The organism is Blastochloris tepida, from assembly GCF_003966715.1.
Taxonomy (GTDB): Bacteria; Pseudomonadota; Alphaproteobacteria; order Rhizobiales; family Xanthobacteraceae; genus Blastochloris; species Blastochloris tepida.
In genome coordinates, this window is sequence record NZ_AP018907.1 from 2195397 (window position 1) to 2251027 (window position 55631).

Genomic DNA, 55631 nt, shown 5'->3' on the forward strand with positions numbered 1-55631 from the left:
CCGACGCCGAGCAGCTCCGCTGCGAGGGCCTCGCCATCGACCGCTGGAACGCAACGCAAGTCTCCGTCCACCTGCAGAGCGAGGGCCTGCCGGTGAAGCTGTTCGGCCAGGGCTTCTTCTCGATGGCGGCGCCGACCAAGGAGCTGGAGCGGCTGTTCCTGGCCGGGCAGCTCGAACACGGCGACCACCCGGTGCTGCGCTGGATGTTCGGCAACGCCACGGTGGCGCGTGACCCGGCCGGCAACCTCAAGCCGGACAAGGCCGCTGCCGGCGAAAAGATCGACGGTGTGGTGGCGGCGGTGATGGGCCTCGGTCTGAAGATGGGCAGCGCGCCCGATCTCACCGTCACCGGCGCCGACGTGATGATGATGGTTTGACCCATGAACTGGCTCAAATTCCGCAGCGCCTCGGATGAGCCGCGGCGCGGGGTGACGCCGGACGGCGACCGCGGCTGGACGCCGTCGGCCGGCGGGCCGCTGGCGATCTCGGGGGTCGTCGTCACCTCGGAGCGGGTGCTGCAGCTCGGCTCGGTGCAGGCGGTGTTGAACGGCCTCGCCGGCACGATCTCGTCGCTGCCGTGGATGCTGATCCGCCGCGGCGGCGATGACAGCCGCGCCCCGGCGCGCGACCATCCGCTGTTCCGGCTGCTGCACAACAGGCCGAACCGCCGGCAGACGTCCGCCGAGTTCCGCGACGAGCTGGTGCGCCATCTGGCGTTCTGGCGCAACGCCTATGCCCGGATCATCCCGGGGGACGATTACGCCATCGGCGGGTTGGAGCTGATCCACCCCGATCGCATCGCCCGCATCGAACGCGATGTCACCGGGCGCGTCCACTACACCGTCAACGGCCTCGGCACCGCGCCCCAGGAGCGGTTGCGCGATGACCAGATCTGGCACATCCGCCGCGCGCCGCTGACCGTCGATGGCCTGCGCGGACAGACCATGGTCGAGACCGCCAGGCAGGTGTTCGGCCGCGCGCTGGCGGTCACCGACTATGGCGATCTGTTCTTCGCCAATTCCGGCCAGACCGGCGGCGTGCTCAAGCACCCCGGCACCTTCAAGTCGAAGGAGGATCGCGATCAGTTCCTCGACAACTGGCGCCTGTCCTCAACCGGGCTCAACCGCCATCGCGATCGGCTGCTGACTCATGGTGTCGAGTATCAGCAGCTCAAGATCACCAATGCCGAGGCGCAGCTCCTGGAGACGGAGAAGGCGGCCGACGTGTCGGTGTTCGGGCTGTGGAACTACCCGCCACACCTTGCGGCCCGCCTCGACCGCGCGACGTTCTCGAACATCGAGCACCAGTCGATCGACTTCGTGGTGCATACGATCGGGCCGCTGATCACCGCCATTGAACAGTCAGCCACCACCGATCTGGTGGTGCAGCGGGCAGAGGACAGCGGCGCCGAGCTTGTCGCCGAATTCAACATTGCCGGCCTGCTGCGCGGCGACGTGCTCGCTCGCTATCGCGCCTATGCCATCGGCCGGCAGTGGGGCTGGCTGTCGGTCAACGACATCCGCCGCCTCGAAAACCAGAACCCGATCGAGGGCGGCGACGAATATCTGCGCCCGCTCAACATGGTCCCCGCCGGGAGCCCCGACTATGACCCGTCCAAGCCCGACAAATCCGACACTCCTGACGGCGACCCCGGAAGCGCGCCTGCTCGCTGAACTGGCCGCGGCCGATCCGGCGCTTGCGGTCGCCGTCGACCGGCTGTCACGCTGGGCGCGCGAGGAACCGCGCGCCGAGGTGCCCGCGCCCAGCCGGGCCGGCCGCATCGCAGTGGTGCCGGTCTATGGCGTCCTGATGCCGACCACGCTGGCGCGGCTCGGCCGCCAGGTCTCCGCGCTCGCCGCCGATGCCGACGTTGCGGCGATCGCGCTGCATGTCGACTCCCCCGGCGGCACGGTCGCCGGCACCGCGGAGGCGGCGGCCGAGGTGGCGGCGGCAGCGCGCGTCAAGCCGGTGGTTGCGGTGGCCGACACCCTGGCGGCTTCGGCCGCCTACTGGATCGCCTCGCAGGCCTCCGAGCTGGTGGTGACCGAAACCGGGGATGTCGGCTCGATCGGCGTGATCGCCATGCACATGGATGTGTCGAAGGCGCTCGAAGACTTCGGCATCCGCACCACCGTGTTCCGCTCGGCGCCGTTCAAGGCCGAGGGCTCGCCGTTCGAGGCGCTGACCGACACCGCCAAGGAGTGGATGCAGGCGCGGGTGGACGAGGCGCACGGCTGGTTTGTCCAGGCCGTCGCCGCCGGCCGGCGGACCTCGGCGGAGAAGGTGTCCAGCGAGTTCGGCCGCGGTCGGGTGGTCTCGGCCCGCGCGGCGGTCGCTGCCGGCATGGCCGACCGCGTCGCCTCGCTCGACCAGACCTTGCGCGATCTCGCCGCGCGCGTTGCGGCGCCTTCCGGCCCGCGGCGTCGCCGCTCCTCCCTTGCGTTTGCGTGACCCCGCCGGCCGCGTCCGGCAATCAGGAGACAGCTGATGAACCTGAAGCAGCTCCGCCAGGCCCGTGCCGACAAGGCCAAGGCCGGCAAGACCAAGCTCGACGAGCTCAACGCCCTGCTGGCAAAGGAGAACGCCAGCGATGCCGACAAGGCGCGGATCGACGCCCTCGACACCGAGGTGACCGCCCTGGAGAAGGATGTCGCCGATCTCGATGCCGCCATCGCCCGCGAGGAGCAGGCGGCGCGACGCGCGACGCTGTTCGGCGTCCATCTCGCCGGTGGTGGCAACGCTGCCCAGAATATCCGCGTCAGTTCGAGCGAGCCCAATCCGGAAACCACCGGCGGCTTCAGGTCGCTTGCGGAATTCGCGGTGGCGGTGCGCGCGGCGGCGACCGGCGGCGGCCTCGACCCGCGCCTTGCCGCCAGCCCGTCGAATGTCCACCAGACCAGCGGGTCGGCCGGCGAAGGCTACATGATCCCTCCGGACTTCCGCACCAGCATCTGGGAGGCGGTGTTCAACGAGGGCGACCTGCTTCCCCGCATCGCGCCGTCTCCCACCAATTCCAACGCGGTCGGCATCATCAAGGATGAATCGACGCCGTGGGGTGCCGCCGGGGTCCAGGCAGCGTGGCGTGCCGAAGGTGCGGTGATGACGCCGTCCAAGCAGGCCACCAAGGGGGCGCTGGTCCAGCTCCACGAGATCTATGCGTTCGTCGCCGCCAGTGATGAAGTGCTGGCGGATGCGCCGTTGCTGCAGGACCGCCTCACCCGCCGTGCCGCCCAGGCCATCCGCTGGAAGGTGTCTGACGCCATCATGTGGGGCGACGGCGTCGGCAAGCCGCTCGGCTTCATGAACGCCGGCGCCCTGGTGACCCAAGGAAAGGAATCGGCGCAGACCGCCGACACCATCGTCACCAAGAACGTCACCAAGATGCTGAGCCGGATCGTTCCCGGCGGCATCGGCCAGGCATTCTGGCTGGCGACCTCCGAAGCGCTTCCCCAGATCGTCGAGCTCTCGATCGGCACCACGCCGATGTGGACGTCGCCGAATGCCGGCCTGCAGCAGTCCCCCGGCGGCAATCTGCTCGGCCGGCCGATCGTGTTCTCGCAGCATGCCTCGGCGATCGGCGACCTCGGCGACATCGCGCTGATCGACCCCGAGGGCTACTTCCTCGCCACCAAGGCCGGCGGCGGCATCGACTTCGCAGCCTCCATCCATCTGTGGTTCGACTATGCGCTGACCGCGTTCCGCTGGACCTTCCGCGTCGGCGGCCAGCCGCTGCTGTCGGCGCCGATCAGCCCGGCGCGCGGATCCAACACCACCAGCCACTTCGTCACCCTCGAGGCGCGGTGAGTCCCGCGCGCACCGGAGAATTGAGCGATGACCCCGTCCACCTCTCCCGCCGATCGCGTCGCCATTCTCGGCGCGATCAATCCCGCGTCGCAGGCCGCGGGAACCGTTTCCACCGGCTGGTTTCCCGCCAAGCTGTGGGGATCGTTTCTTGCCATCGTCCAGGCCGGCGCCCTGGGCGCGAATGCCACCGTCGATGCAAAGCTCGAGCAGGCCAAGGACGCCGCGGGCGCCTCGGCCAAGGACATCGCCGGCAAGTCCATCACCCAGCTCACCAAGACCGACGCCGACGACAACAAGCAGGCGGAGATCAATCTGCGCCAGGCCGAACTCGACATTGCCAACGGCTTCACCCACGTCCGGCTGTCGATCACGGTGGCGACCGCCGCCTGCCTTGTTGCCGGCCTGGTGATCGGCCTCGACCCGCGCTTCGGTCCGGCATCGGACTACGACGCCGCCTCGGTCGACTCCATCGCCTGACCGGGGGCCGCGATGTCGCTCGCCGTCGTCACGCCGCCATCCGAGCCGGCCGTTTCGTTGGCCGAGGCCAAGGCGCATCTGCGCGTCGATCATGCCGACGATGATGCGTTGATCGAGTCCTTGGTGGCGGCGGCGAGCGATCTGGTCGAAGCCTATACGCAACGGCGTTTGCTGACCCAGGCGCTCGACTGGACGGTGCCGGCGTTTCGGCCGGTGCTGGTGACGCCGCTAGCGCCGGTCACCGCGGATGGCGTGGTGTCGATCAAATATCGCGATGCCGGTGGTGCACAGCGCACCCTTGATCCCTCGGCCTATATCGTGCGCTGCGGCGCTGGCGAGCATGGGCCGGCGGTGATCCGCCCGGCTGCGGCAACTACTTGGCCGGCGCCGGATTACAACACGGCCGATCCGGTGGTGCTGCGCTTCACCGTCGGCTTTGGGGCTGCTGCCGACGTGCCGGCACCGATCAAGGCGGCGATCCTGCTGGTGGCCGGCGCGCTCTACGCCAACCGCGAGGCCGTGGTGCCGGGCACCTCAAGCCCGCTTTCGCTCGACACCGCGCCGGCGGTTACCGCCCTGCTCATCCCCTATCTCTGGGAGCCCTGACCATGCCCGTTTCCGCTTCGCTCTACGCCGGCGTCAAGGCGGTCGAATCCGGCGCCGCCGACCTCGGCACGCCGAGCATCACCCACGACACCGGCTCCAAGCAGATCGACTGGACCAACGGCACGCTCGCCGATCAGGCCGACAGGATCTGGTCGGACGTGTTCTCGATCCCGGCCTCCGGCAACACCGACCTCGATCTCGCCGGCGCGCTGACCGGCGCGCTTGGCGGCACGGTCACCTTCGCCAAGATCAAGGCGATCTACCTCGAAGCCGATCGCGCCAACGCCAACAACATCGTGGTGGGCGCCGCCGCCTCGAACCCGTTCCTCGGCCCGTTCGGCGCCGCGACCCACACCCTCGCGGTGCCGCCCGGCGGCCGGGTGATGCTGACCGCGCCGGTGGGCGGCTGGGCGGTCACCGCCGGCACCGGCGATCTGCTGCGGCTGGCCAATTCCGGGGCCGGCACTGCCGTCAACGGCAAGATCGTGCTGATCGGTACCTCGGCGTGACGCCGATGCAATGCAGGATATGGCGATCAGGTATCTTCACCTTCGACCTCCGAAAGCTCATCGGCATTATCGGATGAGCGGGGAAACTTGGCGACGCGATGCTCCTTTCTAGCTCGCGCGTAGCACGGCGCCCATCTGTCGACGTTCTTTAGCTCGACCGGAATTTCATTTCTGAATGGCCCCATGTTTCCCTCGAAAGGGATCGTGTAGATATGCGCTCGTTCGAAGAATTCATCGCCTTCCTCGTCGACGTCGAGAATGTGCTCGTACGGCAGTACGAGGCGCGTCTCGAACCAAGCCCTGTTTCGTTCCGGTAACGCATTCCAAATCGCCATTGCTTCCTGGCGAGCCGCTTCATCGCTCTCGCGATCCTTCCACGGGTCCTCGTGTTTTTCCACGGGACCGTCGTCCATCGTCTCGGCGAAATCCCAGTGCTCGCCATCATCGTCGATGAAGGCGAAGCGTCGGCGGAAAACGAAGTGAACACCATCATGAAAGCATCCAACCACGCGGAGCGGCTTCCAGCGACCACGGCCAATCAGCGGAAGATTTCGGTCTGGGTCTTTGTAGGGGTACCGATGATCTGTGGGATCGCGCACTAGCGCCGCCATCCACGGTGTCAGGTGACGCTTGCATTTTCTCTTCATGGCGAGACGTGCTCGCACCTCCGTCTTCAGCGTGCGACGTCGCACCAGAAGCGAAACGCCGAAATACGCGAATAGGAGATGATCGTTTTTGGGCTGAAAAAGCTGATCTTCGATTTCGGCCTTTCCCCATAGATGCGTCTCGTAGAAACCCATTGCACGAGCCTTATATCGGAACTCATCACGTGCTTTCTTCGAGAAATCACACGCCGCCGCGAGAATTACGCCGTGAATTTCGGCGCGTTCACCGGCTGGAATATCTTCGAGATACCCAACCAGCTTTGTCGGTCCGATGACCTTTTCGCGCTTACATTGAATAAGCCACAGCCGATCCGGCGAGCTTGGCTCTGCCTCTTCTTGGTCGGCATCTTCTCCGGCTTCCACGGAAGGTTGCGGGCCAACGATTTCGAATCCTCTAGCGTCGAAGCCATCATCGCTACCGGCTCTGCCTGTAGCTTCAAGCATGCGCCAGGGCCGGAAGTCGTAGAGGAGCTGCCGCACGAGGTCTTCGAACCTGCGCGGTTCAAGGTCTTCAAGGTGAAGTTGACCAAGCGTCTTCGAGGTAATGGGTGGCATACGACTCGGCTCGCCTTCAGCTACCAGAGTATACGGAGGCCGCTGAGAAGCGCGAGGCGCCCGTGGGCGCCTGCCTCGGACACCCCTACGCCTCAGCGGCAGGTGTGGGTGCGTAGTCGCCTATCATTTGACTGCTGATCATAGGGCCATTCGCTTGCTGCGCTCGGACGCACACAGCTCCATTCGGGGGTCGCTCACCGAGGCGTCGAGTGATCTCAGCGATCCACATCGTCTTTGAACCTGAACGCCAATGCCGTGGGTCAGATTTGCGGCCCCGTTCGACTGGCATCCGCCGGAGGCGCGCCGGCACACCGTGCTGGCGTTCCAGGCCGGTGACGTCTGCCTCGTCCGCCGCCGCTGCTTCACGGACGCGCTGACCGCCGGCACCGCACGCCCGGCCACCTCTGAGGAGATCGCTGATGCTCGCCGCAGGATCGCTGCGTGACCGGCTGCGCTTCGAGCGGCGCCAGCCCGCCGACGACGGCTTCGGCAATGTCGCGGGCGATTGGGTCGCACGGTGCACCGCGTTCGCAGCCCGCAAGGCGCTGCGCGGCGGCGAGGCGGTGATGGGACAACGCCTCGCCGGCAGGCAGCCGATCGTGTTCACGGTGCGCGCCTCGTCCGAGACGCGCGAGATCGCGCCGGACTGGCGCGCTGTCGATGTCCGCACCGGCACGGTCTACGCCGTGCGGTCGGTGGTCGACCCGGACGGACGCGGCGAGCGTCTCGACATCCTGTGCGAGGGGGGCGTGGCACCGTGACCGACAATCGTCAGGTGGTGACAAGGCTGATGTCCCGCGTGCTGGCCAAGGCGCGGCCGGCGGCGATGTCCGAGCTGGAGCACCAAGCCGACGCGCTGGTGGCGGAGATGCGGGCCAAGGTGGCGAAGGGCGAGACCGGCCACCTCGCGGCCTCCATCCGACGCGAGCCCGGACCGCGGCCGAATTCGGTGCGGGTGCGCGCCGGCGGCACGCTGACCCGCAAGCCGATCAAGGGCGACAGCATCTTCGGCGCCTTTGTCGCCGGGTTGAAGGCGGGCCTCAAGGGCCAGGAGCCCTATTACGACTACGCCCGGGCGATCGAGTTCGGCATCCAGGGTGTTCCGCCGCAGCCGTTCTTCTTTGCCACCTATCGCAAGCGCAAGCGGGCGATCCGCAAGGCGGTGAAGGACGCCATGAAGCGCGCGGTGGAGACGGCATGAGCGCGGCCTTGGCGCTGCAGGGCGCGGTGGTTGCGGCGCTCAAGGCCGATGCGGCGATCGCCGAGCTGGTGGGCGCTCGCATTTATGACGCGGTGCCGGCCGAGGCAGCCTTTCCCTATCTGGTGGTCGATGGCTGGGATGCGCTGCCCGATCCTGCCGATGCCTATGACGGCGTCGATATCGCCTTTGTCGTGCATGCGTGGTCGCGCGCCGTCGGGTTTCCGGAAACCCATCGCCTCGCCGCTGCGGTCGAAGGCGCTCTCTTCGAGGACGCTCTGTCCCCAGCACTCGCTGCGGCCGGCTTGAGGCTGGTTGAGATCCGGGTGGAGCGCACGCACGCGCTGCGCGACCCGGACGGACACACCCGGCACGGGGTCGTCTCGTTCGAGGCGATGCTCGAGCCCATCTGAGGAGACGACACAATGGCCAACAAAGTCCGCGCCACCGCGGTGTTCAGCCTCACGCTGGAGGTCGACGCCGAGTCCATCTGGGAGCCGACCTGCACGGTCGGCCAGATCCAGGACCAGGCCCTGGTGGAGGCGGCCGGGAAGATCCAGCAGCTGCCGAACCTGATCCCCGGCCTGCGGATGACCGGAGAGCCTACCCTCAGCGCCGTGGTCTGCCACACCCGCCCGAGCGAGGCGTGACATGGCCAAACCGACCACGGCAGCCGCCACCAAGCTGATCATCCTGCTCGGCAATGGGGCGAGCCCGGAAGTGTTCGCCGCGCCGTGCGGGCTGGTGTCGAAGGGCATCTCGTTCGCCGCCGCTTCGGGCGAGACCACGGTGCCGGATTGCGACAATCCGGATGCGCCGGCCTGGGTGGAACGGGTGGTGCAGTCGCTCTCGGCGACGGTCACCGGCGAAGGCGTGCTGGCCTTCGAAAGCCTCGAGATCTGGAATGCCTGGTTCTTCTCCGGCCTCGCCAAGACCTGCCGCATCAAGCTCGACCTGCCGGGCGCCGTGGGCGGCGGCTATTTCTTCGCGCCGTTCATCCTGTCGCAGTTCCAGATCAACGGCCAGAACGGCCAGAAGGTGCAGGTGTCTGTGCAGCTGCAGAATGACGGCCAAGTGCAATGGGTGGATGCGGCATGAGCGCGGACGGATCGGTGAAGCTGACGTGGCCGGATGGCGAGCGCACCTTCCGCCTCGCCATCGGCCAGCTGCGCGAGCTGCAGGAGCGGACCGGCGTCGGCCCGCATGCGCTGTCGCGACGCATCGTGTCGGGCGACTGGTTCGTCGACGACCTGGTCGAGACCATCCGGCTTGGCGCCATCGGCGGCGGCGCCAGCCCCACGGAGGCGCTCAAGCTGGTGCGGACCTATGTCGAGGCCCGGCCGCTGACGGAGGCCGTCCTGCCGGCGGCGGCGATCCTGGCCGCGGCGCTGGTCGGCGTTGCCGACGATCCGGTCGGCCGCCGCGAAAACCCTACGACGCCGGCCGCCGGGATGCCGGCGACCGGCTGATCTTCTCGACGCTCTATGGCACCGGCGCGGCGCTGGGCTTCGCCCCGGCCGTGGTCGATGCCATGTCGCTCTGGCAGTTCGCGGCCTGCATCGACGGCTGGAACCGCGCCAATGGCGCCGAGGTGCCGCCGGAGCCGCTCTCACCGGGCGAGTTCGACGACCTGCTCGCCCGCCACGCCGACTTCGTGACCCATACGGTGCACTGATGTCTTCCGACTCTGCCGCGCTGGTTGCGGATCTGCGCGCCCGCCTCGACCTATTCGAGCGCGACATGCGCCGGGCCGGCGACATCGTCGACGACCGGGTGCGCGGCATCGAACGCCGGTTCGAGACGCTGAACGTGACGGCGGCCGGCTTCGTGAAGGGCCTGCTGGCGGCCTTCACGGTCGATCAGCTGGTCGCCTTCAAGAACGAGCTGGTCGAGATCGGCCGGGTCGCCAAGGAGTTCGGCGAGAAGCCGGCGCTGATCTCCGGCATTGCCTCGGCGCTGAATTCGACCGGTGCGAGCACGCAGGAGGCGCTCAAGGGCCTCCAATCGCTGGGCGAACGGCTCAATCAGGCGCGGCGGCAGGAGAACGACCTGTCGCGGCTGCTGGAGGCGAACAACATCGCCTACAAGACCCGCACCGGCGAGGCGTTGAGCCTGAACGACGCCCTGGCCATCGCGGCGCGGCTGATCGCCAATGCCGGCAGCGAGTTCGACAAGATCGAGATCGCCAGGATGCTCGGCCTGTCGAAAGAGTGGATCGAGCTGCTGGAAAAGGGGCCGGAGACGGTCCTGAAGATGGTGTCCGCCGCCGAACAGGCCGGCGGTGCGATCGATGATGAGCTGGTCAAGCGGGCCGAGGAATTCGACCGGGTCTGGAGCGAGACCTGGAACAGCTTCGTCCTCCAAGCCAAGGCGGCGTTCATCGCCGTCGACAAGGCGCGGGCCGAGCGCGAGGCCGGCGGCAAGAGCTTCGCGAGCGGGACGTCGCTCGACCCCAACAAGGGCCGACCGGCGGATCTGGGCGTCACCATCATCGGACCTGACGGGACAGAGTCCTGGTACCCGACCGCGAATCCACCGGCCCCCCGAGAGCCGGCCGGCACTGCCCCTGCGCCGCAGCCGCGCTCCTCATCGACGTCGCCGACCATCATCCCGGGAAAGGGCGGCCACAAGGCGTCCGGCTACGGTGCCGACGCCAGCGCACTCGATGCCCTCATCGAGCGGCTGCAGAAGAAGATCGCGGTGCAGGACGCCGAGGCGGCGAGCCTCGGCAGGTCGAGCTATGAGCAGGCCAAGGCGCGGGCCGAGGCCGAGCTCTATGATGCGGTGAAGCGCGATGAGATCGCCATCACCGACGAGGTGCGGGCGAAAATCGAGGCCCAGGCCACCGCCTATGCCGCGTCGGTCGAGCGTCTGAAGGAGACGAAGCGCGCCATCGAGGCGGTGCATGATGCGGCGCAGGGAATGGGCGGCGCCTTCGCGACGGCGATCGACGGGCTGGTGGTCCAGGGCGAGAAACTGGACCAAGTTCTGAACAACCTCCTCAAGTCTCTGTCCTCGGACATCCTGCGCTCGCTGCTGACCGGACAGGGCAGCTTCGGCGGGCTGTTCGGCACTGCGGGCCAGAACGGGCAGGCCGGCGGAATCCTCGGCCAGCTGCTCTCCGGTCTGTTCGGCGGCGCCCGGGCCGGCGGCGGGGATGTATCGCCGGGGAAAGCCTGGCTGATCGGCGAGCGCGGGCCGGAACTGTTCGTGCCTCGCGTCGCCGGGACCGTGGTGCCCAACGCTGCCCTGCGCGGCGGCGGCGGCACGGTGGTCCGCATCCAGAACTATGCGACGCAGGATGTCAGCGAGACCCGCAGCACCGGCTCGGACGGAACCGAGATGATCGACATCGCGATCGGCCGCTCGCTCGCGTCCGGCCGGCAGGATGGCGCGCTCGGCGCCCGCTACGGGGCCCGGCCGCGCACGGTGAGGCGCTGACCGTGGCCGCAAGCTGGCCGCCGACGGTGCCGCAGAGCGCGGTGCTGGAGAGCTATGTCCATGTGCCGGTGCGCAATGTCGAACGGTTCGAGCCGGATTCCGGCCCGCCGATCGAGCGGCGCACCGCCAGCGTGGCGTGCGCCAGCCTGTCGTTCGACACGATGATGACGACGGGACAGCTCGCCGACCTGCGCCGGTTCTACCTCTCGACGCTCCAGGACGGCGTGCTGCCGTTCGACCGCGTCGACCCGGTCGGCGGCGAGACGATCCGCTGCAAGTTCGCCGACGTCTATGCGCCGCGCCGTGTCGCGCCCGACCGGTGGCGGGTCGGCCTGTCATTCCTGGTGCTGCCCTGATGGCGCGCCCGATCCCGCCCTGGCACCGCATCGCCCTCGACGCCTCGGCGTCGGGCGACGTGGTGCTGATGTTTGCCGAGATCACCGCCCGCGCGCTGCTGACGCCGATCCGGGTGGTGAGCGAAGGGCCGGGCGGGGTGTCGACCGCGGGCGGCACCACGATCGGCTATCGGCTGGGCGGCGTGAACCATGTCGGCGTGCCCTACCGCGTCGATCTGCTGACCGACGATGAGTCCGCGCCGCGGGCGACGATCGTGGTGCCGAACATCGACCGGCGGATCGGCACCGCCGCGCTGCTGACAACCGAGGCGCCGCGGCTCGATCTGCGGATGGCGCTGCTGTCCGACTGGGCGCTCGCCGTCGACGCCGACAATGCCCGCTCGCCGATCGCCACGCCGACGGTGCTGTGGCAGGGGCTTCATCTGTCGCTGCGCAATGTGCGCGGCTCGGCCGTGCAGATCGAAGCCGACATCTCGGGGCTCGACCTCACCTCCGAGCCGTGGCCGGCGATCCGCACCACGCCGGACCGGACCCCGGCGCTGTACCGATGATCGGCCCGCCGAGTCTTGGCCCGCCATCTTGGGCAGCGGCGTGGGTCGGCACGCCCTATCGCGACATCGGCTTCGACCGGCGGGGCTGCCATTGCTGGGGGCTGGTGGTGGCAATCTATGCCGAGCGGCTTGGGATCGACCTGCCGCACTACGCCGAGCTGACGGCGCGCGACCTGCGGGCCGCGGCGCGCGCCTTCGCGGCCGGCCGCGTCGCCGCCCCCTGGCGGTCCGTCGAAGTGCCCGACGATCTCGACGTGGTGGTGATGACCGCGCGCGTGCGGGGTGACGGCCGTTGGCATTGGATCGACGGCCATGTCGGCGTGATGGTCGGGCGGCGCCATGTGCTGCACGTCGAGATCGACACCGCCGCGGTGTGCGTGCCGCTCGCGACGTTGCGGCCGCGGGTGGTTGGCTTCCATCGATACGAGACCAGATGACCACATCCGTTCCCATTCTCTGGCGTGAAGGCTGCGAGCCCTTCGCCGGCCGGCCGCGGCTGCGGCGCCTGCCGGTGATCGACCGCGCGCCGACGGTGGCGGAGATCGTCGCCGGCATCGAGGATCTGCCGCCGTGGTTCTGGTCGTCAGGAATCGTCTGCATCGACGGGCGCGCCGTGCCGCGCGAGATGTGGGCGTTCGTGCGGCCGCAGCCGAGCCGAGACGGGCGCGAGATCGTGGTGTCGCTGCACACGCCGGTGCAGGGCGGCGGCGGTGGTGGCGGTGGCGGCAAGAGCCCGTGGTCGACGGTCGCGATGATCGCCATCGTCGCCGCGACGCTGTGGGTCGGCGGCGGCGGGCTCGCCGGCACGCTGGGCGGGGCCTTCGCCGCCGGCAAGATCGGCGCCGTGATTGGTGCCGCCTCGATCTCGATCGCCGGGCAGCTGGCGGTGGCGGCGCTGACGCCGACGCCGTCATTCGACGACACCAAGGCGAGCGCGGCCGAGGCCGACACCGCAAAATCCGCCTCGCTCTCCGGCAACGTGCTGCGCCCGGGCGGCGCCGTGCCGCGGGTGATCGGCACCAGCCTGGTCTATCCGCCACTGGCGGCGCAGGTGCTCACCGAGATCGTCGAGGATGATGAGCAGGTCGAGGCGGTGTTCGTGCTGGCGGGCCCGCACACCATCTCCGATGTGCTGGTCGACGGCACGCCGGCCTCGCAGCTCGACAATGTGGCGGTCGAGATCCATGAGGGGTTCGGCTCCGCCGCCCGCATGTCGCTGCTCGAACGCTACGCCGCGACCGCGCAGCCAAACATCACGCTGCGCGGCCACAGCACCGACGACGTCAACTCGGAGGTGCTCGCCGATCAGGCCAATCCGGGCGCCTGCGTGCCGGTCTGGACCAGCCACCTCTGCACGGGCGGTCCGGATGAGATCTGGCTCGATCTCTCCTGGCAGCAGGGCCTGTTCCGCACCACCGACCCCAACGAGTCGATCTTCCTGCCGGTGCGGGTGCGCATGCGCCCGCGCGGCGGCAGCGATGCCGACTGGCGCAATCTGCCGGAGCTGCACTTCCACTCCAACCGCCCCAACACCTATCGCAAGTCGATCCGCATCGTCTGGGGCAGGGCGCCGGAGAGCCCGACGCCGAAGACGGCCCGGGCGCCGTTCCGCGCCTACACCACCGTGCCGGCGCAGGGCGTGACAGGAACCACCGGGGGATGGACGGCCAGCAGCCACTTCCATTCCGGCTCCGGGGCGACCTATCTCCATTCCGCCAACGTCGCCACCACCGGCGTGCGGAATGTCGACCTCCACCGCGACAAGGCGGTGCTCCACGTTGGCGGAACCGAGTTTCCGGAAGGCGTGGACTGGGAGGTGCAGATCATTGCCGGGCATCCGGTGCGCTCGACCTACTTCACAGTGCCAACCTACGTCTATTCGAGCGCGGTCTATGACTTCTTCGGCTACAGATATTCGGAGTCGCAGTATGTCATCCTGTCGGTTCTGAACTCGTTCCAGTGGCTTCCGACGCTCAACCGCGTTGCCCGGGTGTGGCGCGATCCGCTGGTGCCCGGCGGCGACTTCGCAGTGATCCAGCTTCGCGCCCGCGGCCAGACCATCTCGCGCGTCGGCGCCGTCGCCGCCGGCTATGTGCGGGATTGGGACGCGACAAGCCGGACGTGGTCGAACTGGATCACCACCTCGAACCCGGCCCCGCACTATCGCGACGTGCTGGCCGGCGATCTCGCCGCCCGGCGGGTGCCCGAGGCGATCATCGATGACGACGTGCTGGTGGACTGGCGCCAGCACTGCATCGACAACAGCTACGCGGTCTCGGCAGTGGTCGAGGGGCGCGCATCCCCCGACGTGCTGTCGCTGATCGCGGCGGCCGGCTACGCCCGTCCACGCCAGTCCGAGACCTGGGGCGTGATCGTCGACCATGACCGCTCGGCCGAAAGTCCCGTGCAGCACTTCTCGGCCCGCACCACGCGCGGGCTCACCTTCGAGAAGGCGTTCGCAGCGCTGCCGGACGGCCTGCGTGTCCGCTATCGCGACGAGACGGCGGACTATGGCGAGACCGAAACGATCGTCATGGCGCCATGGGCGGCGGGCGCCAGCAGCCTGCTGCTGGAAGACATCTCCTATGACGGCCTCAGTGCCGAGGCCTCCGCCCGCGCACGCGCGGCATTCGACCTGGCGCAGATGCTGCACCGCATGACCTTCTATGCGTTCGACGCCCCGGTCTCGGCGCTGGTGTGCCGGCGCGGCGACCTGGTCGGCGTCACCAGCGACGTGCTCGACCGCCAGACTGGCGGCGCCCGCATCAAGTCGATCATCCGTGACGGAGGCGACGTCATCGCCCTGACGCTCGACGGCACCGTGCCGACGCCGCGCGAGGACGCGTGGACCGACATCGACGCGGTGTGGTCCGACTATGACGAGGTCTGGGAGGCGCCGCGGCATGGGCTCGCCATCACTTTGACCGACGGAACCTCCGTCGTCGTCGAGGTGACGGCGCCGGACGGGGCGGAGGAGAGCGCGACGCTGGCGCTGGTCGATCCGCTGTCCGATCCCGGCACGGTGGCGACGCCCACCGGCCCGCAGGCGCGGCTGGCGCCCGACTGCCACGTGGTGGCCGGGCCGCTCGGCGCCGAGACGCGGCGGATGATCGTGCACACCATCATGCCGAAATCCGCCACCGAATTCTCATTGCGCCTCGTCGATGAGGCGCCGCAGCTGTGGGCCTGACGATGACCGAACCTATTCGCGGCGTGCCATGCAGGGATAACGGCTTGGCCGGGCGCACGCCCGCGCCCGGGTGGCAGAACCAGGTCAATGCCGAGATCGTGGCGCTGTGGGACCGGACGCCGCAGGCGCTGACGGTCACCGCGGGCACCAATGACCTGGTGTGCTCGATCGACGTCGCACCCCCGGCGCTGTTGACCGGCATGACCTTCCTGCTGACGCCGCTCGCCGACAATACCGGGGCGATGACGGTGGCGATCGGCGGGCTCGCCGCGGTGGCGCTGTGTGACGCCGGCGGCGACGCCTTCACCGGCGGCGAGATGGCGGCCGGGCGCGCCGAGCTGGTGACGTTCGACGGCACACGGCTGCGCAAGCTGACCGGCGGCGCCGGCGCCGAGAACGGCGGCAAGCTGCTGGCGATCTGGGTCGACCGCAAGACGCTCAACACCAGTGGCGGAACGTTCACGGCCGGCGCGCAGCAGACCCGTGCGCTGACCTATGAGGACTTCAACGATCTGCCCGGCGCCTCGCTCAACACGGCGACAGGCCGGTTCACGCTGCCGGCCGGCAGCTACACCGTGAAGTGGCGAGCGCCTGCCTACGCGGTCAACCGGCACAAGTCGTCGCTCTACAATTACACCAACTCGACGACCGTGAAGGAAGGCAGCTCGGGCTATTGTCCGTCCGGCGCAAGCCTGGATGTGTCGCAAGGGACGGCGGCGATCGACATTGTTGCATCCAAGGAATTCGAGATCCGGCACATCTGCCAGACGTCGCAGGCAACCACCGGGCTCGGCGTTGCGACCAATCTCGGCAGCTATGAGTACTACACGGTGGTTGAAATCTATTCGCGCTGATCGGATGGAAGCCCGAAATCCCGACAGTGCCCCGTCGGTTGCAGCCCTTGCCGCGCCGACGACCTGATCGTTCCCGCATTCAAACATCAAGGTGACGACCATGCCCTACGACAAGGGACGAGACCCGTTTGCGCAGTGGGCGAGCGCTCGCTCGGCGCCAGCGCTGCGGCTGGTCGACATCACGCCGACAGATGCCGAGTTGCCGATCTATCCGAAGGCGCTGCGCATCGTGGTGGGCACCGATGTCGCGCTGACCAACGGCTTCGCCACCGTGCGGGTGGTGCCGATCAGCGAGGACTCCGACACCGCCACCGTCGACCTCAAGGTGCCGCAAGGCCTCACCATCGAGCCGACCGGCGTGCGGCGGGTGCTCGCCACCGGCACCACGGCCGGCGTGGTGGTGCAGGGCTATGTGACCTGAGCGGGATCGCCATGCTTGGCATTGGATTCGATCTGCCGACGCTCGCCCGGCGCCGCAGCGGCGGTCGCTGGTATCGCCCCGACGACGTGCTGCGCATCCTGCCCGGCTCCAACCGCGCCATGGTGCGGCTGTCGTCGGGCGTCGTCGTCGAGGGCACGATCGAGACGCTGATCGCGCTCGGCTATCTCACCTATGCCCGCACCGGCTCGGGGTGGGCCATCGACAAGGCTGGCGTGTGGCGCGAGTTCACCAGCAACGCACCGCGCATCACCGATGCCGGCATGACGATCGAGCCGGCGGCGACGAACCTCGTAACCAACAGCTCGGCTCAAGGGGCCGTTCTTGGCGTCCTGGGAGCCGGCGGCGCCCTGCCAACGGGATGGTTCACCTCCGGTGGCACCGGCCTCACCAAGGAGGTGGTCGGGATCGGTGTCGAGGACGGCATCCCCTATATCGACGTCCGCTTCTGGGGCACCAATGCCGACAATTACGCCACCGTCGTTCCGTCAAACCTGTCTGGGCTGGTCACCGGCACGTCCTATACGTCCTCGATTTTCGTGACCTTGGTGGCCGGTTCCACGGCGTCCTTGACGAGCCGGACATTGAAGACGCGATACAACCTCTCGCCGTCCGGCGCGACGGACATAAACCAGAACCTCACCTTCGCGCCTGGGCGGCTGGTGGACAACCGGCAGTCTGGTGTCGCGGTGACCGCAGGCACCCTCACCGGAACGGGCCAGCTCATCCTCGTCTTCAACAACTCTCCCGGCGCCGCCATCGACCTCACGATCCGTATCGGCTGCCCGCAGGTGGAAGCGGGCCTTGTTGCCTCCTCGCCGATCCTGACCGCCGGCAGTGCCGCCACCCGCGCCGCCGACGATTTCCGCTGCCCGACCTCGGGGCTCTCGCTGCCCACGAGCGGCACACTGGTGGCGGAGATTGTGCCCGCCGCGTCCTTCGACGCCACCTATGCGACGGAAACCGGACTGTTGGTCGTAGACGACGCCGACAATGCGCGGCTTTCTCTGCGTGGTGCGGGTACGGCTAAAGGTCCGCGCTTGGTCGTCGGAGACGGCACAGCACTGGGAGCCGTAAGCCCAACGACGGGTGTTTCAGCTGGTGTCGCCTGTCGCGCTATCGCGGTCTACAGCGACACCAAAACAGGAGACAACCGACTGCATGTGAATGGCGTCAACGCAGGAACGGCAGGCGGCCGGACCTCCACATTCAACGCTCCCACCTCAATCGGCCTCGGGCAGGCCGCGAATGGGGGCGGCTTCCACATGTCCGGCGTCGCGCGTGAATGGGGTATTCGGTCCACCGTGCTCGCGAGCGCAGACGGAACCCTGGAGAGCACGAGGTATGTCGCATGAGCGAGTTCGACACACTTCTCCGCTTCGATACGTTCGATGCGCTGCTGGCGGCCCTGCCGTGCTCAGATGATCCCCGCCCGCCCTGCTGGCGGATTGAGGAGTGGACGACATCTGAGCCGCCGCGGTGCCTCAAATCGTGGACCGTGCTGGCGCCGGTGGCGGTCACCCCGCCGGTGGTCGCGGTGATGGACGACGGATTTCCGGTCTACGCCTATGATCCGGCCGACGTGATCCTCCCTGGCGCCTACGCCGTGGTCACCACCACCGGCATCGACGAGGGCCTGTGGGAGAGCCCCGCCGCCATCGCCATGCGCGACCGTGTCACGGGCGCGGTGATCCGCCAGCGCACCACCAACGCCGTCGATCTGTCGATGTGCATCAGCCCGGTGTGGGCCGGCATGCCGAACGGGTTCGTGCTGCCGGCGATGCCGCCGGCCGGATAGCCCAAGCCACCCGCTGCTGATCTGACGCGCCGCCCTTTCCGGGCGGCTTTTTCATGAGGACATTGCCATGCGCCTCTCCGCCGATGTCGGGGTGCCGCTCGTTCAGGCCTTCGAAAGCTGCCTTGATCCCGTGACCGGTGCGCCCGGCTTCTTCAAGCCCTACCGCTGCCCGGCCGGCGTGCTCACCATCGGCTGGGGCCACACCAACCACCATGCGCCGAAGTTCGCAGCGTCGGCGGTGTGGTCGCAGGAAGACTGCGACCGCGCCTTTGTCGCCGACATGGCGGTGTTCGAGCGGCACGTGGCGGCGCAGATGGGCAGCGCGCTCATCCGCCTGTCGCAGGGCCAGTTCGACGCGCTGGTGTCGTGGTCGTTCAACTGCGGCGGCCCGGAGACGTCTTCGGTTTGGCCGGCAGCGCGCAAGGCGGCGGCGAGCGGCCAGGCCAAGGACGCCGCGGCGGTCGCCGAGCGGCTCGCCCGCTGGAACAAGGCGAACGGCAAGGTGCTGGCCGGCCTGGTCCGGCGCCGCAAGGCCGAGGGGCAGCTGTTCATGGGCGACGCGGCCGGCGCGCTCAAGACGGCCGGCGCGCAGAGCAGGAAACCGCTGCCCATGCCGCAGGTGCTGGACACGCCCACACCGGGCCTGGCGGACGCCGCGAAGCGCTGCCCGATCGGCTCGGCGCTCACCGGCGCCGGCACGGCCGCGGGCACCGGCGCCACGGTGCAGGGGGTGCAGGACAAACCGGCGCCCGTGCCCGAGCCGCCGCCCGACGCCACGCTGCCGCAGCCCAGCCCGCCGCCCGGCTACGCGCCGTTCGGCCCGCCGCCGCAGGCCGGCACGGCTCAGCCTGCAGCGGCTCCGGCCATCCCGCAGCTCGACGGCTGGACGCTCGCCGGCCTCTGCCTCGCCGCCGCGGTGCTGGTCGTCGCCGGCATTCTCATCATCCGCCGCAGGCAACGCCTCCTCGCCCTCGACTGGGCCTGATCGAAAGGAACCGCCTCATGGATCTTCAGCGTCTCGCCAGGAAGCTCATCGACCTCGGGGCGCCCACGATCGGGCGCCTCTTGGCCGACAATGCGGCGGCCATCGCCGGCGACGTCGCCGGCATGATCCCGCTGCCGATCCCGTTCAAGGAGACGGCGATCCGCTACGCGCTGCAGCGCGCCGGTGCGGCGCTTGGCGCCGACATCGCGAGCCCGGCCGAGCTCGAGGCTGCCCTCGACGCGACGCCGCCGGCCGAGGCCGCCGCGAAGCTGGCGCCGATCGAGGCTGGCCTCGCGGCCATGGTGGAGGTCGAGCGCGAGCGCATCCGCGCCGAGGCCGAGGTGGCCCGCGTCCAGGTCGCCGAGGTCAACGCCTCGATCCGCGCCGAGGCGGCGACGCGCGACGGCTGGTGGGGGACGTGGCGCACCATCCTGGCCTACGAGCTGGCACTGGAATGCCCGGCCTGGGCGGCGCTCATGATGTGGGCGATCGTCGCCGGCCGCATCGCCGATCTGGTGGCCGCGGCCAGCCTGCTCAGCGTGTGGTGGGGTGCCCGCTTCGGGATCCTCGGCGTCCATGTCTGGACCGGCAGCCACGAGCGCCAGACCGCCATCACCGGCCAGCCGATCCCCGGCGTGGTCGGGGCGCTGGCCGGCGCCATCAAAGCGAGAAGGTGAGGCGTGCCATGCCCGAGATCTGCCCGACGCCGGGTCGGGCCTGCCCGTTCGACGGCGAGGCGCGCGAGCGAATCGCCGTCCTGGAGGCGGATGCCAAGCACTCCGCCGACACGATGACCCAGATGGCGGCGGACCTCCGCGCCATCCGGGTCGACCTCGATCAGATCAGCCGGCAGTTCATCGCCGCGACCTCCAAGGTGCGGGGCGGCTGGTGGATGCTGATCCAGGTCGGCGCGGTGTTCACCGCGCTCGGCGGGTTCGGGACTTGGCTCGCCGGCCGGCTGATCTCCGGTGGACACTGAGTCGTGGCGCCGCCGATCGAGCCGCATCCGCGGCTGCTGCCCTTCCTGGTCCGCCACATCGACCATCACGAGCTGGTTTGCCCGGTCATCACCGGTGGCGAGGTGGTGTGCGTGCGCTACCGCCTCGACCCCGGCGCCGTGCTGATGTTCGCGGGAGAGTTCGGCGTGGCGGCGGCTCATGTGATCCGCCGCGCCGGGATCGACCTCCGACGCCGCGCGACCGCCCGGCCGGCATCATGACGGACCTGCCGGCCTCCGCGCCTCACGCAGCCCGCGCCACGATTTCGCCGGCAGACCGACAAGAGCAATCTGATCTCAGCTCGCCCCGTCCGGCTCGTCGCCGGGCAGCGGCTTTTCCTCTGGCGGGCTCGGAGATTTGTTCGGAAGGTCATCAAGGCCGTACTTGACCAGGTCCTCGAACTTGCGCGGTTGCAGGATGTCGGTCACCGTTTCGAGAATGTCGCCGATGCGGTGGGCAAACTCCTTCATGAGGCGGTATTTCTCGAAGTCCTTTCCGCCCAGCACGTCCGGGCCATGCTCCTTCACGATCGCTTCGAGTTCCCCGCTCTTCTGTCGCCAATAGACGGCACAGAGCGCCCGGTCCATCGGCGTCCAGACCTTTGCGTCGTCCAACGTGAACACCCGAATGCGCTTGAGAAACTCCTCGTCATCCTGCCGGCAGTTCCGCCACACCGCCGCCAGTTCGTACATGCAATAGGGTGACTCGAGGTACTTCTGGCTCAGCACGATGAAGACGCGGTCGCCTCGTCCGATGCGGTCCATGAACTTCGAGATGCGATCGCCAACCGCGAGCGCCATCTTGTCGCGCACAATGGTGATGCCGCGCTGTTCCGCTGCCACGCAAAGCTGGTCGACGACGGTTTCCCGCGCGCGGCCCTCGGGCGTGGTATCTCCCCACGCATAGGACACGAAGAATTCCCGCTGCATTGCGGCTTCCTGGGAGAATTTCAGGGGCGCCGGCCGATCGGGCGTGTTCGGGGCCAACGTCTCGACCAGGCGCTCCGCGGCCGATGCCGACGGCTCTTGTGTCGTCGTCGCGGTGATCCCGAACCGCTGCTGTTCATCTTCGACCAGCTCCGTCAGCCGGGCCAGCAACTCGCCCGCACGGCCGCGTTGGGTCTGGACGACGATGCGGCCACCCCAACTGGCCTCGTTCATGTGTTGGGTGATGAGAGCACGGCTCCCAGTATCCGCCTCAAAGACATAGAGCCCGCCGCGCCAATAGTCGGCGGCGAGCCCGGCCACGCTGCCGACCCGCGAGATGATCGCGCGGGTCAGGAAGGACGGCAGCAGGTCATAGTCGAACGCGGCGGTCTCGATTGGCTGGTCGGCGTCCCATTTCTGGTCGGTGTCGGTCGCGGCGCGGTCCGGCAGCAGGTCAGGGGCGATGTACTCCGGCTCGATGTTCTTGTCCGGGACGCCTGCGCGATATCGAAAGCAGACGCCGCAGGATTCCATCATGCTGATGAAATGCTGCTGTTCTTTCTCCTTGTATCCCGCCTCATCCCAGATCCACTCTGCGAGATCGGAGGGGGTGAAGCGGCCGTGCTGCCGCTGGAGCTTCTTGACGCATTTTTCGCGATGGAGAACCGCATAGATTGCCTCCAGCGCCCAGCCCTGGTCGACGATGATTCGGTTGTCGAACAGCCCCTGACGATAGAACACCGTCCCGGCATTGTGCAGATAGCTCAGCACGTGCTCGGGCTGGTCGAGGCCGGCATCCCGGCAGAATTCGACAAACGTCTCGCAAGAAATTGTTCGATGCTGGCGCTCGGCGGGCGGCAGCTTGGCGTCCGCATCGCGCAGGGCCTCGATTTGCCGTTTGACCTTGGCGCGCCCGACCCCGATCACCACCGTGCCATGCTGCTCCTTTAGATAGGCGACGGCTTGGTGCAGAGCGTCGTCGAGGCTCGGGCGCCCGCGATCGTTTCGGGCGCTGTAGCGGACCAGCCGCGGTGGCAGGCGGAACCTGCCGAGCGCAGCATCCGACACCGGAGGCCGAAGCTTGTCGTCCTGGCTTGAATCGCAGCGGGTCTGGACGATGAGTATCCCTCCGGCGTGGGCCGCCTTGTGTGGGACCTCGCGCTTCGCGGATGCTGCGCGCATAGGAGCGCTCTTACGAGCGCGCGTAAGAGCGCAGCATGAGCCAGATGACGGTGCTGACGGGGCCGGAGCGGCGCCGGCGGTGGAGCGGCGAGGAACGGCGGGAGATCGTGGCGGCGGCGTTTGCGCCGGAGGCGATCGTGGCGGACGTAGCACGGCGCTACGGGGTATCGACCAGCCTGATCTACAAATGGCGGCACGAGGTTGGCGACGGGACGAGCGGGGTTGGGTTCGCCCGCGCGATCGTCGTGGAGGCCGGTGGGACGGCCGCGGCCACGAGGGAAGACGGCGCCGCGATCGTCGTGGAATTGGCCGGCGGCGTGCGGGTTGAGATCGGCGCGTCTGCGCCGGCGGCGTTGGTGACGGCAACCCTCAAGGCGCTGCGATGATCCCGGTTCCGGCGGGCGTGCGGATCTGGATCGCGACCGGACATACGGACATGCGCAAGGGCATGCAGGGCCTGGCGCTGCTGGTGCAGGAAGGGCTCGGCCGCGACCCGTTCGGCGGCGACGTCTTCGTGTTCCGGGGCCGCGCCGGGACCTTGATCAAGGCGTTGTGGCACGACGGCATCGGCTTGTCGCTCTACGCCAAGCGGCTCGACCGCGGGCGCTTCGTGTGGCCGGCCACGGTCGACGGCGCGGTGGCGCTGACGGCGGCGCAAATGAGTTATCTGCTCGAGGCGATCGACTGGCGCAATCCCCAGCACACATGGCGGCCGCAGAGCGCGGGCTGATCAAATAATTGCGGCGACGCTCCACTTTGCACGTCACACCGCGGCGAAGATGTGATTCCATAGGATGCATGGACGCCGATGGTGATGCTGCCGCCGAACTCGCCGCGCTGAAGGAGGCGTTGGCGGCTGAGCGCGCAAAGACGCTGGAGGTCGCCGCAGACCTTGCGGTGGCGCGCGCCAAGGCCTCGGAAGATCAGGCGCTGATCGCCTATCAGAAGCTGCAGATCGCCAAGCTCGAGCGGCAGATTTACGGCCAGCGGTCGGAACGTGCGGCACGGCTGATCGAGCAGCTGGCGCTGGCGTTCGAGGAGCTCGAAGCGGGCGCGACCGAGGACGAACGCGCGGCCGAACAGGCCGCCGCCCAGACGACGACCGTGCGGGGCTTTACCCGCAAGCGCGCCGAGCGCCAGACCTTCCCCGAGCATCTGCCGCGGGAGCGCGTGGTGATCGATCCCCCGGCGGCCTGCGCGTGCTGTGGCGGCACGCGGCTGCGCAAGATCGGCGAGGACGTGACGCGGACGCTGGAGGTGATCCCGCGCCAGTGGAAGGTGATCGAGACGGTGCGGGAGAGGTTCAGCTGCCGCGACTGCGAGACGGTCTCCCAGGCGCCGGCGCCGTTCCATAGCATCCCGCGGGGCTGGGCCGGTCCCAGCCTGCTGGCCATGATCATGGTCGACAAGTTCGGCCAGCATCAGCCGCTGAACCGGCAGGCCGAGCGTTACGCGCTGGAGGGCGTGCCGATCGCGCTGTCGACGATGGCGGACGCCGTGGGGGCGGTCTGCAGCGAGCTCGCTCCGCTGCTCCGCCGCCTGGAGGCTCATGTGATGGCGGCAGAGCGGCTGCACGCGGATGACACGACCGTGCCGGTGCTGGCCAAGGGCAAGACCGACACCGGGCGCTGCTGGGTCTATGTCCGCGACGACCGGCCCTTCGGCGGCACCGATCCTCCGGCGGCGATGTTCTACTATTCGCGCGACCGCCGGGGCGAGCACCCCCAGGGGCATCTCGCCGGCTACGCGGGCATCCTGCAGGCCGACGCCTATGACGGCTACGCCCCGCTCTACCTGGTCGGACGCGCCCCTGGGCCGATCCGGGAGGCGGCCTGTTGGGCCCACGCGCGGCGGCCGTTCTTCGCCATGGCCGACATCGAGGGGACGGCGCGGCGCCGGGCCGCCGGCAGGACGGACGCCGTGCTCTCGCCGATCGCCATCGAGATGGTGCGCCGGATCGACGAGCTGTTCGAGATCGAGCGGTCGATCACCGGCACCAGCGCGCAGCAGCGCCTCGCCGTTCGCCAGGAGCGAAGCCGCCCCCTGGTCGAGGATCTTCATCGCCACATGCGCGAGGAGCTTGCCAAGCTCGCGCGCGGGCACGACCTCGCCAAGGCGTTCAATTACATCCTGAAGCGCTGGGCGAGCTTCACGCTGTTCCTCGAGGATGGGCGGGTTTGCCTGTCGAACAACGCCGCCGAACGCGGGCTTCGCGGCATCGCTCTTGGTCGCAAGTCGTGGCTGTTCTGCGGGTCCGATCGGGGCGGGCACCGCGCCGCCGCCATGTACAGCCTGATTGTCACGGCCAAGATGAACGGCATCGATCCGCAGGCCTGGCTGGCCGACGTCCTGGCGCGCCTGCCAAGCCACCCGGCGCATAGGCTCGATGACCTCCTGCCCTGGAATTGGGCGCCACGGCCCTCGGCACTCTCCGCTCGGGCGGCGTGAGCATGCACGTCAACAAGGTCTCCCGCGTCACCACGATCGCTCGCGTCGCCGAGGACCTCGGCGAAGACGAAGATTGGCTGCACCAGGTCGCCAACGAAATGGACGTCGAGGACGGCATCATCTGGGTCTACGGCGTCGGCGACGCCGCCGTCAGGGCGTTCACCGACTTCGGAATCGAGACCCTGGTCGAACTCATCAAAATCCACAAAGCAAACCCGGCGCTCCTCGGACCTTCAGAGCCGTAAGCGCCCCACCTGCGGCCCACGCCGGAGGGATACGACGATGACGACGGGAGAGTCCTCGCCGCCAAATTGGCGGATATAGTCCAGCCAATACGGCAAGGGCTGATTGCGAAAGAGGAGCCCGCCGTAGCTGTGCTCGGCCATGTCCTCGAATTCGGGTGCCCACACCAACAGGAAGATCGCCCGGCTGCGCATGAACAGCGCGTGGGTGCCGTGATAGATGTCCTGCCCGCCGAAGTCCCAGACGTGCAGCGTCGTCGGCCTGTCGCCGCCATTGCCGTGCAACTCGGTCGAACAGATATAGATGCCGTGGGTCGAGGCGATCGTCGGATCAAAGGGCTCGCTGCGCAGACGCCGGCAGATCTGGGTCTTGCCGATCCGCCCATTGCCGAGCACCATTAGCTTGACATCGGAGATCGGTTCTTCGCCGGCTTCGAGGTCGCGAACATGGGCGCGCAAGGAATCGAGGCAGTTGATATATTCAGATTGAGACAAGACTTCCGGGGGAATGCCCGGAACAGTGGTGTCATGTAGCGTCAGCTTTTTGAGAGACGGCACGAACAGAACGCTGTTCGGTACGGACAAAAGGCAACAGGACGAACAATCGAGGGTCCGCAGGTTGGTGAGTGTCGCCAACGGGGCGAGATCACTCACCTGGGTTTTGGAGCAGTCGAGAGTCTGCAAGCTGGTGAGCGCCGCAAGCGGGGCGAGATCACTCACCTGGGTTCCGGAGCAGTCGAGCGTCTGCAGACCGGTGAGCGCCGCCAGCGGGGCGAGATCGCTCACTTGGGTTCTAGCGCAGTCGAGCGTCTGCAAATTGGCGAGCGCCGCCAGCGGAGCGAGATCGCTCACCTTGGTTTTGGAGCAGTTGAGCATCTGCAGGCTGGTGAGCGCCGCCAGCGGGGCAAGATCGCTCACCAGGGTTCCGGAGCAGGTCAGCGTCTGCAGGCTGGTGAGCGCCGCCAGCGGGCCGAGATTGCTCACCTTTGTGAAGAAACAGGCGAGCGTCCGCAGGCTGGTGAACGCCGCCAGCGGGGAGAGATCGCTCACATTTGTGATGAAGCACTCGAGCGTCTGCAGGCTGGTGAGCGCCGCCAGCGGGGAGAGATCGCTCACCTGGGTTACGGAGCAGTCGAGCGTCTGCAGGCTAGTGAGCGCCGCGAGCGGGGCGAGATCGTTTACCTTTGTGAGGGAGCAGGTGAGCGTCTGCAAATTGGCGAGCGCCGCCAGCGGGGCGAGATCGCTCACCCCTGTTCCGGAGCATTTGAGCGTCTGCAAATTGGCGAGCGCCGCCAGCGGGGCGAGATCGCTCACCTCTGTTCCGGCGCAGTTGAGCGTCTGCAAATTGGCGAGCGTCGCCAGCGGGGCGAGATCGCTTACTTGGGTTCCGGCGCAGTCGAGCGTCTGCAAATTGGCGAGCGCCACCAGCGGGGCGAGATCGCTCACCCCTGTTCCGGAGCAGTTGAGCGTCTGCAAATTGGTGAGCGTCGCCAGCGGGGCGAGATCGCTCACCCCTGTTCCGGAGCAGTTGAGCGTCTGCAAATTGGCGAGCGCCGCCAGCGGGGCGAGATCAGAAACACCCGTCCGCTCAAGAAAAAGCGTCTCAAGGTTCGCGAGCTCGCTGAACCGATTGGTTTGTTCCGCGACGGTGTTCGAACCAGCGGGCCGTTTCCAGAGGTAGTCCTCCTTGCCTACGTCTTCCCAAGGTCGCGGTCCCAAATTGAGGGAACGCAAGTGGGTCAGCGCAAACAATTCTTTCGGCAGCCTCTCGAGTCCGAGGCCGCCAAGGTCCAGGAAGCCGGTCTGCTCGGTTGCTTCGCAGGCGATCCGGTCCCGGGCAATCGACAATCCGTCCATCAGCCTTGGCCCAACCAGGAATAAATGACAATTTTTAGCCCCGGAACGCGCATGCGCACAACCGAGGTTGCGCGACACCGCCCCAGGCCTCGCCGCCTGGTAGTGTCCTGATGTGGCTGGACGGAAGTGACGGGGCCCGGAGACGGGCTCCGGTCGCGGGTCCAAGTTTGGCGACTGTCCCGCGAAGCGTGAAGCTGGGCTTTGCCGCCGCCCCGTCGCTGCTGCGCAGCGGGGCTGCTCTGGCACAGCCAAGGTTAACGACACATGGAGAACGACACGCTGCGCCCCGTGGCGCCGGCGCGCCCGGTCGCGCCCTATATCGGCGGCAAGAAGCACCTCGCCGAGCGCTTGGCCGCCTGCATCGCGGCCGTGCCCCACGACAGCTATGTCGAGCCGTTCGTCGGCATGGGCGGGGTGTTTCTCCGCCGCCGGCGGGCGCCGAAGCTGGAGGTGATCAACGACATCTCCGGCGACGTCGCCACCTTCTTCCGCATCCTGCAGCGCCACTACGTGCCATTCATGGACATGCTGCGCTGGCAGGTTGCCGGCCGGCGGGAGTTCGAGCGGCTGCTGGCCTCCGACCCCACCACGCTGACCGACCTCGAGCGCGCCGCGCGGTTCCTGTACCTGCAGCGCGCCGCCTATGGCGGCAAGGTCGCCGGCCGGAGCTTCGGCGTGTCGCCGGGGGCGTCCTCCCGGTTCGACGTGACGCGGCTGGCCAAGCTGCTCGACGACCTGCACGAGCGCCTCGCCGGCGTAGTCATCGAGTGCCTGCCCTATGCTGAGGTGATCGCCCGCTATGACCGGCCGGGCACGCTGTTCTATCTCGACCCGCCCTACCACGGCTCGGAGACCGATTACGGGGCCGGGGTGTTTGCCGCGGCCGACTTCCGGCGGCTGGCGGGCCAGCTCGCCGGCATCAATGGCCGCTTCATCCTGTCGATCAACGACACCCCCGAGATGCGGTCGACCTTCGCCGCCTTCGATCAGGAGACGGTCGAGCTGACCTATTCGGTCAATGGCGCCTCGCCGCAGCGGGTGTCGGAGCTGATCGTGTGCTCGGCTGGGCTGCCGGCAGAGCATGCGGCGCCGAAGGGGCTCTTCGATTAGATGATCACCGCAGGCGCGTGGCTTCACCCTCTGGTTCATTCGGGATGGTTTTATCGCCACGGTTCATTTTGAATGCCTAAGGCCAAGCTGTTGAACCAGATCCGGGTTGGTTTCAGCGGGGTATACGCAAACCAGACCGGCGCCTACATCGCAACAGGATCACTGGGCGCCGAACAGATCGCAAAGGACACGTCGCCAGGGCGTCCATTCCACGGCAAATTTTTGAAGCCAGGGAGCTTGGGGTTCGTGTTTTGTGCCATGTCTGCTAAAGTTTAATTGGCAAGGCGCACCCTGCAACTTTAGCGTTCCACGACGTGTGTCCGTCCAAGAATAGACTCTGGAGGCGAAGGCCTTCCTATAACTCAGTGGCGAATTGGTGAAGCGTCCAATGGCGCGTGGCGAATTGATGAAGAAACTGCTTGCGAGTTATGGCCGGGACGAGGAGTTCCGCGCTGTCGCTGAGCAGATCATTACTGAAGAGGAACAAAAGAATAACAAGGTCCTCGCTAGATCTCTCCGAAAAACGCTGGACAATTCAGCGCGCTCCGCTACGCCTAAGGCGTTGGCTCCGCTCATCCCATTTCCTGACGCTGCTAACGACTTTATTGAACGAATCGAGCCTGAGCATACAAAAAACGATATTGTGCTTACCAATACTAATCTTCGTATTTTTGCTGGTTTGATCCGTGAGTTCCGCCGAGCCGAAGACATCCGGCGCCACGGTCTGCCGGTGCGTTCGAAGCTTCTGTTTTGCGGGCCTCCTGGTTGTGGAAAAACGCTTTGCGCGGAGGTTTTTTCCCGTGAGCTTGGCTTGCCGCTTTTTATCGTAAAGCTTGATAGGTTGATATCTTCATATCTTGGAGAAACAGCCACCAACATACGCAAGATCTTTGAGTTTGCTAGAAAGCAGCCCTGTGTACTTTTTTTTGATGAATTCGATGCTTTGGCGCGCTCGCGCGATGATGTTAACGAGCATAGCGAACTCCGCAGAGTCGTTAATAGCATTCTGATATTTATCGACAGGATACGTCCGAAAGGTTTCTTGGTTGCCGCCACCAATCTTGATCATTCTTTAGACCCTGCAATCTGGCGCCGTTTCGACGAAATTATATGGTTTGGCAAGCCGGACCGACTCATGGTTGAAAAGTACCTCAGAGTTAAATTCAAGAATGTGGAGGTGGCGTTCGACCCGGTTGCGCAGGCGGTGCTGCTTGAGGGCTTCAGCTACGCAGAAATTGAGCGAGTATGCCTTTCGGCCATCAAGACCGCCGTTCTCGAACGCAGACGGCAGGTTCGTGAAGCCGATTTCAGGCTTGCAGTCCGCGACGAGATTCGACGGCGATCCGGGAGTGCGCGGCTTTCACCTATGTTGTAAGGCTTTGCGGTCTTGGCGCGATATGACCATTTGCAGCTTGTCCGGCTGCCTGAACGACTGGAACGGCGTCGCCATGGTGGGGGCGGAAGCGCACCGACTCGAGAACCCGGAACACATAGCCAAAGGCTTCAATCCGAACTAGACGAAGTCGTTATCCAGCAGCGCCGTCGCCGAAGACCGGAGTTCGTAGATCCGTCGTTGATCCTGCGCGTGCGCATGAACGGGATGACGATGGAGGACGATTGGGCGCGGCTGGGCTTGACGTTGCTTTCCAGCGACGACGACAAAAATCTCATTCTGTTTGCATCAGACGACGAGATGCAGGGGTTCCGCGATCGATTGGCGGCATACGCCCGCGGCGCACCTCCTGATCAAGCCGCACCGTCCTATGCCGGTTTTATCAATCGCATTGAAGAAATTGGTTCTGTCGAACCTCGTGACCGAATTGGCGCCCGTCTTCGCGAAGACGGTTTTATTGTGCCTGAAGACTTTTTGGCTGAGGGAGTATACATTCTTGATATTGAGCTTTGGGAATTTGGAAGACGGGATCAGCGAACGGAAAAGCTAAACAAGATCGCCGATTACATTGACGCTCGTGGTGGCGAGGTATTTGATAAATATGTCGGCCCGTCGATCACAATGCTGCGGGCTCGGCTCACGGGGGCACTTGTTCATACGCTGCTTGACCTCGATATCATTGCGTCTGTCGAACAGCCGCCCCAGCCGGACGTTGTGACGGGTACTATACTTAAACTTGGACTTGACGATTTGCCTGAAGTGGCCTCGGCTCCTGACGGTGCACCTGTTATTGGGGTCATCGACAGCGGAGTGAACGAACACCCACTGCTTAAGGATTTTCTGGTTGGGGCGATCGGCGTACCGTCTTCTCTAGGCAGCGCTGACGACTTCGGTCACGGCACACGTGTCGCCGGTGTCGCCCTGTTCGGCGATCTTCGTGCCCAGCTCTTGGACGGAGTTCTTGTCCCGAGCGCCCGAATTGCCGCGGCGAAAGTCGTCAATGATCGGGGCGATTTTGATGAGCGACGCCTCGTTCCCTCGCAGATGCGCGAGGCGGTCACAATGCTCAATCAGCGTTTTGGATGTCGCCTTTTCGTAATCTCCCTCGGCGACGTGAAGCGCGTCTTTGACGGGGGCAAAGTCGGACCCTGGGCGGCCACGCTTGACGAGTTGGCGAGCGAACTCAACGCCGTCATAGTGGTTTCCGCAGGCAATCGCGCACCTCGAAGCGGAACCCGCCTAGATGTGGAGCCTCAACAGGTTGTCCTCGGTCAGACCGAGGCGGCTGATGGGTGTCTTGGCTTGCAAGCTACCATGGGGCCTGTGCCAATTGTAGCGATGCAGCCAGATCGGCAGCTCTGCGGCGCGCTGATCGGAGTGCAGATAAGCTTTGGCGTAGGCCCATTCGCGCAAGCTCGTTTGGACGAAGCGCTCGGCCTTGCCGTTGGTCTTGGGCGTATACGGCTTGGTGCGCAGGTGCTTGATCTCGAGTAGGCGCAGCGCCCTGGCATAGCGGAAGGAGCGGAAGCTGGCGCCGTTGTCGGTCATCACGCGCTGAACCTTGACGCCATGGGCCCTGAAGAAGCGCAGTGCATTGAACAGAAAGCGCAGACAGGACGGGCGCTTTTCGTCGGGCAGGATTTCCGAGTAGGCGACCCGCGAATGATCGTCGATGGCGAGATGCAGGCACTCCCAGCCGACCCCGCGGCTGTTGCTTTGCCCGCTGCGATCGCCGGTGATGCGGTGGCCCACCGTGTTGAACCGGCCGAGCTTTTTGATGTCGATGTGAATGATCTCGCCGGGATGCTGGCGTTCGTAGCGCCGGACCGGTTCGGCCGGCTCCAGGGCGCTGAGCTTGTTCAAGCCGCGCCGCCGCAGGATACGGCTGACGGTGGCCGGCGAGAGGCCGAGCTCGGCCGCGATCTGCTTGCCGGTGCAGCGCTGGCGGCGCAACGCCTCGACCGCAGCGCACGTGGCGGGCGCTGTTTGGCCTGGCGATGAAAGCGGCCTGGAGGAGCGGTCGCGCAAACCATCGACACCCTCGGCGCGGAAGCGCCCGACCCATTTGGCGACCGTCTTCGGCGTGGTGTTGTAGCGACGCGCGGCCTCGGCATTGGTCAGTCCGCCATCCACCACGGCGCCCACCATCACCTCTCGACCTTTCGGGGTCAGGCGAGCATTCTTGTGAGTGTCCATTCGGTCCTCCGCGAATCACTGACGTCTGGCGACATCAGCGTTCCCGGCCAGGGCCGAATGGACAACCTCCTGAAAGCCCACACCTAGAGCAGGCCGTCACCGAGTACCCTGGTTATCTTCTCGAGCCCAGTAATCGCCTGTGCGAACCAGCGGGCGCCATGAATATCCTAACTGTGGGTTCGCTCGCACATGGCAAGGGTTTGGACCCCGATTTTGACGAGGACGTTCACGTACAGCCGATCACCAGCGCGTTCGAGCCTTCACCCTTTACTCGTATCGGTCCCGGCGTGGGTGGCGCAGTTAAGCCTGACCTCGTCGATATCGGCGGAACGATGGTCTTCGACTCGATGGTTGCTCGCCTCCGAGTTGGCGATGATTTGCCAACCGCCGGCGTTCTTACGCTCTATCATCGCTTTGTTGATCGCTTATTCACCGCTGGGTCGGGGACGTCTTACGCCGCACCATTGGTGGCAAATAAGGCGGCTCAGATCTTAACCCGGTTCCCGCAAGCTTCCGCAAACCTTGTACGCGCCCTGCTTGTGGGCGCGGCACGGGTGCCAGATGCGGCTCAGCTCAAGCTTCAGCCGTTGGGTGGAGAGGCCGCACGGTCCATCTGCGGACACGGGTTAGTGGACGTTGTACGCGCCGCATACTCAGATGACCATCGAGTAGTTCTCTTCGCTGAAGACGAGCTGCCGTTAGACCATTTTGCAGTTTACCACGTTCCAGTCCCCGAGCCATTTCAGAACGGCGGACGCCGTACTCTTCGCGTTACGCTCGCGTTCGATCCACCCGTACGTCACACTCGAGCCGACTACGCTGGCGTTGGCATGAGCTTCCGCCTTATTAGGGGGTGCGAGCAAGCACTTGTATTCGAGCATTATCGGCGTCGAACTCAAAGCGAGGGACGTCAGCCAGAGATCGATGGGCGATACCAGTGCAACCTTGAGCCCGGTCCACGGGAGCGGGAGCGCAGCACGCTTCAAAGCGCGAGCGTTTCTTTTTCGCGGGATACCGGCGTGTACGGCGACAGCTATTACTTGGTCGTGCGCTGCGAAGGAGGCTGGGCTGGGAGCTTCCAGGCAAGCCAGCGATTTGCAGTGGTCGTTGAACTTGCTCATCGGCCGGAGGTTCAGCTTTATGAGCGGCTCCGCGCGCGTGTTCGGCTTCCTCGTTAGCTGTACCGATACCGGCTTTGATGGCTTGGAAGCCTTCCAATCGCTACACGGAGCCGCTACACAAGCGCTGGCCAGAATTCGAATTTTGCTTTAAATAACAACTTATTCTGCAGGCTTGGTTCGTTTCCCTCCCTCTCCACCTGCTTCATCCTCGATTTCAGCGGCGGGTGGGTTCGGCTGGGCCTGATTTCCGCCATGTGGCTCCGGCGCGGCCCGTGACGCAAATTCCCGACGAAAGTCCCGACTCGCTGCCAGACCACAGCCTTAGCGCATTGATAAAAGGCGATAATCCAACTCAAACCCGATGCTCTGGGGGACTGGGGGTCCCGAGTTCAAATCTCGGCGCTCCGACCATCTAACATCTTGATCTTAAAAGTGTTTTTTGGGCCTCGGGCAACCGGGGCTCTACCGCGTTTTGGTCATGTCGGCACCATGTCGGCACCGGCGGCCACGTCCCCCACCCGGCCGGCATCGCCGGCCCTGTGGTGGCCCCGGTCATCGAAGTTCGCCGCACTGGCCCATTCCAGGGCCAGGAGGGCGACGCGGGCGAACGACTCGACCGTGTCGTCGGGCAGCGGCTCGGCGTCCACCGCAAGTTCGGGCAGCTTCCACGCCTCGCCGATGGCTCGTCGCGCCGGCTGGTCAGGTCAGGGCCGAAGAGGGCCTGGGCGATGGCCATCTCGACGGCCAGATATGCGGTAACACTCATCGGGCATTCCCCTTGGGGAATTTAGAGGCGCCCCGCGTGGAGTGCCCCGAGGGATCAACGAAGGTCGGGCGGCAGGTGGAACTCGACCGGCGGCGCGTAGTGGCCGGGAATGCGGGCTTCGTGCGCGAGCGATTCGGGCGCTGGCGCGGGCCGGTAGTCGACGCTGACGCCATCGCGGACCGGGGTGGGCTTGTCGCCGTCCCACTTGAACATGCCGCGGGGCGCGTCCTTCGGGTTGCCCTGCACGACGCCGGGGTCGTCGGGGGGTCGGCCACCTGCCCACCCACCTACCCAGAGGCCGTGAGGCGGGGGACCCGCCCCAACCCTTCTCTTGTTCGAGGCAAGGCCTCTCCCTATCGTCACCGACTCAAAGTCGCATGACGACCCGCTGCCCGCCTCGGAATCGATTTTCCCGTGAACCAGCAAGCTCTCTCCGCCTTCATCTGGTCGGTCGCCGACCTGCTTCGTGGCGACTACAAGCAGTCCGACTACGGCAAGGTCATTCTGCCGTTCACCGTCCTGCGGCGGCTGGATTGCGTGCTGGCGCCGACCAAGGCGGCCGTTCTGGCGGAGCTGGCCGCCAAGACGGCGCAGGGGCTGAACCCCGAGCCGTTCCTGCTGCGCAAGGCGGGCCAGACATTCGTCAACACCTCTCCGCTCGACCTGTCGAAGATCGTCGGCGACGCCGACCACGTCCGCGACAACCTCTTCGGCTACATTGCCGGGTTCTCCGCATCGGTGCGCGACATCTTCGAACGCTTCGAGTTCGCCGTTCAAATCGAGCGCCTCGCCAAGGCCGGCCTGCTCTACCTCATCGCCGAGCGGTTCGCGCGGATCGACCTCCATCCGGAGTCGGTCGACAACCATCAGATGGGCCTCGTCTTCGAGGAGCTCATCCGCCGCTTCGCCGAACTCTCCAATGAGACGGCCGGCGAGCATTTCACGCCACGCGAAGTGATCCGCCTGATGGTCGATCTGCTGTTCGTCGAAGACGACGATGCACTGTCGAAGCCGGGCGTGGTGCGGACACTCTATGATCCCACCGCGGGCACGGGCGGCATGCTGTCGGTGGCCGGCGAGTATCTCGCCAAGCTGAACCCAAAGGCGCGGCTGAAGGTCGCCGGCCAGGAGCTGAACCCGGAATCCTACGCGGTCTGCAAGGCCGACATGCTGATCAAGGGACAAAATGTCGACGCCATCGCGTTCGGCAACACGCTCTCCGATGACGGCCACCCCCACGCCCGCTTCGACTACATGCTGTCCAACCCGCCGTTCGGTGTCGAATGGAAGAAGGTCGAGAAGGAGGTCCGGCGCGAGCACGAGCGCGACGGCTTCAACGGCCGCTTCGGGCCGGGCCTGCCGCGCATCTCGGACGGCTCCATGCTGTTCCTGCTCCACCTCGTCTCGAAGATGCAGCCGGCTGCCGAGGGCGGCTCCCGGTTCGGCATCGTGCTTAACGGCTCGCCGCTGTTCACGGGCGGCGCCGAGTCGGGCGAGAGCGAAATCCGCCGCTACATCCTGGAGAACGATCTTCTCGAAGCCATCGTCGGCCTGCCGACCGACATGTTCTACAACACCGGCATCGCCACCTACATCTGGATCGTCTCGAACCGGAAGCCCGCACCGCGCAAGGGCAAGGTGCAGCTCATCGACGCTTCCGCGATGTGGCAGAAGATGCGCAAATCGCTCGGCTCCAAGCGCAAGGAGCTGTCGGACGAGCACATCGCCGAGATCACCCGGCTGTTCGGCGAGTTCCGCGAGGCGGAGAAGAACGGCAAGCCGATCAGCCGCATCTTCGACAACGCCGACTTTGGCTACCGGACGATCACGGTCGAGCGCCCGCTGCGCGATGACAAGGGTAAGATTGTCGTCGGCGTGAAGGGCAAGCAGAAGGGCAAGCCGCAGCCGGATTCCTCGCTTCGCGACACCGAGAACGTGCCGCTGAAGGAGGACGTCGAGGCCTACTTCGCCCGAGAAGTGACGCCGCACGTGCACGACGCCTGGATCGACCACGACAAGACCAAGATCGGCTATGAGATTCCGTTCAACCGTCACTTCTACGTCTTTGCGCCGCCGCGCCCGCTGGAGGAGATCGACCGCGATCTTCGCGAGGTGATCGGCCGCATCCAGACCATGCTGGGAGACGTGCTGTGACGACCGCCGGCCGCTCGATCCGCCTGTTCCTTGTCGACGGCACGCCGACGGGCATCATCACGGCCGAGATCATGAACTGGACCGGACACGTCATCGTGGCGCCGCGGTCGCGGCTTGCCGACTTCGTCCAGCGCCCGGAGGCGGGGCGCACCGGGGTCTATTTCCTCGTCGGAGAAAATCCAGAGTCGGCGCTGAAGCCGCTCGTCTACATCGGCGAGACGGACAATGTCGGCAAGCGTCTCATCCAGCACAACAAGGACGACTCGAAGGCCTTCTTCGACCGCTTCTGCGTCGTCACCAGCAAGGACTTCAACCTCACCAAGGCGCACGCCCGTTATCTGGAGAGCCGCCTGATCTCACGTGCTCAAGGCGCTGGACAATCGAAGCTGACCAACGGCACGGCGCCCGATTTTGGGCGCCTACCGGAGGCCGATCTCGCCGATATGGATTTCTTCGTGGCGCAGATCGAAACCGTATTGCCTGTGCTCGGCATGAGCTTCTTGAAAGAGGCCCCGACCTTTAGCCTCTCTGTTCGTGACAGTGCTGCGCCGGGCGTGGGTGCGACTGCCGCGAGTGGAAGCGACGGAGACCTTGTCTCGGACTTGAGCAAGGCCAATCAGCCGACGATGGCCGCCCCAACGATCTTCAAAGCCTACGACAAACGTGGGAACTGGAGTGCCCGGGCTGTCGAGATTGACGGCCAGATAGTCGTGTTGAAGGGGTCTCACGCCGCCAAGACGGTACGGTCCTCGTTATCGACCAAATCGCGGCTGCGGCGAGACGACCTCACTTCGTCAGGAATTCTTGTCGAGGACCCAGAACACTCGGAGCTGTACGTCTTTACGGAAGACGTCGCATTCTCCAGCCCGAGCCAAGCGTCCGACGTGATCTTTGCGTACTCCTCGAACGGCCGGACGGCATGGTTGGTTGAGGGAACTCGGCAGACCTATGCCGAATGGCAAGAGGCGCAGATCGCCGCCCATGCGCCGCAAGGGGGCGATGAATGAAGCTACCGAGCTATCCCACCTACAAGGACAGCGGCGTCGAGTGGCTTGGCGTGGTGCCGTCGCATTGGACCGTTTGGCGGCTCGGAGCGCTATTTCGCGAGGTCGCCGAGGAGGGTATCGAGGGCCTGCCAATCCTGAGCGTCTCGATCCACGATGGCGTTTCGGATCGGGAACTCGGCGACGAAGAGCTGGACCGCAAGGTCACGCGAAGTGACGACGTCACCAAGTACCGGCGCGTCGAGCCCGGAGACCTCGTTTACAATATGATGCGTGCTTGGCAGGGCGGCTTCGGAACGGTGACGGTCGCCGGCATGGTCAGCCCGGCCTACGTTGTCGCGCGGCCAACAACCGCGCTCGCCACCAGCTTCGTGGAGAACCTCCTCAGGACATCCATGGCAGTGGAGGAAATGCGGCGCTTGTCAAAGGGCGTCACCGATTTTCGACTGAGGCTCTATTGGGACGAGTTCAAGACGCTGAAGATTGCTGTTCCCCCTGAAGCCGAACAGCGTGTCATCGCCGCCTTCCTCGACCGCGAGACTGCGAAGATCGATGCGTTGATCGGAGAGCAGGAACGGCTGATCGAGCTTCTTGCCGAGAAGCGCCGTGCCGTCATCTCTCATGCCGTCACCAAGGGCCTCGACCCGAACGCGCCGATGAAGGATAGCGGCATCGCGTGGCTCGGTGAGGTGCCGGCCCATTGGGTTGTTTCAAAGCTCAAATGGCATATCGATGTGCTATCTGGCTTCGCGTTTCCTTCAACGGGATTCTCTGGCGACGAGGAGAGCATTCGTTTACTACGAGGCATCAATGTCGGCATTGGCAGAATTCGGTGGGATGATGTTGCCTACTGGGAGCGTGCAGAAGACGACGGTCTGGATCGTTTCTCCTTGACAGAAGGGCAGCTTGTAATGGGGATGGATCGTCCCTGGATCGAAGGCGGCGCTCGCGTTGCGATCCTTGGTTGCGATGATGTCCCCTGCTTGCTTCTCCAGAGAGTTGCTGCCCTGACACCAAAGGATGATCTGGCGAGAGATTTTATCTATGCAATCATGCATTCGAGCGATTTCAAAAATCACTTTATAACAGATATGACTGGCGTGAGCGTACCACATATCAGCCCAGACCAGATTTGCAGTTTTCCTTTTGCAGTTCCACCTTTAGACGAGCAAAAGAAGATCATTGTGTCCTTGGCTAATAAGACTTCACGTCTCGACGCCCTCGTCGCCGAAGCCGAACGTGCCATCGCGCTGCTGAAGGAACGCCGTGCCGCGTTGATCTCGGCCGCCGTCACCGGCAAGATCGACGTTCGCGGCGCCTTCGAGGAGGCGGCATGAAGTTTGAGACCTTCGTCGCCGGCTCCTGGCGCCAGCGCTACCAGTACAAGAGCTTCGAGCCGGTGCCGGTCGACCACGACTGGACCTGGGAAGACCCCACCATCAACACGTTGCTCGAAGCCGCCAACCGGGCGCTCGGCGAACTCAACGCCTTCTCGCTCATCGTGCCGGACATCGACCTCTTCATCCAGATGCACGTGGTGAAGGAGGCGCAGACGTCGAGCCGCATCGAGGGCACCCAGACCGGCATCGACGAGGCGCTGATGCCGGAGGAGCAGATCCAGCCGGAGAAGCGGGACGACTGGCGTGAGGTGCGCAACTACATCGACGCGGTCAACTCGGCCATCGCCGAACTCGCCACACTGCCGCTCTCCAACCGGCTGCTGAAGCAGACCCACGCCATCCTGATGCGCGGCGTTCGCGGCGAGCACAAGCAGCCCGGCGAGTTCCGCTCATCGCAGAACTGGATCGGCGGGTCGAGCGTGATGGATGCGGTATTCATCCCGCCGCACCCGGACGGCGTTCCGGAGCTGATGAGCGACCTGGAAAAGTTTTGGCACGACGACACGATCACCGTGCCGCACCTCGTGCGCATCGCCATCAGCCACTACCAGTTCGAGACGATCCATCCGTTTCTCGACGGCAACGGCCGCATCGGGCGTCTGCTGATCCCGCTCTATCTCGTCGGGCACGGCCTGCTCGCCAAGCCGTCGCTCTACCTCTCGGACTTCTTCGAGAGGAACCGGGCGAGCTACTACGACGCCCTGATGCGGGTTCGCACGGCGAACGACATGATTCACTGGGTCCGCTTCTTCCTGAACGGGATCGCGGAGACGGCGACGAAGGGGCGCGACGTGTTCCAGCGCATCCTGGCGCTGCGCACCGAGGCGGAGCACGCCGTCCTCGGGCTCGGCAAGCGGACGCCGAACGCGCGGGCGGCGCTTGGCGTCCTCTATCGCCAACCCGTGGTCACGGCCGCCGATATCGAGCGGGAACTCGGAATCAGCACGCCGACGGCCAATGCGCTGGTGCGGGACCTTGTCGGCCTCGGCATCCTGAAGGAGATCACCGGGCAGCAGCGGTGGCGGGCCTATGCGTTCGAACGTTACATTGGCCTGTTTGTAAGTTAAGGGAAATGCTCTTTCCTTAACTTAGCTCGCTCCCAGGTTAAGGGTGGACGAAGCCGACCCCCTGCGGCGGCACCATCTTCCATCAGAGGTGGAACGGGGGTGCCGCCGCATCCGAATGCTTTTAGTCTCCCCCAGTCGGTGCAAGGACGAGGAGGCGCCGCTCGCAGATCGGCAAGAACCGGCCGCGAGGTCCGTCTCCACAGGAGCGGTGGGCATGAGCCTGCACAGGGAAGTCGCCTTCGAGGTGGGCATCTGCGAAGCGCTGGCGAAGGGCGGCTGGCTCTACGCCGAGGACGATGCGCTTGCCTTCGACCGCGAGCACGCCCTTTTTCCCGCCGACGTCATCGGCTGGGTGCAGGCGACGCAGCCGGCGACCTGGGAAGAACTCGTCAGGAGCAACGGCGCCGGGGCTGAGAAGGCGCTCCTCGGCCGGCTCCGCCATCAGCTTGACCAGCGCGGCACGCTCGACGTCCTGCGCCACGGCTTCGAGGTGGTCGGTCTGCGGCATCCGGTGGCGATGGCGCAGTTCAAGCCGGCGCTGGCGATGAACCCGGACCTTGAGGCCCGCTACGCCGCGAACCGCCTCCGCGTCGTCCGCCAGGTCCGCTATTCGCTGGTGAGCGAGAACGCCATCGATCTCGTGCTCTTCCTCAACGGGGTGCCGGTGGCGACCGCCGAGCTGAAGAGCGACTACACCCAACGGGTCGAGGACGCCGTCGATCAGTACCGCTTCGACCGTGATCCGGCGCCGAGGGGCGGGGCGACCGAGCGCCTGCTGTCGTTCCCGAACGGTGCGCTCGTCCACTTCGCCGTATCGAACTCCTTGGTGCGGATGACGACGCGCCTTCAGGGCAAGGACACGTTGTTCCTGCCGTTCGACCGTGGGCACGGCACGGGCGCGGGCAATCCGCCAAATCCGAACGGTGCGCCGACCGCCTACCTGTGGGAGGAGGTGTGGGAACGGGAAAGCTGGCTTGAGATCCTCGGCCGCTATCTCGTCGCCGAGCGGGATGCGAAGAAGCAGATCAAGAAGGTGATCTTCCCGCGCTACCATCAGCTTGCCGCGACGCGAAAGCTTATCGCCGCGGTCCTCACTGAGGGCGTCGGTCAGAAGTACCTGATCCAGCACTCGGCCGGCTCCGGCAAGACGAACTCCATCGCCTGGACGGCGCATTTCCTCGCCGACCTCCACGACGCGGCGAACACCAAGCTGTTCGATTCCGTGCTGGTGGTCAGCGACCGCACCGTGCTCGATGCCCAGCTTCAGGAGGCGATTTTCGCCTTCGAGCGGACGGCGGGCGTCGTCGCCACCATCAAGGGGGCGCAGGATTCGAAGAGCGCGGAACTCGCTGCGGCGCTCGACGGCTCGAAGAAGATCGTCGTCTGCACCATCCAGACCTTCCCGTTTGCGCTCAAAGCCGTGCAGCAGTTGGCGGCGACGCAGGGCAAGCGGTTCGCGGTCATCGCCGACGAGGCGCACTCGTCGCAGACTGGCGAGGCGGCGGCGAAGCTGAAGCAGGTGCTGTCCGCGGAGGAGCAGGCCGAGCTGTCCGATGGCGGCGAGGTCGGCACCGAGGACATTCTCGCCGCTCAGATGGCGGCCCGCGCCGATACGCGGGGCATCACCTTCATCGCGTTCACGGCCACGCCGAAGGGCAAGACGCTCGAACTGTTCGGACGCCGACCGCGGCCGGATCTCCCGGCTGGCGAGGGCAACCTGCCGGTTCCGTTCCACGTCTATTCGATGCGCCAAGCCATCGAGGAGGGCTTCATCCTCGATGTGCTGCAGAACTACACGCCCTACAAGCTCGCCTTCAGGCTGGCGAACGAGGGCAAGGAGTTCACCGAGCGGGACGTCGAGCGGAGCGCGGCGGTGAAGGGGCTGATGCAGTGGGTACGCCTGCATCCCTACAATATTGCCCAGAAGGTCCAGGTCGTCGTCGAGCACTACCGCACGGTCGTCGCGCCGCTGCTCGCCGGTCAGGCGAAGGCGATGGTGGTGGTCGGCAGCCGCAAGGAGGCGGTGCGCTGGCAGCTCGCCATCAACGCCTATATCAAGTCGCGCGGCTACCGGCTTCGCACGCTCGTTGCGTTCTCCGGCGAGGTTCAGGATTCCGAGAGCGGCCCAGACCCATTCACCGAGACCAGCCGGATCCTCAATCCAACACTGAACGGCCGCGACATCCGCGAGGCCTTCGCGACCGACGAGTTCCACATCCTGCTCGTCGCGAACAAATTCCAGACCGGCTTCGATCAACCGCTTCTCTGCGGCATGTACGTCGACAAACGTCTCGCCGGCATCCAGGCCGTCCAGACCTTGTCGCGCCTCAACCGTGCCTATCCGGGGAAGGACACGACCTACATCCTCGACTTCGTCAATGATCCGGACGAAGTCCTGAAGGCCTTCCGGACGTATTACGAGACCGCCGAGCTGTCAGGTGTGACGGACCCCAATCTAGTCCTGAACCTCAAGGCGAAGCTCGACGGCATGGGGCTGTATGACGAGAACGAGGTCGAGCGTGTCGTGCGCGTCGACCTCGATCCGAAGGCAACGCAAGCCCAGCTCGACGCGGCGCTCTATCCGGTCGCCGACCGGCTGCTGAAGCGGTTCAAGGCGCTCGTCGAAAAGCGAGAGGCCGCAGACGGCGACGGCGCGGCAGAAAAGGCGGCGCAGGACGAGATCGAAGCCCTGATCCTCTTCAAGGCCGACATGGCGACCTATCTGCGCGTCTACGCTTTCCTGTCGCAGATCATCGACTACGGCTCCACCGCGGTCGAGAAGCGTGCCGTGTTCTTCCGGCGGCTTTTGCCGCTCCTCGACTTCGGGCGCGAGCGGGAGGGCGTCGACCTCAGCCGGGTGAAGCTCACGCATCATGCTCTGCGCGATCAGGGGCGGCGCAAGCTCGCACTGGCTGAGGGCGAGGCGGAGACGCTGGAGCCGCTCACCGAGGCCGGCGCCGGTGCCGTGCAGGACAAGGCCCGCGCCCTCCTCGACGAGATCATCTCGCGGGTCAACGACCTGTTCGCGGGCGATCTCAATGACGAGGACAAGCTCGTCTACGTCAACGGCGTCATCAGGGGTAAACTGCTGCAGTCCGAGATGCTGGTTGAGCAGGCGATGAACAACTCGAAGCAGCAGTTCTCCAACTCGCCAGATCTCGGACCGGAGATCGAGAGCGCCATCATGGACGCCCTCGCGGCTCACACGGCCATGAGCAAGCAGGCTTTGGAGTCCGAACACGTCAGGCGAGGTATTCGAGACATCCTACTCGGTCCCGGTCAGCTCTGGGAGCTTCTCCGTGCGCGTGGCGAAGCCTTGCGTGGCTGACCGCGACCGCGCTTGATGGGCGCCCTTTGGCTCACTGGACCGAAACGTCGGCCCGCTGACCGCCGAACTCTGCAGCGAATGCGCCGGCCGCTTCCCGCGTGTCGAACTTCCATGTCGAGATGTCGGGCGGCTTCTTCCTCGCTCCCGGCATCATTGTGTGCCGCCGGACATCGAAGCCGAACTTCAGCGACTCGCCGAACGCCGCACCGCGACCATGACGGCGACCTTTGCAGCGCTTACGCTGACAATATTTATCTATATACCACGTCTCCGAAAAAATCCGGCTTGTGCGCCTGTGCCTACCAGACAGCTGGCACGCAGGATTTCATCGGCGTCGCAGTATACCAGCGGTCATCGTCTTTGACTCCGCCTTCGTCATGGCGGGGCTCCGTCCCGCCATCCACGTCTTTCCTTCCAAGAATATTTTAAGTCGTGGATGCCCGCGACAAGCGCGGGCATGACCAGTCATCGTCTGCGCCGTCGGTATAATTGGCCGAGACTATGCCTATTCGAGAAGTCCTTACCGTCGCCTAACTATTGGATAAAGTTAGAAAGAAGACCCGCCAGCGTGGCCAAGACCGTCACGGTACGGCTCAACGAAGCGCGTGCACATGTAGCGTGGGACTCTCTCCAATAGGGCGAGGCCGATTCTAAAATGCCGTCACGCGCTCTTTCTCGTCATCTTGACGGTGGCTGAGGCCGCGCAGGCGTCTGAGAAAACGACGAGAGCTTATAAGAAGGAGGAAAGAAGAACCACGGATCGACCCGAGGCCGAGCAAGTTCTGCTGTGCGCTCCTCGTTAACTTCAGCTGCCATTCCTCCAATCCAGATACGCGCGGCAAGATCGGCCCCGCCAACCTCTCCAGTAAAGTCGCACCCGGTTGTACGCGTATAAGTATCAAATTCGTGTTTAGTGAAAGTTGTTATAGTCTTACCATCCTCAGATCGCAGTGTCTTTGTTTGATGTAGATCGCTACTTGGCGTGGGGTCATAGCCAAAATTTATGTCGTCCGAACGAGCTTTCAGCGAAGGCGCTTCAGCATCGACAAGGTTTAAGCAGGCAATCTCATAAGCTTTATTTGTGATTGATTGATGTGGTATTCCGTCCAGCTGAATATTTGACATAATTGCCATTTTCACGGTATCAATGATGAGCATGCTATCTTCGCCGTGCTTCATCCATTCTTTCATGAAATCCTTGCTAATACCAAGCCATTCAGAATTTTCAAGAATTTCCGCAACAGACATCATGGCAACTTTCCAGGCAGCATCGATTTGCTGTGCAGAAAAGGGACCCAAGCCAAGCGCTTGCTTGTTGAGGTATGGGTAATGGAAGCCAAGAGTCCCGCCGACATGTAGCGTGCGTGACGAGTGCGGCAAGTCGCCCCATACGGTACCGCCGAGAAAAATGATCCCGCAAGCCGATGCGCACAGCGCTCTGTCTGGAACGTATGTAGCAACACCCTCTTCCCTGAATAGACTTGCAATCTTCATGCCTTCGAAAAAAGATCCGCCTGGACTGTTTAGGCAAACAGTCTTATCGGAGCCTATCCTGGATTCAAGAAAACGTTTAACTTTAACATAATCCCCCGCCTCGATGTCTCCGCTCAAGCTGAATGTACATTTCGAGTGGAGCGACTTCCCCAATGTTGCCGCAGCTGCTTGCGTAAAGGCTAAGGAAACAGAAAAAAGTGCTGCGATTGCAAACTTCATGTGCCTAATCCCCGCTCCATGTCGAAGTCTATTTCGGAAGGACCGCATGGATCATTCTGTCCAAACTCGGATCATGCTTAGTGGTTTTCATCCAGGGAGCCCCAAGCTCCGGTTTAGACTAGTGGTCGAAATCAGATAGAAGGTACCCACCTGCGCCGCCGAGCTGTGGGTGTTGATCGCGACGCCTTGCGAGGCTGTGTCAGCTATCAATAGTGATGACACAGCCTCCCGACGTGGGCTCCAGCTCGGCCGGGCCGCTCTTAGCCGCGATGCCGCGGATTACGCAGAGGGCTCCGGCCATAGCCAGCAGGTCATGCTCCTTCTGAGAGTTGTCCTCAAAACCCGCCAAGAAAAGCGCATTGATCGCGCGCCCGATGTCCTTCTCATTTCCTACGTTAGCCCGTGAAACGGTGAGCTGAATTGCTATCACCCCTTCCGCCCTTCTCCAGCACAGTCATGATGATCCCATAAACCATAGGTACGACGCAGCTTCTGCCATTGGCAAGCGTATGGCATTCTGGGCGGCCGAGCGGGATTTTGGCATCTACCTCAAGCTTATGGGCTCGCTGTTCGATTTTGGCTGGCAGGCTTCTCACGAAGTTTTCTGCCGGTCCAGCCTTGGCGGGTGATGCAGAGAGGGGTGAAAAATACAGGCAGGCGAGCGCCACAAAGAGCTTCCATAGCCTGTACGCGATCTGATGGCAGGCCGCGGGTGGGGTCAGGTCTTTCATCAATTCCCGCATTCGGGCCATCCTTGTTGTTGGCAACCAAATAGTAGCGGCGTTTCCAAGGGTCAGGAACTGCTAGCCGACAAAATGACGGATGCCGGCGCCAGCAGTGGCGCAAATTAAGGCAACACAGCATCCGCACAACAAAAAGGCGCTTTTCACGATGTGCATCTAGAAAACCGTCGAGGTCGCGCGTCACCCGCGGCCGGCGGGGTGGTCCACAGGACCCAAGGGGGGTGGGGTACCTCTGCACCGCCCGCACCCTGCTCGCCATAGGCCAGCCGAGCTTCGCCTCTGACGGGGTGCGATGTGGTTCCTCGCCATCAGCGGCTTGATGCTGTGGTTGCCCGCTATTTGGCTGACGGCTTTCCACCCGCCTTGATGATGGGCCACGCCACCTCGTAAGGCATGATCTGGCCGTGAACGGCCTTCCAGTGCGCATCAATTCCGCCCCAAGTTCCGCCGCGAAACACGTGCCCGCACTCTGGGCAGACCTTCGTGCTCCCTGAATCGGATGCGTTCAGCGTCGGACGTGTTGCGACTGTCGATGCCTTTGGTCTTTGTGGACCTGCCCGGCTCAGGCTCGGCGTCGAGCCCTGAACTCCAAGAATCCACCCTTCCACCTCCGCCTGCGTTCGTTCGGACGGCGAAAGATCAGGGGAGAGGAACGCTGCAAGACTGCCGTCGCGGTTGGCGCGGGAGAGCCAAGCCGCGATGCTGAAGGCGTCGTGCTGGTCACCGGTGCGGCCTTCATTGGCGAAGTCTCGGGACCAAAGGGCAGGATAGACCTCGGCGATAGCCGACCGCCCAGCCGGAATGTCCCAGCCGTCGAACGGCCAGAAGTGGACGTGGGCGCCGAGGCGCTGACGGATGAAACGTAGCCAAGGGATGCCGGCATGGGTGGACTTCGCCACCGACCCTGGCACGTCGAAGTGAAACACCGATTTCGCGCCCCCAGCGCGCTGCTCAGTCAGGCGCCGCCAGCGGGCGTTGCCAATACGCGCCGCGCCGTTACCGGCCGTCCCGTCTCGGACGAAATCGACATAGGTGTGGTCCTCGTCGGTCGGCCAGTGCCGCTGGAAATCATCAAGGAACGTTGGCCAATCGTGTGCGAGGCCATGCGCCTCGAAATAGGGCAGCGGAAACGAGAAACCGTGGTCGATTCCCACCAGTGTGGGCACATCCTCGCCGAGCCGCTTCACCAGCCATTCAGCGACACCTTTGCGGGTCCAATATTTGCGCGGAGATGACGGCGGCGACACCTCGCCAAGCGAAACCTCGCGGGGCGGCAAATCGCCTTCAGCGAGATAGACGCGCAAGCCCTTCAGGCCCGCATTCGGCGTCTCCGCACCCGAATAGTCGATGCCGATCACACGGGAGAATGCGGGCATTGGCGATCAATGATCCTTCGGCAGGACGAGAGCGTGATGCGTGCAAAGATCATCCGGCATCATTCGGATGGTCAACCGCTGCCGTGCGGCGAATTGGCGCCAGGTGACACTGGTTGCGATGTTGAGGACCAGCTGAGTTGGGCGTGGGGGTGCGCCGTGTGGCCAGGGCCAGCACCTCGGGCGCCTCCCCCTCAGACGCCAGCCACCGCGCCCCGCGCCACCACCACGCCCTGCCGGGCGAGGCGGCGGCGGCGATACCGTAGGGTTGAAGCGGTATTTAGGTGGGGCGCCGCGGATTTCGTCGTAAATATCGTGCGCGGCTATAGAGGGGGAGGACAGGAGGGGGTGGGGAAGGGAGGGAGAGAGAGGTTACGATATATACGATATAATAATAGATATATATAGGGCATTGATTCCAATTACCTTTTTCGCCTGGATTTCATCGCAAACGGCTCCGAGAAAATGCAGATGGAAACGACGAAAAAAGAACGGGGCCGGATTCCATCGTACGATGAAATCCAGCCCCGCGATGGAATCTCACGATGGAATCCGGTCACCGGACGAACAGCAGCCGGGGGCGCTTTCCCTTCTTCGTCTGCACGTCGTCGCGCCGAACCCGGCCAGCCGCCACCATTGACCCCAAAAGGTCGGCCAGCCGGCGGCTATCGATGCTGCGCGTGCGATCCCGCAACACACCTTCCGTGATCCCGGCCGGGCCGGCACCCTTGATGAGCCGAAACACCCGCAGGTAGTCGGCCTCGCGCTCATTGTCGGCGATACGCTCGGCGGACTCGGCGATGAACGAACAGGTTGAGTGCCACGCCAGGGAGCAAGCCCATTCCATCACCTCGCCTGTGATCCGAGGACGGGTGCAATCCACCCCGACCGCGACAGTCAACGCGAGCTTGATCGCGTGCTCTGCGGCGCGGTGCAGGAACGGCCGGCATCGATCATTAACGACTGCCTCTTGCTCCTCTACGTACGCGCGGAACTGCTCCAGCGCAGCGCGCGCGGCGTCGGTGTACGGAACCACAACCGGCGGGGGGGCCGGGGCAGTGCCATCCCGATGCAGGTTTCCGCCAAGCTGCGCAATCGCAGCACATCGCCGCACCAAGTCGGGCGGAACATCGCGAATCGACGCTTCCGGCTCGCGCCTTGCAGGCTTGGGCGCGTCGATGTTCAGCAGGATGAATCGGGGCAAAAGGCCGCTCGTGAGAGAGCGAGAACCGGCCGCCAGCCAGAACGATGACGGCGTGCTCAGGCCATGAACCGAAAAGTTCGGAGCGTAGAGCTTCACGGCGGGAGTGCCGGCGTACTCAGCGCCCGCGTACGAAGTGCTCGCGCTCGAAAACAGCGAGAGGAAGTCGTCGGCGAGAAGGCGCGCGAGCGATGACCGCTCGTTCATCATGTTCAGCGTTCCGTGGAACTCATCCGCTTGCAGCAGAACGGACGGCTTCTTGATCAAGAGGTTGCGCAACGCCGTTGCCGACATGGCGCGCCCCGGCCCGAGGTAATCGCCCAAGCCGTCCTTGGTACCAAGCCGACGAACGTCCGGATTGTCGACGCAATCCGCAATGCGCGTGATCGCCTGCCGGGCGTGATCCTTCCCATATCCCGACTCGGCAAGGGTCAGAATGTAAAGGTTCGTGCGCAGATCGGTCGGGCTCGCGAACTTCCGCCCGGCGAGAGCGCTCACGAACCCGAGCGCGGCGCCGAGGGCCGCCGAACGCGCCGGGCGCTCCGATGTCCGCTCGCACCAATCGATGATGTCGCCAACGAGGCCGGGCGGGTGGGTCAAGTCTTCAAGGCTCGCGACCGGGGCGAACGTCGCCTCACAGTCGTCGCCGTCGTCGTCGGCTTCCACCACAGCGGCAACCGGCTGCGCCGGCACAAGCGCGCCGTCATCCACCGCAAGCGGCGCCAGATCAGAAGAGGTTGAAGCCATCGTACGCGCCCCGGATGTGAGAATGATCGGAGGGTCGTTCCACGTCGGATCGACGCGCTCGCCGAGCCATTGAACGGCGCTGTCAACGCCGAGCCCGAGCGCCGCCATCACGACGTCAAGCGGTGAATAGTGGCGCGGCCCGTCGCCCCAATCGGTGATCCCCTTTGCGTCGAAGCTGAGATTCAAGTTGCGCTGGTCGAGCGGGCGGCCCGTTGACGACCGCCGCCATTCGGCGACAGCGGCATATCCGCCGGGCTCCCGGCGGATGCGCGACAGGCCAAGGTCGGGAACCCACGCGTCGTAATTCGCGCGCGCTTTGTCGTTCAAACGCGTGAAGAACGTATCGGCGGCCGAGCGGTTGGTGTGGAACTCGACGACGTTGAAGCTGTCGTCGCTACCATGCCACCCCCCGCTCTGCTTCAACGGCATGATGCCGCGAACTGCGTCGATGAACCGCTCGATCTGGGCAGCCGAGATAACCGGCGCGTCGTCCGGGTCACCGGTCAGCGGCGACAGCGGGCCGGTCCATTCGTAGTGCTGGCATGTGACGGGATGAACGCCGTAGCTGACAAACTGCGAGCCCTCGCCGAGAATTTCGAGCGCGTTGTCGCCGACCTCGGCAACGAACCGGCGCTTCGGCACCGGCTCGGCGGCCTGATAGACCAACAGCAGCTTCGGCGCGCGACCGACCCGCACGAACGGCGTCGGGCCGAACTCTTGTTCCGCAAGGCGGCGCACTTCGGCAGCGAGCGCGGCGTCTAGGCAGTCGATGTCGATGCCGATCACACGACCGCACGCAATGCCGGTGCCTGGGCAGTGGCTGTAGCCGCGCTCCCACGCTCCGAGCGCCGCCTCGCTGGCGGGTGTCGCATCGAACGCCGCGTCCTTCTGCCACCCGCGAACCAGCACGGCTTTGCCGGCGCCCCTCGCCACCGCGCCGGGCTGCTCCCGGTCCGGGGCATCGTGCGCCAGGATCGGCAGCGGAGGCCACCCCCGCCGCGCCAACTCCCGGCGCACTTGGGACGGATGCATGCCAGGGACGCCCGAGCGCTCAAGAGGCGACGAAACAAGGTCTTCCGTCGCGGCGTGATTTGTGGCATTCATGGTTCGTTCTCCAAGAACGATTGGTCGGGAGTCATGCCCCGGCCGTGGTGGAAAGAACCCCGCCGGCCCTCCCGGCGGGGTTTTCTTTTGTGCCTATCCGGCCGCAGCGGTTCGCCCGCCGGCCTGCCGGTAGCTGTCCAGGATGAACCCCACCACGGCATCGGCACCCTGAGACGCGCTCAGGGCCGCTCGAAGGGCGGAGGCGTGCCGGTGCATGTCGGTCAGCGGCGCGCCGGCAAGATGCCCGCTGGCCAACTTCACGGCCTCGGCGGCGATCTTCCGGTCGTGGGGCCGAGCGGGGTTCCGGCGTTGAGGCAGTGGGCGAGCGATTCGAGATATTTGGTCACGTTTCGTTCCTTCGTTCAGGTGATGGGATCAGGCGGCTCGGCTGTCCGACATCGGCAGGGCGTCGACGAACGCTTGCAGATCGGCGCGCGTGAAGAGGTGGCGCCGGCCGAGCCGCCGGCTCCGGAGCCGCCCGGCCAGCATCGCGAGTCGCACCTCTTCGCGCGAAATCCCGATAGCCGCCGCCGCGGCGTTGACGCCGTTGACCACGAGCGGGCCGGCTTGAGCTTCGTTGTCCATCACGACAATCTCCGGACTGGTTTCTGATGGACCCCAAAGTGCTGGCATTGTTTCCTAGGAGTCAAGCTCTTTCTTCGAACGTTAACAATACCCTGAAAGAGCCATAAACCCGAGCATCCGCACCCGGCCGGCGTCGGCACGTCTCGGGCGGTGCTTTCGTTGATCATTCGTTGATCTTCCTCCGCTCCGAAACACATCATCCCTGCGCCGGGGCGCGAGGATGATGGGGCCGTGCGTTGCTGGCCGAGGATCACGCGGCGGCGCGCCGTGTGGCGGGGCGAGGCAGGAGATCAGGCGGCCCGGCTGGAGTCGGCCGGCAACGGCGCCAGGGTCGGCGCCGGGTGCGAGGCCAAATCGGAGACGAACAGCTCAACGTCCTCCAGATTTGCGTCATATTCCCTGCTGCTACATCCAGAAACAACAGTGTTGTTCAGGGTAATCATGTAGCCGGCGCCGTAATGCTTCCTGAGCCATGATCTAGCTGGCGTCTTGTGAAGGCGGTACCCGCATTTCTGAAGCTGGCGACGAACTTTAGACTCGCGGCTTTTCTCTTCGCGCTCAGTCATGGCGGTCTCCTTGGTTGGTCGGTGGTAGGTGATGGATCAGGCGGCAACCCGGCACGCGACGCCGGGCTCGGGGGTGATGGACTCGACGACGCGCTGACCCACCTCGGCGGCGCGCCGCTCGATGTCGGCCTCGCGCGCATCGCCGAGGCGGGCGGCGCTGTAGAGAAGCGCCGCCTTCACAGTTGCTTGGTCGGTCGGGCCGAGGATTATCGATTACGACATACTAAAGACGCTGGCGAGGTCGGCAAGCTCACGCGCAATCCTAGTTGTTTCTCCCCGTTTCATGATGGCTCCGGAAGCGTTCGCCACATCTGCCGTGGAGTCAAGCTGGCCTAATGCGTCCTGGTTACTAACGGACGTCCGTTACTCCAACGGACGACTAACGGACGACTTGACGGACGGCGACGAACGACTTGACGGATGGGTGCCGCTCCTCCGGAGAGGAGCGGCCGTTGCGTTGCGAGGCGTCGCGCTACGTCGCGCCGCGTGGCGGGGCGAGGCGGGGATCAGGCGGCAGCCGAGGTCGAGGCGCGCCGGTTGGCGGCGACCCACTGGTCGAGGTCGGGCTTGGCGTAGACGACGCGAGCGCCGAGCTTGGAGAAACGCGGCCCGCCTCCGGTGCAGCGCCATTTGTCCAGCGTCGATTTGCCGAGTCCGAGGTACTTCGCCGCGGCGACGACGTTGAGGAAGTGGTTATCGTTGTCTGATTCCATGCCTTCTACTCCGAGACAGGCGCCAAAAACCGGCGGCATGGGCAGACCATAGCGAGAAACCCTTATGGATAAAATCCGGGGTGATTTCCCATAATCACTTCCGCTCCAGTTCGGTCGCCGCTTTCAGCGCTGCCGCCTCAAAAGTCTGCCGCAACGCGAAGTCGGCGAGGTTGCCCCCGATCTTTCGGGCGTCGCGAACGGCCTCATAGAGCGTCGACGCCGCAAGAACCTTCCGGCCGGCTTTGCGCTCGGCGCGCCGGTGAGCCTCGATGACATCCGATAGCGGCAGGCCCGTGCGTTTGGCTTCCTTCTGCAAGCGCCACCCGTCCTCAAGCCGTGCACGGTCTTTCCGCCGGCCCGGTTCGTCGTGCGGTCGGTCATGCACGCCCCACATTCGGAGCGAGGGTTCATGCGAGAGCGCGAGCCCGATGGCGAGCCGGCGCCAGCCCTCGGGGGTGGGTTCGGCACCGTAGACGCGCATCAGCGCCTCAAGCCGTGGCGCGATGATCGCCGCCAAGTCGTCGACGGTCGCCTCGCTCGTGACCGGGATCGGGCCGGCGGTCAGCGGCGCGGCCCAATCGGGGAGGGCGTCGTCTTCGGGGAAATCGGGGCGCTCGTCGTCGGTCTTGATGGTGTCGTCGTTCATCGTTTTCCCCGCAGTGGCACGACCTCACCGGCCGGTGGCTGGCCGGCGAGCGCGGCGACGATCTGGCCACCGATTGTGTTCGCGGCGCGTCGCAGAGGATCATCGGCAAGGTGCGCATATCGTTGCGTGGTCGATGGCTGCGAATGCCCGAGCAACCGGCCGATGATCTGCAAGCTCATGCCTGCGCCGGCCCCGTAGCTCGCATGGGTATGCCTGAGATCGTGGATTCTCACACCTTCCAAGCCGGCCCTGCGACAGACCGCGGCCCAAACTTTGTGGAGGTCATGGCGCGGCCGGTCGGGGTTGCTCCCCGGCACGACATAGGCGCCGAGTCGCGGCAGGGCATCGAGAACGGCGAGCGCCGGGGCGCCGAGCACGATAGTTTTCTTGCCGGTTTTCGAGTCGGGCAACAACAGCAGGCCGCGTTCCGTGTCGACGTGCTCCCACCGCAGATGCAGCACTTCGCGTAACCGCGCGCCGGTGAGCAGCAGAAGGCGAATCGCCGCGACAGCGTGCGGGCCGAATACAGACCGGCGGTTTTCCTCCTTCCGGCCGTGCTTCGCCGTGGGTTTGCTATCGCCCCACGGAATGCCCTCGCCCTCGGCCTCGGCGAGCGCCGCACCAAGCGCGGCAAGCTCTTCCGTCGACAAGAACCGCTCCTTCGCTGTCTCCCGAAACTTCTCGATGCCGCGCGCCGGGTTGAAATCGTGCTCGACCTCGCCGGCCTTCCCGGCCCATGTGAACAGGCCGGACAGCAGCATCACGACGCGGTTCGCCGTCACCGGCTTCTCCGCCCCGAGCTTGCGGTGCAGGCGGGCGACGTCGGCATGGGTGACATCGCGGGCCTTCCTGGTGCCCAGCGTCGGGATGACGTGGAGCCGGAAATACGAATCGTAGAGTTCAACCGTGCGGGGTTTCTTCCGCGGCCGGACGGACTCCCGCATGAACGTCTCGATCAGGTCCGCGATGGTGGCGGCCTCGCGTTGCTCGCGCCGGTCTGCCGCCGGGTCGCTCCCCAACGTGGCCGGCGCGATGATTCGCTCCGCCTCTGCCCTCGCCTTTTCGAGCGGGAGTTTCTTGGTCGAGCCGAGAGTCATCCGCCGGGTCGGCGCGCGCCGGCCACCGCCGTTCGGCCGATATTCGACAATCCATGACGCGGCACCGGCCGGGGTGACGCGCACGCCGAAGCCCGGAACCTCGGTGTCGTACTGGACGAACACCCGCTCGCGCGGCGCCAAATCGGCGAGAACCTTCCGTGTGATCTTGACCGCCGGCATTCCGCCCTCCCCTTCCCCCGTGTCGGCACCATGTCGGCACCGATTGCGGAAACGCCCGGAACCGCCAGGAATGACGGTATGCCGAAATTCGTTTTTATACAATATGTTGGGACACGCGGGGAAAGATCTGGAAAGGGGCGGAAACGAAAAAAATCAGTCTGGGGGACTGGGGGTCCCGAGTTCAAATCTCGGCGCTCCGACCATTTTCTCCCGAAAATCCAGCAGGCTGACACGGCGTGCGCCCGGCACGGGGTGACGGGCCCTGGCGCCGTCATACGGTTTCCGGTTGATCCCTTCGGGATACCGGAAACGTCCTCGTCGAAAAATCCTTGAGTTGGAAGGGATTTTTCGGCGATCGGAATACGGTTCGAAGGCTTGATCAGCCGGAAACCGTATCACGCCTTGCCGTCGCCACCGCCGCCAAGGGTCGCATCCAGGATGCGGCGGCATTCCTGCAGCTCGTAGAGCGCCGCCTGCAGGCGGCGGGCATTCTCGCGCGACAATGCCGGCACGGGCGGCGCCTCCGCCGCGGGCGGGCGCGGCGCGGGGCGCAGCGGCGGCTCCTCGACCGGCGGGCGCGGCGGCTCGGGCGGCCGGACGACCGGCTCGGTCCGCGCGGTGGGAATCGGCACCTCGACCACCCGCGGCAGCAGCGGCGGCTCGGCGTCGCGGCCGATCTTGGGAAAGAGGCCGAGAAGCCCGCCTCGACCGGCGGGCTCGGCTGGCCGGCGCGGTGTCAGATCGGGGGACGGCGGCTCGACCGGCCGGCGTGGCGCCCTGCCCTCCTCGGGCGGGCCAAACGGCAGGGTCGGCTCCGGGTGATCGCGCAGCTCCGGGCGATCGCGCGTATTCGGATGGTCGCGGGCCTCCAGGCGATCGTGCGCGTCCAGGTGATCGCGTGCCTCAAGGTGATCGCGCACGTCCAGGCTGGGCGGCGCGTCCCGTTCCGGCCGGGCGACGACGGGCGGCGCGAGATCGGGCCGAACGAGATCGGGCGGACTGCGGTCCGGCGGCGCGACGGCCGCAGCCGGGAGTTCGGGCGCGGACGGCTCCCGCCGCTCGAAATCGCGGTCGGCGGGCAGATGACCGGCCGCCCCCTGACTGATGGGGCCCTGATCGGCGGGCTGCGGCGGCGGGGCCGCGCCGGTCTGCCATACGGTCTGGACGAAGCGCACCCCCTCGTCGCGCAGGATGCGCTGCACGCCGCGGATGGTGTAGCCCTCGCCATAGAGCAGGTGGCGGATGCCGCGCAGCAGGTCGACATCGTCGGGCCGGTAGTAGCGCCGGCCGCCGCCGCGCTTCAGCGGCTTGATCTGCGAGAAGCGCGTCTCCCAGAACCGCAGCACGTGCTGCGGCAGGTCGAGGTCTTCGGCCACCTCGCTGATGGTTCGGAAGGCGCCAGGTTCCTTGTCCACGCCGCTCCCCGCTGCTTCGCCGCGCCGCGCTCGTAAGAGTCATACGGTTTCCGGTTGATCCCTTCGGGATACCGGAAACGTCCTCGCCGAAAATCCCTGTCCGGACACGGGATCTTCGGCGGCCGAACGACGGCTCGAAAGCCCGCAGGCCCGAGGCCGTCCGGGTACATCCGATTCCAACTATAAGGGATTTCGGCGAAGGCTTGCGATTCCGATTCCGCTTCCGGGGCGAAGCGTTTGTGGGAAAACGCATTCCGGCGTTGCCGGACGGTGCCGCGCGGGGTCTGCGAAGGCGAATCCGCTTCGGGGCGGAACCCGTTGATCGGGAATCGTTTTGCGCTGGTGCAAGCCCGCGCGGCGCATCCGCCACGCAGCCAAGCTCATGTCACACTACGCCCGGCGGGTCGGTTCTTCCGGTGGCAAACTGATACGGCTTCCGGCCGATCACGCCAGACAACCGAATTCCGATCGTCAAAAAAATCCTTTCGGATCAGGGATTTTTGACGAGACCACTTCCGGTATGCCGAAGGGATCAGGCGGAAATCGTATGAAACGTCAGGGAGAGGCAAAGACACGGATGGCCGGGACGAGGCCCGGCCATGATGACGGCAGTTCGCGTTCAGTAGCGCCCGGTCTCAATCCTCTTCCTCGCCGTCGGCGTGGCCGTTGATGCGATTCTTGAGGATGTTGGAGGGCTTGAACACCATCACCCGGCGCGGCGGGATCGGCACCTCGACGCCGGTCTTGGGGTTGCGCCCGATGCGCTGGCCCTTGTGGCGGACCACGAAGGAGCCGAAGGACGACAGCTTCACGGTCTCGCCGCGGGCCAGACAGTCCGAGATCTCCTTCAGAACCTGCTCCACCAGCGCCGTGGACTCGGTCCGCGACAGCCCCACCTTCTGGTAGACGGCCTCGCTCAAATCGGCCC

57 protein-coding genes and 2 pseudogenes (2 of these 59 cut by a window edge) are annotated in these 55631 nt (G+C 65.4%); 41 read left to right on the top strand and 18 right to left on the bottom strand.

Annotated elements, in window-relative coordinates; translation table 11 throughout:
• The 7 genes in view from BLTE_RS10165 to BLTE_RS10195 are tightly spaced (at most 36 nt apart) and all read left to right on the top strand, a layout consistent with a single transcriptional unit that may run on beyond the window.
• Nucleotides 1-377, top strand: the final stretch of a protein-coding gene (locus BLTE_RS10165) for a terminase large subunit (protein WP_126400070.1). The gene continues 1192 nt to the left of window position 1, outside the view; the window shows 377 of its 1569 coding nt (coding positions 1193-1569); its start codon lies beyond the left edge, outside the window; the stop codon is at nt 375-377.
• Between the two features lie 3 nt (nt 378-380).
• A complete protein-coding gene (locus tag BLTE_RS10170) occupies nt 381-1673 on the top strand; it encodes a phage portal protein (protein WP_126400073.1) in 1293 nt (430 codons plus the stop codon).
• Nucleotides 1606-2451, top strand: a complete 846-nt coding sequence (locus BLTE_RS10175; protein WP_126400076.1) for a S49 family peptidase — start codon at nt 1606-1608, stop codon at nt 2449-2451. Before BLTE_RS10170 ends, BLTE_RS10175 begins: the two co-directional genes overlap by 68 nt.
• A gap of 36 nt (nt 2452-2487) precedes the next feature.
• Nucleotides 2488-3804 (top strand): phage major capsid protein, encoded by a 1317-nt coding sequence (locus BLTE_RS10180; RefSeq protein ID WP_244599952.1) that lies wholly within the window; start codon nt 2488-2490, stop codon nt 3802-3804.
• A 27-nt stretch (nt 3805-3831) separates the two neighbouring features.
• Nucleotides 3832-4281 carry a hypothetical protein gene (locus BLTE_RS10185; protein ID WP_126400081.1) on the top strand — a complete coding sequence of 150 codons (450 nt, stop codon included), beginning with the start codon at nt 3832-3834 and terminating at the stop codon, nt 4279-4281.
• Nucleotides 4282-4293: 12 nt separating this feature from the next.
• Nucleotides 4294-4887, top strand: coding sequence for a head-tail connector protein (locus BLTE_RS10190; protein ID WP_126400084.1), 594 nt, complete (start codon nt 4294-4296; stop codon nt 4885-4887).
• A 2-nt stretch (nt 4888-4889) separates the two neighbouring features.
• The gene (locus BLTE_RS10195; protein WP_126400087.1) at nt 4890-5396 is read left to right on the top strand and encodes a hypothetical protein; all 507 of its coding nucleotides are present in this window, start codon (nt 4890-4892) and stop codon (nt 5394-5396) included.
• Between the two features lie 26 nt (nt 5397-5422).
• Here BLTE_RS10195 and BLTE_RS10200 read toward each other — a convergent pair whose 3' ends face one another.
• Nucleotides 5423-6616 carry a PDDEXK family nuclease gene (locus BLTE_RS10200; protein WP_145988186.1) on the bottom strand — a complete coding sequence of 398 codons (1194 nt, stop codon included), beginning with the start codon at nt 6614-6616 and terminating at the stop codon, nt 5423-5425.
• A gap of 250 nt (nt 6617-6866) precedes the next feature.
• On the opposite strand from BLTE_RS10200, the gene BLTE_RS10205 reads away from it, so the two are divergent.
• From BLTE_RS10205 to BLTE_RS10300, 21 genes are all read left to right on the top strand, one after another.
• Nucleotides 6867-7061, top strand: coding sequence for a hypothetical protein (locus tag BLTE_RS10205; protein WP_126400094.1), 195 nt, complete (start codon nt 6867-6869; stop codon nt 7059-7061).
• On the top strand, nt 7036-7377 hold the full coding sequence (locus tag BLTE_RS10210; RefSeq protein WP_126400097.1) for a head-tail adaptor protein: 342 nt from the start codon (nt 7036-7038) through the stop codon (nt 7375-7377). The genes BLTE_RS10205 and BLTE_RS10210 overlap by 26 nt, the downstream gene beginning before the upstream one ends.
• Nucleotides 7374-7817, top strand: coding sequence for a hypothetical protein (locus BLTE_RS10215; RefSeq protein ID WP_126400100.1), 444 nt, complete (start codon nt 7374-7376; stop codon nt 7815-7817). The genes BLTE_RS10210 and BLTE_RS10215 overlap by 4 nt, the downstream gene beginning before the upstream one ends.
• A complete protein-coding gene (locus BLTE_RS10220; RefSeq protein ID WP_126400102.1) occupies nt 7814-8227 on the top strand; it encodes a DUF3168 domain-containing protein in 414 nt (137 codons plus the stop codon). Before BLTE_RS10215 ends, BLTE_RS10220 begins: the two co-directional genes overlap by 4 nt.
• A gap of 12 nt (nt 8228-8239) precedes the next feature.
• Nucleotides 8240-8464, top strand: coding sequence for a hypothetical protein (locus tag BLTE_RS10225; RefSeq protein WP_126400105.1), 225 nt, complete (start codon nt 8240-8242; stop codon nt 8462-8464).
• Between the two features lies 1 nt (nt 8465).
• Complete coding sequence (locus BLTE_RS10230; protein ID WP_126400107.1) at nt 8466-8912, top strand: phage tail tube protein; 447 nt, start codon at nt 8466-8468, stop codon at nt 8910-8912.
• A complete protein-coding gene (locus BLTE_RS10235) occupies nt 8909-9283 on the top strand; it encodes a gene transfer agent family protein (protein WP_160140576.1) in 375 nt (124 codons plus the stop codon). Before BLTE_RS10230 ends, BLTE_RS10235 begins: the two co-directional genes overlap by 4 nt.
• 62 nt (nt 9284-9345) lie before the next feature.
• Nucleotides 9346-9489, top strand: a complete 144-nt coding sequence (locus BLTE_RS18085; RefSeq protein WP_160140577.1) for a hypothetical protein — start codon at nt 9346-9348, stop codon at nt 9487-9489.
• Nucleotides 9489-11255 carry a hypothetical protein gene (locus BLTE_RS10240; RefSeq protein WP_126400113.1) on the top strand — a complete coding sequence of 589 codons (1767 nt, stop codon included), beginning with the start codon at nt 9489-9491 and terminating at the stop codon, nt 11253-11255. Before BLTE_RS18085 ends, BLTE_RS10240 begins: the two co-directional genes overlap by 1 nt.
• 2 nt (nt 11256-11257) lie before the next feature.
• Complete coding sequence (locus BLTE_RS10245) at nt 11258-11611, top strand: hypothetical protein (protein WP_126400117.1); 354 nt, start codon at nt 11258-11260, stop codon at nt 11609-11611.
• Nucleotides 11611-12162, top strand: coding sequence for a hypothetical protein (locus BLTE_RS10250; RefSeq protein ID WP_126400121.1), 552 nt, complete (start codon nt 11611-11613; stop codon nt 12160-12162). Before BLTE_RS10245 ends, BLTE_RS10250 begins: the two co-directional genes overlap by 1 nt.
• Nucleotides 12159-12599 (top strand): NlpC/P60 family protein, encoded by a 441-nt coding sequence (locus tag BLTE_RS10255; RefSeq protein WP_126400124.1) that lies wholly within the window; start codon nt 12159-12161, stop codon nt 12597-12599. The genes BLTE_RS10250 and BLTE_RS10255 overlap by 4 nt, the downstream gene beginning before the upstream one ends.
• Nucleotides 12596-15352, top strand: coding sequence for a phage tail protein (locus BLTE_RS10260; RefSeq protein WP_126400127.1), 2757 nt, complete (start codon nt 12596-12598; stop codon nt 15350-15352). Before BLTE_RS10255 ends, BLTE_RS10260 begins: the two co-directional genes overlap by 4 nt.
• 44 nt (nt 15353-15396) lie before the next feature.
• The gene (locus BLTE_RS10265; RefSeq protein ID WP_126400130.1) at nt 15397-16206 is read left to right on the top strand and encodes a hypothetical protein; all 810 of its coding nucleotides are present in this window, start codon (nt 15397-15399) and stop codon (nt 16204-16206) included.
• 100 nt (nt 16207-16306) lie between these two features.
• Complete coding sequence (locus tag BLTE_RS10270; protein WP_126400133.1) at nt 16307-16627, top strand: spike base protein, RCAP_Rcc01079 family; 321 nt, start codon at nt 16307-16309, stop codon at nt 16625-16627.
• 11 nt (nt 16628-16638) lie between these two features.
• A complete protein-coding gene (locus BLTE_RS10275) occupies nt 16639-18000 on the top strand; it encodes a phage head spike fiber domain-containing protein (RefSeq protein ID WP_126400136.1) in 1362 nt (453 codons plus the stop codon).
• Complete coding sequence (locus BLTE_RS10280; protein ID WP_126400139.1) at nt 17997-18443, top strand: hypothetical protein; 447 nt, start codon at nt 17997-17999, stop codon at nt 18441-18443. Before BLTE_RS10275 ends, BLTE_RS10280 begins: the two co-directional genes overlap by 4 nt.
• A 67-nt stretch (nt 18444-18510) precedes the next feature.
• Nucleotides 18511-19428 carry a lysozyme gene (locus BLTE_RS18330; RefSeq protein WP_197723226.1) on the top strand — a complete coding sequence of 306 codons (918 nt, stop codon included), beginning with the start codon at nt 18511-18513 and terminating at the stop codon, nt 19426-19428.
• Between the two features lie 17 nt (nt 19429-19445).
• On the top strand, nt 19446-20105 hold the full coding sequence (locus tag BLTE_RS10290) for a hypothetical protein (protein ID WP_126400142.1): 660 nt from the start codon (nt 19446-19448) through the stop codon (nt 20103-20105).
• A gap of 8 nt (nt 20106-20113) precedes the next feature.
• Entirely contained in the window at nt 20114-20407 is a 294-nt protein-coding gene (locus tag BLTE_RS10295) for a hypothetical protein (protein WP_126400144.1), read from the top strand.
• A 3-nt stretch (nt 20408-20410) separates the two neighbouring features.
• Nucleotides 20411-20647, top strand: a complete 237-nt coding sequence (locus BLTE_RS10300) for a hypothetical protein (protein ID WP_126400147.1) — start codon at nt 20411-20413, stop codon at nt 20645-20647.
• 75 nt (nt 20648-20722) lie between these two features.
• Here the strand turns inward: BLTE_RS10300 and BLTE_RS10305 are convergent, their stop codons facing one another.
• Entirely contained in the window at nt 20723-22534 is a 1812-nt protein-coding gene (locus BLTE_RS10305; protein WP_126400150.1) for a COR domain-containing protein, read from the bottom strand.
• 35 nt (nt 22535-22569) lie between these two features.
• Here BLTE_RS10305 and tnpA point away from each other — a divergent pair, with 35 nt between their 5' ends.
• The 4 genes from tnpA (at nt 22570) to BLTE_RS10325 (ending at nt 25227) form a co-directional block, all read left to right on the top strand.
• Nucleotides 22570-22920: an IS66-like element accessory protein TnpA gene (gene tnpA / locus BLTE_RS10310; protein ID WP_126397727.1), complete on the top strand. Its 351-nt coding sequence runs from the start codon at nt 22570-22572 to the stop codon at nt 22918-22920.
• Nucleotides 22917-23264 (top strand): IS66 family insertion sequence element accessory protein TnpB, encoded by a 348-nt coding sequence (gene tnpB, locus BLTE_RS10315; RefSeq protein WP_126397729.1) that lies wholly within the window; start codon nt 22917-22919, stop codon nt 23262-23264. Before tnpA ends, tnpB begins: the two co-directional genes overlap by 4 nt.
• Nucleotides 23265-23332: 68 nt before the next feature.
• Nucleotides 23333-24982: an IS66 family transposase gene (tnpC, locus tag BLTE_RS10320; protein WP_126398497.1), complete on the top strand. Its 1650-nt coding sequence runs from the start codon at nt 23333-23335 to the stop codon at nt 24980-24982.
• A 2-nt stretch (nt 24983-24984) separates the two neighbouring features.
• Entirely contained in the window at nt 24985-25227 is a 243-nt protein-coding gene (locus BLTE_RS10325) for a hypothetical protein (protein WP_126397733.1), read from the top strand.
• On the opposite strand, the gene BLTE_RS10330 is transcribed toward BLTE_RS10325, so the two are convergent.
• Nucleotides 25216-27081, bottom strand: coding sequence for a leucine-rich repeat domain-containing protein (locus tag BLTE_RS10330; protein WP_145988187.1), 1866 nt, complete (start codon nt 27079-27081; stop codon nt 25216-25218). The two genes, BLTE_RS10325 and BLTE_RS10330, sit on opposite strands and share 12 nt — an antisense overlap.
• Nucleotides 27082-27345: 264 nt before the next feature.
• Between BLTE_RS10330 and BLTE_RS10335 the strand changes: the two genes are divergently transcribed.
• The 3 genes and pseudogenes from BLTE_RS10335 to BLTE_RS18550 form a co-directional block, all read left to right on the top strand.
• On the top strand, nt 27346-28191 hold the full coding sequence (locus BLTE_RS10335; RefSeq protein WP_126400155.1) for a DNA adenine methylase: 846 nt from the start codon (nt 27346-27348) through the stop codon (nt 28189-28191).
• Between the two features lie 388 nt (nt 28192-28579).
• The gene (locus tag BLTE_RS10340; protein ID WP_126400158.1) at nt 28580-29566 is read left to right on the top strand and encodes an AAA family ATPase; all 987 of its coding nucleotides are present in this window, start codon (nt 28580-28582) and stop codon (nt 29564-29566) included.
• A 639-nt stretch (nt 29567-30205) separates the two neighbouring features.
• Nucleotides 30206-30751 (top strand): annotated as a pseudogene (locus BLTE_RS18550) (S8 family serine peptidase); the annotation flags it as partial.
• Nucleotides 30752-30823: 72 nt separating this feature from the next.
• On the opposite strand, the gene BLTE_RS10350 reads toward BLTE_RS18550, so the two are convergent.
• On the bottom strand, nt 30824-31780 hold the full coding sequence (locus tag BLTE_RS10350) for an IS481 family transposase (protein WP_126400165.1): 957 nt from the start codon (nt 31778-31780) through the stop codon (nt 30824-30826).
• A gap of 158 nt (nt 31781-31938) precedes the next feature.
• Between BLTE_RS10350 and BLTE_RS10355 the strand changes: the two genes are divergently transcribed.
• A complete protein-coding gene (locus tag BLTE_RS10355) occupies nt 31939-32958 on the top strand; it encodes a S8 family serine peptidase (protein WP_126400169.1) in 1020 nt (339 codons plus the stop codon).
• Between the two features lie 419 nt (nt 32959-33377).
• Here BLTE_RS10355 and BLTE_RS18090 read toward each other — a convergent pair whose 3' ends face one another.
• Both BLTE_RS18090 and BLTE_RS18095 read right to left on the bottom strand, forming a co-directional pair.
• Nucleotides 33378-33548, bottom strand: a complete 171-nt coding sequence (locus BLTE_RS18090) for a hypothetical protein (RefSeq protein WP_160140578.1) — start codon at nt 33546-33548, stop codon at nt 33378-33380.
• 173 nt (nt 33549-33721) lie between these two features.
• Entirely contained in the window at nt 33722-33880 is a 159-nt protein-coding gene (locus BLTE_RS18095) for a hypothetical protein (protein ID WP_160140579.1), read from the bottom strand.
• 201 nt (nt 33881-34081) lie between these two features.
• Here BLTE_RS18095 and BLTE_RS10360 point away from each other — a divergent pair, with 201 nt between their 5' ends.
• The 5 genes from BLTE_RS10360 to BLTE_RS10380 all read left to right on the top strand — a co-directional run bounded on the left by BLTE_RS10360 (nt 34082) and on the right by BLTE_RS10380 (nt 42620).
• Nucleotides 34082-35821 (top strand): type I restriction-modification system subunit M, encoded by a 1740-nt coding sequence (locus tag BLTE_RS10360; RefSeq protein WP_126400172.1) that lies wholly within the window; start codon nt 34082-34084, stop codon nt 35819-35821.
• Nucleotides 35818-36828: a GIY-YIG nuclease family protein gene (locus BLTE_RS10365; RefSeq protein WP_244599953.1), complete on the top strand. Its 1011-nt coding sequence runs from the start codon at nt 35818-35820 to the stop codon at nt 36826-36828. The genes BLTE_RS10360 and BLTE_RS10365 overlap by 4 nt, the downstream gene beginning before the upstream one ends.
• The gene (locus BLTE_RS10370) at nt 36825-38162 is read left to right on the top strand and encodes a restriction endonuclease subunit S (RefSeq protein ID WP_126400175.1); all 1338 of its coding nucleotides are present in this window, start codon (nt 36825-36827) and stop codon (nt 38160-38162) included. Before BLTE_RS10365 ends, BLTE_RS10370 begins: the two co-directional genes overlap by 4 nt.
• Nucleotides 38159-39292, top strand: a complete 1134-nt coding sequence (locus BLTE_RS10375) for a Fic family protein (protein ID WP_126400178.1) — start codon at nt 38159-38161, stop codon at nt 39290-39292. The genes BLTE_RS10370 and BLTE_RS10375 overlap by 4 nt, the downstream gene beginning before the upstream one ends.
• A gap of 214 nt (nt 39293-39506) precedes the next feature.
• Nucleotides 39507-42620 carry a type I restriction endonuclease subunit R gene (locus BLTE_RS10380; protein ID WP_126400181.1) on the top strand — a complete coding sequence of 1038 codons (3114 nt, stop codon included), beginning with the start codon at nt 39507-39509 and terminating at the stop codon, nt 42618-42620.
• Between the two features lie 678 nt (nt 42621-43298).
• Here the strand turns inward: BLTE_RS10380 and BLTE_RS10385 are convergent.
• From BLTE_RS10385 to BLTE_RS10435, 12 genes and pseudogenes are all read right to left on the bottom strand, one after another.
• Nucleotides 43299-44333: a COG3904 family protein gene (locus BLTE_RS10385; protein WP_126400184.1), complete on the bottom strand. Its 1035-nt coding sequence runs from the start codon at nt 44331-44333 to the stop codon at nt 43299-43301.
• 395 nt (nt 44334-44728) lie between these two features.
• Nucleotides 44729-45076, bottom strand: a complete 348-nt coding sequence (locus tag BLTE_RS10390; RefSeq protein WP_126400187.1) for a hypothetical protein — start codon at nt 45074-45076, stop codon at nt 44729-44731.
• A gap of 335 nt (nt 45077-45411) precedes the next feature.
• Entirely contained in the window at nt 45412-46452 is a 1041-nt protein-coding gene (locus BLTE_RS10395; protein ID WP_244599954.1) for a hypothetical protein, read from the bottom strand.
• 553 nt (nt 46453-47005) lie between these two features.
• Nucleotides 47006-49501: a DUF3987 domain-containing protein gene (locus BLTE_RS10400; protein ID WP_126400190.1), complete on the bottom strand. Its 2496-nt coding sequence runs from the start codon at nt 49499-49501 to the stop codon at nt 47006-47008.
• 375 nt (nt 49502-49876) lie between these two features.
• On the bottom strand, nt 49877-50086 hold the full coding sequence (locus BLTE_RS10405) for a helix-turn-helix domain-containing protein (protein ID WP_126400193.1): 210 nt from the start codon (nt 50084-50086) through the stop codon (nt 49877-49879).
• A 290-nt stretch (nt 50087-50376) separates the two neighbouring features.
• Nucleotides 50377-50652 (bottom strand): hypothetical protein, encoded by a 276-nt coding sequence (locus BLTE_RS10410; RefSeq protein ID WP_174769541.1) that lies wholly within the window; start codon nt 50650-50652, stop codon nt 50377-50379.
• A 36-nt stretch (nt 50653-50688) separates the two neighbouring features.
• On the bottom strand, nt 50689-50832 hold the full coding sequence (locus BLTE_RS18100) for a hypothetical protein (RefSeq protein ID WP_160140580.1): 144 nt from the start codon (nt 50830-50832) through the stop codon (nt 50689-50691).
• A gap of 326 nt (nt 50833-51158) precedes the next feature.
• Nucleotides 51159-51365, bottom strand: coding sequence for a helix-turn-helix transcriptional regulator (locus BLTE_RS10415; protein ID WP_126400195.1), 207 nt, complete (start codon nt 51363-51365; stop codon nt 51159-51161).
• A 94-nt stretch (nt 51366-51459) separates the two neighbouring features.
• Nucleotides 51460-52011, bottom strand: coding sequence for a hypothetical protein (locus BLTE_RS10420; RefSeq protein WP_126400198.1), 552 nt, complete (start codon nt 52009-52011; stop codon nt 51460-51462).
• On the bottom strand, nt 52008-53288 hold the full coding sequence (locus tag BLTE_RS10425) for a site-specific integrase (protein ID WP_126400201.1): 1281 nt from the start codon (nt 53286-53288) through the stop codon (nt 52008-52010). The genes BLTE_RS10420 and BLTE_RS10425 overlap by 4 nt, the downstream gene beginning before the upstream one ends.
• A gap of 1159 nt (nt 53289-54447) precedes the next feature.
• A pseudogene (locus BLTE_RS18555) lies at nt 54448-54703 on the bottom strand (MerR family transcriptional regulator); the annotation flags it as partial.
• A 635-nt stretch (nt 54704-55338) separates the two neighbouring features.
• Nucleotides 55339-55631 carry the 3' portion of an integration host factor subunit alpha gene (locus tag BLTE_RS10435; protein ID WP_126400206.1) on the bottom strand. 22 nt of this gene lie beyond the right edge of the window, so only the last 293 of its 315 coding nucleotides appear in the window; its start codon lies beyond the right edge, outside the window; its stop codon occupies nt 55339-55341.

What these genes read in the sequence shown, in the direction of transcription:
- BLTE_RS10195 (WP_126400087.1), top strand. Translation starts at nt 4,890, where the DNA reads ATGCCCGTTTCCGCTTCGCTCTACGCCGGCGTCAAGGCGGTCGAATCC.
- BLTE_RS10210 (WP_126400097.1), top strand. Translation starts at nt 7,036, where the DNA reads ATGCTCGCCGCAGGATCGCTGCGTGACCGGCTGCGCTTCGAGCGGCGC.
- BLTE_RS10355 (WP_126400169.1), top strand. Translation starts at nt 31,939, where the DNA reads ATGAATATCCTAACTGTGGGTTCGCTCGCACATGGCAAGGGTTTGGAC.
- BLTE_RS10200 (WP_145988186.1), bottom strand. Translation starts at nt 6,616, where the DNA reads ATGCCACCCATTACCTCGAAGACGCTTGGTCAACTTCACCTTGAAGAC.
- BLTE_RS10290 (WP_126400142.1), top strand. Translation starts at nt 19,446, where the DNA reads ATGGATCTTCAGCGTCTCGCCAGGAAGCTCATCGACCTCGGGGCGCCC.
- BLTE_RS10335 (WP_126400155.1), top strand. Translation starts at nt 27,346, where the DNA reads ATGGAGAACGACACGCTGCGCCCCGTGGCGCCGGCGCGCCCGGTCGCG.
- BLTE_RS10385 (WP_126400184.1), bottom strand. Translation starts at nt 44,333, where the DNA reads ATGAAGTTTGCAATCGCAGCACTTTTTTCTGTTTCCTTAGCCTTTACG.
- BLTE_RS18330 (WP_197723226.1), top strand. Translation starts at nt 18,511, where the DNA reads ATGCGCCTCTCCGCCGATGTCGGGGTGCCGCTCGTTCAGGCCTTCGAA.
- BLTE_RS10410 (WP_174769541.1), bottom strand. Translation starts at nt 50,652, where the DNA reads ATGACTGAGCGCGAAGAGAAAAGCCGCGAGTCTAAAGTTCGTCGCCAG.
- BLTE_RS18095 (WP_160140579.1), bottom strand. Translation starts at nt 33,880, where the DNA reads ATGTTCAAGTGGGACGGCGACAAGCCCACCCCGGTCCGCGATGGCGTC.
- BLTE_RS10220 (WP_126400102.1), top strand. Translation starts at nt 7,814, where the DNA reads ATGAGCGCGGCCTTGGCGCTGCAGGGCGCGGTGGTTGCGGCGCTCAAG.
- BLTE_RS10325 (WP_126397733.1), top strand. Translation starts at nt 24,985, where the DNA reads ATGCACGTCAACAAGGTCTCCCGCGTCACCACGATCGCTCGCGTCGCC.
- BLTE_RS10390 (WP_126400187.1), bottom strand. Translation starts at nt 45,076, where the DNA reads ATGCGGGAATTGATGAAAGACCTGACCCCACCCGCGGCCTGCCATCAG.
- BLTE_RS10295 (WP_126400144.1), top strand. Translation starts at nt 20,114, where the DNA reads ATGCCCGAGATCTGCCCGACGCCGGGTCGGGCCTGCCCGTTCGACGGC.
- BLTE_RS10240 (WP_126400113.1), top strand. Translation starts at nt 9,489, where the DNA reads ATGTCTTCCGACTCTGCCGCGCTGGTTGCGGATCTGCGCGCCCGCCTC.
- BLTE_RS10395 (WP_244599954.1), bottom strand. Translation starts at nt 46,452, where the DNA reads ATGCCCGCATTCTCCCGTGTGATCGGCATCGACTATTCGGGTGCGGAG.
- BLTE_RS10375 (WP_126400178.1), top strand. Translation starts at nt 38,159, where the DNA reads ATGAAGTTTGAGACCTTCGTCGCCGGCTCCTGGCGCCAGCGCTACCAG.
- BLTE_RS10420 (WP_126400198.1), bottom strand. Translation starts at nt 52,011, where the DNA reads ATGAACGACGACACCATCAAGACCGACGACGAGCGCCCCGATTTCCCC.
- BLTE_RS10185 (WP_126400081.1), top strand. Translation starts at nt 3,832, where the DNA reads ATGACCCCGTCCACCTCTCCCGCCGATCGCGTCGCCATTCTCGGCGCG.
- BLTE_RS10190 (WP_126400084.1), top strand. Translation starts at nt 4,294, where the DNA reads ATGTCGCTCGCCGTCGTCACGCCGCCATCCGAGCCGGCCGTTTCGTTG.
- BLTE_RS10340 (WP_126400158.1), top strand. Translation starts at nt 28,580, where the DNA reads ATGGCGCGTGGCGAATTGATGAAGAAACTGCTTGCGAGTTATGGCCGG.
- BLTE_RS10425 (WP_126400201.1), bottom strand. Translation starts at nt 53,288, where the DNA reads ATGCCGGCGGTCAAGATCACACGGAAGGTTCTCGCCGATTTGGCGCCG.
- BLTE_RS10255 (WP_126400124.1), top strand. Translation starts at nt 12,159, where the DNA reads ATGATCGGCCCGCCGAGTCTTGGCCCGCCATCTTGGGCAGCGGCGTGG.
- BLTE_RS10225 (WP_126400105.1), top strand. Translation starts at nt 8,240, where the DNA reads ATGGCCAACAAAGTCCGCGCCACCGCGGTGTTCAGCCTCACGCTGGAG.
- BLTE_RS10370 (WP_126400175.1), top strand. Translation starts at nt 36,825, where the DNA reads ATGAAGCTACCGAGCTATCCCACCTACAAGGACAGCGGCGTCGAGTGG.
- tnpB (WP_126397729.1), top strand. Translation starts at nt 22,917, where the DNA reads ATGATCCCGGTTCCGGCGGGCGTGCGGATCTGGATCGCGACCGGACAT.
- BLTE_RS10405 (WP_126400193.1), bottom strand. Translation starts at nt 50,086, where the DNA reads ATGGACAACGAAGCTCAAGCCGGCCCGCTCGTGGTCAACGGCGTCAAC.
- BLTE_RS10305 (WP_126400150.1), bottom strand. Translation starts at nt 22,534, where the DNA reads ATGCGCGCAGCATCCGCGAAGCGCGAGGTCCCACACAAGGCGGCCCAC.
- BLTE_RS10415 (WP_126400195.1), bottom strand. Translation starts at nt 51,365, where the DNA reads ATGGAATCAGACAACGATAACCACTTCCTCAACGTCGTCGCCGCGGCG.
- BLTE_RS10170 (WP_126400073.1), top strand. Translation starts at nt 381, where the DNA reads ATGAACTGGCTCAAATTCCGCAGCGCCTCGGATGAGCCGCGGCGCGGG.
- BLTE_RS10180 (WP_244599952.1), top strand. Translation starts at nt 2,488, where the DNA reads ATGAACCTGAAGCAGCTCCGCCAGGCCCGTGCCGACAAGGCCAAGGCC.
- BLTE_RS10380 (WP_126400181.1), top strand. Translation starts at nt 39,507, where the DNA reads ATGAGCCTGCACAGGGAAGTCGCCTTCGAGGTGGGCATCTGCGAAGCG.
- BLTE_RS18085 (WP_160140577.1), top strand. Translation starts at nt 9,346, where the DNA reads ATGTCGCTCTGGCAGTTCGCGGCCTGCATCGACGGCTGGAACCGCGCC.
- BLTE_RS10205 (WP_126400094.1), top strand. Translation starts at nt 6,867, where the DNA reads ATGCCGTGGGTCAGATTTGCGGCCCCGTTCGACTGGCATCCGCCGGAG.
- BLTE_RS10250 (WP_126400121.1), top strand. Translation starts at nt 11,611, where the DNA reads ATGGCGCGCCCGATCCCGCCCTGGCACCGCATCGCCCTCGACGCCTCG.
- BLTE_RS10275 (WP_126400136.1), top strand. Translation starts at nt 16,639, where the DNA reads ATGCTTGGCATTGGATTCGATCTGCCGACGCTCGCCCGGCGCCGCAGC.
- BLTE_RS10270 (WP_126400133.1), top strand. Translation starts at nt 16,307, where the DNA reads ATGCCCTACGACAAGGGACGAGACCCGTTTGCGCAGTGGGCGAGCGCT.
- BLTE_RS10235 (WP_160140576.1), top strand. Translation starts at nt 8,909, where the DNA reads ATGAGCGCGGACGGATCGGTGAAGCTGACGTGGCCGGATGGCGAGCGC.
- BLTE_RS10260 (WP_126400127.1), top strand. Translation starts at nt 12,596, where the DNA reads ATGACCACATCCGTTCCCATTCTCTGGCGTGAAGGCTGCGAGCCCTTC.
- BLTE_RS10230 (WP_126400107.1), top strand. Translation starts at nt 8,466, where the DNA reads ATGGCCAAACCGACCACGGCAGCCGCCACCAAGCTGATCATCCTGCTC.
- tnpC (WP_126398497.1), top strand. Translation starts at nt 23,333, where the DNA reads ATGGACGCCGATGGTGATGCTGCCGCCGAACTCGCCGCGCTGAAGGAG.
- BLTE_RS10350 (WP_126400165.1), bottom strand. Translation starts at nt 31,780, where the DNA reads ATGGACACTCACAAGAATGCTCGCCTGACCCCGAAAGGTCGAGAGGTG.
- BLTE_RS10400 (WP_126400190.1), bottom strand. Translation starts at nt 49,501, where the DNA reads ATGAATGCCACAAATCACGCCGCGACGGAAGACCTTGTTTCGTCGCCT.
- BLTE_RS10280 (WP_126400139.1), top strand. Translation starts at nt 17,997, where the DNA reads ATGAGCGAGTTCGACACACTTCTCCGCTTCGATACGTTCGATGCGCTG.
- BLTE_RS10175 (WP_126400076.1), top strand. Translation starts at nt 1,606, where the DNA reads ATGACCCGTCCAAGCCCGACAAATCCGACACTCCTGACGGCGACCCCG.
- tnpA (WP_126397727.1), top strand. Translation starts at nt 22,570, where the DNA reads ATGAGCCAGATGACGGTGCTGACGGGGCCGGAGCGGCGCCGGCGGTGG.
- BLTE_RS10330 (WP_145988187.1), bottom strand. Translation starts at nt 27,081, where the DNA reads ATGGACGGATTGTCGATTGCCCGGGACCGGATCGCCTGCGAAGCAACC.